We start from the raw sequence: 57,120 nt of genomic DNA on the forward strand, positions 1-57,120 counted from the left end.
GCAGTGAGCGCGGGCGAAGGAAGCAGCATGACCGACATCACCGAGACCGAGGTCGCCCCCGAGGCCACCGAGGCGCCGGCGCCCGTCGCGCGCGCGCCCCGCGGAGACCGCCCGATCCAGACCGTGGGCCGCCGCAAGGAGGCCATCGTCCGGGTGCGGATCATCCCCGGCAGCGGCAAGATCACCTGCAACGGCCGTGACCTCGAGGCCTACTTCCCGAGCAAGGTGCACCAGCAGCTCATCAAGGACCCGCTGGTCACCGCCGAGAAGCCCGAGGCGTTCGACGTGATCGCCAACCTGCGTGGCGGCGGCACCACCGGCCAGGCCGGCGCGCTGCGGCTGGCCATCGCCCGGGCGCTGATCGTCAGCGAGCCCGACGACCGGCCCGCGCTCAAGAAGGCCGGCTTCCTCACCCGGGACGCCCGGGTCAAGGAGAGCAAGAAGTACGGCCTCAAGAAGGCCCGCAAGGCCCCGCAGTACTCGAAGCGCTGATCAGCGTCAGCACCTTGTACTCCTGACGGACGGCCGGTCCGCCTCCCGCGAATTCCCGGGGAGGTGGCCCGGCCGTTCCGCTTTTCCTGGTATCACCGTTCTCCCTGGTGTCACCCTCTGCGTGGCATCACCGTTTCTGGAGGTTGGCGGGTATGGGTCGGTTGTTCGGCACGGACGGCGTACGCGGGCGGGCGAACGTCGACCTGACACCCGAGCTCGCGTTGGCGGTGGCGGTGGCCGCCGCGCACACCCTCGCCGAGTCGGACCGCAGCCACCCGCCGCTGGCCGTGGTGGGGCGGGACCCGCGGGCCAGCGGCGAGATGCTGGAAGCCGCCGTGGTGGCCGGGCTGACCAGCGCCGGCGCCAACGTCGTCCGGGTCGGTGTGCTGCCCACCCCGGCGGTCGCCTTCCTGACCGCCGAGGCCAAGGCCGACCTGGGCGTGATGCTCTCCGCGTCGCACAACCCGATGCCGGACAACGGCGTCAAGCTCTTCGCCGCCGGTGGACACAAACTGCCCGACGACCTTGAGATCCGGATCGAGGACGCGGTCGAGGCGAACGCCACCACCGCCTGGGAACGCCCCACCGGGGCCGGCATCGGCCGGGTGCACGACCTGCTCGACGGGGCCGACCACTACGTCCAGCACCTGATCGGCACGGTCCCGCACCGGCTGGAAGGCATCAAGGTCGTGGTGGACTGCGCCAACGGCGCCGCCGCCGAGGTCGCCCCGGTCGCCTACCGGGAAGCCGGCGCCGAGGTCGTGGCGATCAACGCCGACCCGGACGGGCTCAACATCAACGACGCCTGCGGCTCCAACCACATCGAGGCGCTGCGCGAGGCCGTGGTGGCGCACGGCGCGCACCTGGGCATCGCCCACGACGGCGACGCCGACCGTTGCGTGGCGGTCGACGCCAACGGCGACGAGGTGGACGGCGACCAGATCATGGCCATCATCGCGTTGGCCATGCGCGAGGCGGGCACGCTCACCGGCGACACCCTGGTCGCGACCGTGATGAGCAACCTCGGCCTGCGACTGGCCATGTCTGCCGAGGGCATCCGGCTGGTCGAGACCAAGGTCGGCGACCGGTACGTGCTGGAGGAGCTGCGCGCCTCCGGGCTCGCCCTGGGCGGTGAGCAGAGCGGGCACATCGTGCTGCCCGCGTACGCGACCACCGGCGACGGCGTGCTCACCGGCCTGCACCTGATGGCCCGGATGGCGCAGACCGGCCGGAGCCTGGCCGAGCTGGCCGGGGTGATGACCAAGCTGCCCCAGGTGCTGATCAACGTGCCGGTCGGGGACCGGACCGTCGGCGCGGGCGCTCCCGACGTCCTGGCCGAGGTCGAGCGGGCCGAGACGGAGCTGGGCGACACCGGCCGGGTGCTGCTGCGCCCCTCCGGCACCGAGCCTTTGGTCCGGGTGATGGTCGAGGCGGAGACCGAGCAGACCGCCCGCGCGGTCGCCGAACGCATCGCCACCCGGGTCCGCGCCGCCAGCCCCGCCGCCTGACCGTACCGTCGGCCGGGCGTCTCCCGCCCGCGCGGAAGGCGCCCGCCCGTCGGCTGGTCCGCCCGTCGGCTGGTCCGCCCGCCGGCTGGTCCGCCCGCCGGCTGGTCCGCCCGCCGGCTGGCTGGCGGGCGCGCCGCCCGCCGCCGTGCCGCTCCTGCGGCCGTGCTGTGGTCGACCTGGTCGGCGCGGCCGGTTGTTCGTGCGGCTGTGCTGGTCGTCGCGGCGTGTCGGTCGCTGGGCCCGGTCGGTCGCTGGATCGGGCCGATCGCTGGGCCTGGTCGGTCCCGCCGAGCGGCTGTCGATCGCCGGCGACCGTCCCTGGGCTGACCGCCGAGCTGCGGGGGTGTGTGCTGTCCGGAGCCTTTGGAGCTGCCCCGGATATGGGGCACGCCGCCCGCGGATTGCCGCCCGCCGGCTGCCTACCGTCGCCCGTCGCCCGTCGCCCGTCGCCCGTCGCCCGTCGCCCGTGGCCGGTGGCCGGTGGCCCGTTGTCCGTGGTGCGTGGTGCGTGGTGCGTCGTGCGTGGCCGGTGGCCCGTTGTCCGCGGCCGGTGGCCTGGCCGGTGATTCAGCGTCGACGGGCTGGTGGTCGTTCCTCGGAGGCCGGCGGTACCGAGGGGCCCCGTCGTTCGTTGTCCGTCGGCTGCCGCGCGCGTCGCCCGGCGTCCAGGCGCCACTGCCCCATATCCGGGGCAGCTCCAAAGGCTCACTCTCAGAACCCAATGGGGGAGTCCGACGACCGGACTCCCTTCTTGTCGCACGCGAGCCAGCGCCCCGGGTCGAGCCGCCCCGGGTCGAGCCGGGGCGGGTCGAGCCGGCCCGGGCCAGGGGGCCTGATCCGGGTCGGTCCTTCCCGGGACGGGCCGGACGGTGCGCGTACCGCTGGAGTGTTCGGGGGGTGCTGGGCGGCGGCCCGGCGCGGCCCGACCGACGGCGAGCGGCTGCGAGCCGGAGCCGTCGGCGCGCGCCGTGGCGGGGCGGGCCGTGTGCTGCGGGACGGTCAGCGGGGACGGAGGGCGTGCAGCCGGGTCACCGCCTCGGTCAGCACCTCGGGGCGTTTGCAGAAGGCGAACCGGACCAGCCGGCGGCCCGCCTCCGGGTCGTCGTAGAAGACCTGGGTCGGAACGGCCACCACGCCGCAGCGTTCCGGCAGGGCGCGGCAGAACTCCACCCCGTCCGTCCCGCCCAGCGGGGTGACGTCGGCGGTGACGAAGTACGTCCCCTCCGGGACGAGCACGTCGAAACCGGCCTCGGTGAGCCCGTCGACGAGCTGGTCCCGGCGCTGTCGCATCCCGGTCAGCAGGTCGGTGTAGTAGTCGTCCGGCAGGGCCAGCGCCACGGCGACGGCCGGTTGCAGCGGCGCCGCGTTCACGAACGTGAGGAACTGCTTCACCCGCAGCAGCGCCGACACCAGGGCGGCGGGGCCGCTGGCCCAGCCGACCTTCCAGCCGGTGCAGGAGAACGTCTTGCCGGCCGAGGAGATCCGCAGGGTGCGCTCCCGCATGCCGGGCAGGGTGGCCAGCGGCGCGTGGCCGGCGCCGGCGAAGACCAGGTGCTCGTACACCTCGTCGGTGACCGCGTACGCGTCGTGCTCCTGGCACAGTTCGGCGACCAGGCGTAGCTCGTCGGCGGTGAAGACCTTGCCGGTGGGGTTGTGCGGGGAGTTCAGCAGCACCACCCTCGTGCGGGGGCCGAACGCGGCGCGCAACGCGTCCGGGTCGAAGGCGTACCGGCCGTCGGGCCCGGGGCGCAGCGTGACCGGGCGGCGGACCGCGCCGGCCAGGGCGATCGAGGCCGCGTAGGAGTCGTAGTAGGGCTCGAAGCAGACCACTTCGTCGCCGGGCTCGCAGAGGGCGAGGATGGCCGCCGCGACCGCCTCGGTGGCGCCGGCGGTGACCACGATCTCGCCGTTCGGGTCGTACTCCAGGCCCCAGAAGCGGCGTTGGTGGGCGGCGACCGCCGCCCGCAGGACGGGGACGCCCGGACCCGGCGGGTACTGGTTGTGGCCGGCGCGCAGCGCTTCGGCGGCGGCGGCGAGCATCTCGGGCGGGCCGTCGGAGTCGGGGAAACCCTGGCCGAGGTTGACCGCGCCGGTGCGCACCGCGAGCGCGGACATCTCGGCGAAGATGGTGGTGCCGAACGGACGCATCCGGGCCACCAGCGGATCGGCGCCCGTCGGCGCGCCGGCCTTCGTCGTCGTCACGTCGGCAAGCCTACGGCCCGGACCCGGTAGGGCCCGCCCGGGCGGTGGCGCTCGGCGACTGCGGCGTCGGTCGTCGGCTCACCGACCGAGCGGCGCGAGGTGCTCGACCCCGCTGGTCAGGAAAGCGGTGCCACGGCGGTTTTCGGTCACCTGGCGGTTTTCGCTCATGTGCGGTGAGCGATAACCCCCCTTCCGCGCAAACGTGGTGAGCGAAACTGGGTTAGGCTGCGGGCCATGTGTGGAATCGTGGGTTACGCCGGCGCGCGCCCGGCGCTCGGCATCGTGCTCGACGGGCTGCGGCGACTGGAATACCGAGGCTACGACTCGGCCGGCGTCGCCATCGTCTGCGACGACGAGCTGCTGACCGAGAAGAAGGCCGGCAAGCTGGCCAACCTGGAGAAGGCGCTGGGCGAGCGGGCCACCACCGGGTCGGGCGGCGCCGCCGCGACCGGCATCGGCGACGGCCTCACCGGCATCGGGCACACCCGCTGGGCCACCCACGGCGGCCCGACCGACCGCAACGCCCACCCCCACCTCGCCCCGGACAACGGCGTCGCGGTGATCCACAACGGCATCATCGAGAACTTCGCCAAGCTCCGCGCCGAGCTGGAGGACGACGGCGTCACCTTCGCCAGCGACACCGACACCGAGTGCGCCGCCCACCTGCTCTCCGCCGCGCTGGCCGACCTGCGCGCCGCCGGTCAGCCCGACGGCCCGGCCCTGCTCTCCGCCGCGATGCGGGTGGTGTGCCAGCGGCTGGAGGGAGCGTTCACGCTGCTGGCAGTGGACGCCCGGGTGCCCGGCGCGGTGGTCGGCGCGCGCCGCAACTCGCCGCTGGTGGTCGGCCGGGGCGACGGCGAGAACTACCTGGCCAGCGACGTGGCCGCGTTCATCGAGCACACCCGGGAGGCGGTCGAGCTGGGGCAGGACCAGATCGTCCTGATCACCGCCGACACCATCGAGATCACCGACTTCGACGGGCAGCCGGCCAGCGGCAAGGACTTCCACATCCACTGGGACGCCTCCGCCGCCGAGAAGGGCGGCTACGACTGGTTCATGCTCAAGGAGATCGAGGAGCAGCCGCAGGCCGTCGCGGACACCCTGCTCGGACGGCTCACCGACACCGGCGAGATCATGCTCGACGAGGTACGCCTCAGCGACCAGGACCTCCGGGACGTCGACAAGATCTTCATCGTCGCCTGCGGCACCGCGTACCACTCCGGGATGGTCGCCAAGTACGCCATCGAGCACTGGACCCGGATCCCCTGTGAGGTGGAGCTGGCCAGCGAGTTCCGGTACCGCGACCCGGTCCTCGACCGGTCCACGCTGATCGTGGTGATCTCGCAGTCCGGCGAGACCATGGACACCCTGATGGCGCTGCGGCACGCCAAGGAGCAGAAGGCCCGGGTGCTGGCCATCTGCAACACCAACGGCTCCACCATCCCGCGTGAGTCGGACGCGGTGCTCTACACCCACGGCGGGCCCGAGATCGCCGTCGCCTCCACCAAGGCGTTCCTCACCCAGCTCGTCGCCTGCTACCTGATCGGCCTGCACCTGGCCCAGGTACGCGGGATCAAGTTCGCCGACGAGGTGGCCGCCGTGGTCGACCAGCTCCACCAGATGCCCGGCAAGCTGCGTGAGCTGCTGGACCGCATCGAGCCGGTCCGGGAACTGGCCCGCGACCTGAAGTCGGAGCCGACCGTGCTGTTCATCGGCCGGCACGTCGGCTACCCGGTGGCGCTGGAGGGCGCGCTGAAGCTCAAGGAGCTGGCGTACATGCACGCCGAGGGGTTCGCCGCCGGCGAGCTGAAGCACGGCCCGATCGCCCTGATCGACCAGGGCACCCCGGTGATCTGCGTGGTGCCGTCGCCGGTGGGCCGGGGCATGCTGCACGACAAGGTGGTCTCCAACATCCAGGAGGTACGTGCCCGGGGCGCGCGCACCATCGTGATCGCCGAAGAGGGCGACGAGGCGGTCGCCCGGTACGCCGATCACCTGATCTACGTGCCGCGCACGCCGACGCTGCTGGCCCCGCTGGTGACCACCGTCCCGTTGCAGGTGCTCGCCGCCGAGATCGCCGCCGCCCGGGGGCACGACGTCGACCAGCCGCGCAACCTGGCGAAGTCCGTCACCGTCGAGTGAGCCGCCGGCCCCGGCGCGCGCCGCTGCGTGCCGGGGCCGGCGACCGGCGCACACCGGGCGGCGGCCGGTCCGACCCCGGCGGCCGGTCATCGGCCCAGCACGATCCGGGCCATGCCGTCCAGGGCGGGATTGGCCGGCTCCCAGTAGCCGGTGTGGCCGTACCGGCCGCTCGGGAAGGTGCGCCCGCCGAAGCTCGGGTCGCTCGGATCCCGGCCGAACCAGAGATCGTCGTCGGGGCGGCCGACCAGGTCACCGGCCAGCCACGGCAGGACCCCGCCGACCGCCGCCCGACCGGCCAGCTCCACCGGCCGGCGGACCACGCCGATCACGTCGTCGTCGGCGGTGCTCGCCCACACCTGACCGGGCGGCAGACGCAGATCGGCGGCGTGGTCGACGCCCACCCCGGGTGAGCCGACGAAGACCAGCGCGTCGGCGGCCAGCCCGTGCTCCCGGGCGGCCGTGCCGACCACCAGTGACCCGTAGCTGTGCCCGAGCACGGTCTGCCGGGCCGGCGGCCCCTCGTGGGTGAGCCGCAGCCCCTCCTGGAACCGGTGCAGCCCGGCCCCGGCGTCCACGGCCTGCCGGTCGCGGTACGCCTCGTGGACGAAATCCGGGGCGTCGTAGTCCAGCCAGAGCACCGCCGAGGTGGCCCGGGTCGGGTCGAGCGTGGCGCAGCGGGCGGCCACCCGCGCCGCCCGACCCAGCTCGTCGTCGGCGTCGGCCAGGTCGGCGGTCATCCCCGGCACGTACGTCAACACCCGGTCGGTGCGGTCCGGGTTGCCGACCGCGACCACCGCCCGGCCGTCCCCGGCCACGTCCAGCCCGAGCAGGTACGCCCGGGGCGCGCCGGCCGAGCCCGGCGTGGCCAACCGGTCGGTGAGCGCGTCCAGCCCGGCCAGCCGGGCGTCGACCCGGGCCACCGCGGCCAGCTCCACCGGCCCGAACGGCTTCCGGCGCGACAGCTCCCGCCGCTGGGCGAGCAGCCGCTCCCGGAGCTCGGGCAGCAGGAGACGGTTCGCCTGGTCCCGGGCGGCCACCGGCACGCCGTCGAGGCGTCCGATCCGGGCCGGCTCGTGAGCGACCAGCCAGCGTCGCTGGGCCGGGGTGAGCCCGGTCCACCAGCGTCGGACCAGCGCCGGATCGGCCCCCGGCGGCGGACGGTACCCGGGCGGCGGCTGCGTCCAGCCGGCGCGCCCGGCGGAGGCCAGCTCGCCTAGCCGGGCCGCCGCCTCCCGGTCGGCCGCCTCGGCGAGCGCGAGCGCGCCCCCGATCGCGCCGGAGAGCCGAGCGACCTCGGCCGCCTGCCCGGCCCCGAGCGCCTGCCCGGCCCCGAGCGCCTGCCCGGGCCCCGCCCCGGGCCGGGCCGGCCCCGGCGCGCTCGACCGGCCCGGGGCGGCGGTCGGGGCCGGGCCGGGCGACGGTGGCCGGTAGGTCGGGCCGGCGCTGACCCGGCCGGCCCGGTCGACCTGGAGACCCGCCGCGTCGATCTGGCGTACCGCCTCGGCCAGGCGGGCCCGGGCCAGCCGCAACCGGGCGGCGAACTCGGCGAGGGTCTGGTCCACCTCGATCAGGGCCGGCGCGACCGAGGTCAGCTCGGCGCGCAGCGCGGTGAGACGGCCGTCCGCCGTGTCGGCGGCGACGCCCCGCCAGCCGGCCCGCAGCCGCCCCGCCCCGGCGGCCAGCCCGGCGGCCCGTCGGCCCAGCACGGCGTCCAGTCCCCGCCAGGCCACGCCGGCCCGATCCCAGACGCCCGGGTCGGTCGCCCACAGCCGGGCGTACCCACCGTCGGCGGACACCCCGGCGGACACCCCGGCGGCCCCTCCCGCCGGGCCGCCGCCTCCCGCCGGGGTGGTCGTCGGCCGGCTCGTCGGCCCGGCCATCGGCCCGGCCATCGACCCGGTCGGCGGGCGGGTCATCGGCCCGGCGGGCGGGCCGGCGCGGTCGTCGGCCCGGTCGTCTGACCGGTCGTCGGGCGGGTCATCGGGCGGTGGGCAGGCGGCGGGCCGCCCGGTCGTCGGCCGCGTGATAGCCGTCGGCGGCGCCGCGCACCGCCGTGCCGGCCTCCCCGACCCGCCCGCCGAGCGCCCCGAACCAGGCGTGCGCCGCCGACTCCAACCCGGCCAACGCCGCCGTGCTGCGCCAGGCCGGCGCTGCCGGCACGAGCCCCGGCGTGCCGGCCACCCCCTGCCCCAACGCGTACGCCTCGTCGATGAGGTGGGCGGCAGCGGCGCGCAGCGCCGGGATGTCGACGCTCAGGGGCGCCCCGCCCACCTCGACTGACCTGGTCATCGCCACTCCTCCCACCGGTGGTGCCTCGACCCGCCCGACGCTAGGCGGCGACGGGCGCGCGCCGCAGCCCCCTGTGGACGACGGGCCGCTGACCGGGTCGCCGGTTGTCCACAGGCATTGCCCACAGTGGTCCCGACCGCTACCCTGCGCGCCGCCGGACCCTGTGTCGAAGTCCCTGGTCGGCCCACGGCGGGCCCGGACGACGGCCGGCGGCGTGGGGGATCGGTCCGGACACCGGTGTCCGGACCGATCCCCGCCCTGCCGGACCGCCGCCTGGACTCCGCCTCGTCTCGACCGGGGACTTCGACCAGGGCCTAGGGTTGACCTGACATCATCCGGCCGGGTCGCCGGATGTCCGGTGTGCCGGGCCAGGCGGAACGGGGTGGACATGAAAGCGGTGTGGCGGGTCGCCGACGTACGGGCGGCCGAGGCCGGCCTGATGGCCACCCTGCCGGCGGGCACGCTGATGCGACGGGCCGCCGCCGGGCTGGCCCGCCGCTGCGCGCTGCTGCTCGCCGACCGGGGCGGGGCGTACGGCGCCCGGGTGCTGCTGCTGGTCGGCAGCGGCGACAACGGCGGTGACGCCCTGTACGCCGGCGCGCTGCTGGCGGGCCGGGGGGCGGCGGTCGAGGCGCTGCTGCTCAGCCCCGACCGGGCCCATCCCGAGGGGTTGGCCGCGCTGCGGGCCGCCGGTGGTCGTACCGTCGACGACCTGCCGGCCCGCGCGGACCTGGCGCTCGACGGCATCGTCGGCATCGGCGGCACGGGCGGTCTCCGTGAGCCGGCGCGCCGGCTGGTCGAACGGCTGCCGCAGGTGCGTGGGCGGGACGGCGGCCGGGCCACCGTGGTCGCCGTGGACGTGCCCAGCGGCGTCGCCGTCGACACCGGCCACGTGCCCCGTGACCCGGCCGGTCGGGCGGACGCGCTGCGGGCGGACGTGACGGTGGCCTTCGGCGCGCTCAAGCCGGCGCTGGTGGTGGGCGAGGCGGCCGGCTACGCCGGGCAGGTGGACCTGGTCGACATCGGCCTGACCCCCTGGCTGCGGGGCACGCCCGCGCTGCGGGTCACCGAGTGGTCGGACGTGGTGGACGGCTGGCCGCGGCTCGGCCCGGCCTCGGAGAAGTACACCCGGGGCGTGGTGGGGCTGGCGACCGGCTCGGCGACGTACCCGGGCGCGGCCGTGCTCTCGGTCGGCGGGGCGCTGGCCGGGCCGACCGGGCTGGTCCGGTACGCCGGCAGCGCCGCCGCCGAGGTGCTGCGCCGGTACCCGTCGGTGATCGCCACCGGTCGGGTCGCCGACGCCGGCCGGGTGCAGGCGTGGGTGTGCGGCTCCGGGCTGGGCGCCGGCGAGGAGGCCGCCGCCGAGCTGCGTGCCGTGCTGGCCGCGCCGGTGCCGGTGGTGCTCGACGCGGACGCGCTGACCATGCTGGTGGACGGCTCGATGGCGGACCGGCTGCGCGGTCGGGACGCGCCGATCGTGGTGACCCCGCACGACCGCGAGTACGCCCGGCTCTGCGGCGAGGAGCCGGGCGCGGACCGGGTCGGGGCGACCCTGCGGCTGGCCGCCTGGATGAACGCGGTGGTGCTGCTCAAGGGGGACCGCACGGTGGTCGGCACGCCGGCCGGTCAGGCGTACGTCAACCCGACCGGCACCCCGGCGTTGGCCACCGGCGGCACCGGTGACGTGCTGGCCGGGCTGCTCGGCTCGCTGCTGGCCGCCGGGCTGCCGCCGGAGCGGGCCGCCGCGCTGGCCGCGTACCTGCACGGGCTGGCCGGTCGGGAGGCGGCCCGGCACGGCCCGGTGACCGCTCCGGACGTGGCGGTCGCGTTGCGCCCGGTGCTCGCCCGGCTGCCCTGACCGCTGCCGGTCAGTAGGCTGGGGGCATGTGGCAGGCCGAGGCACGAGTCGATCTTGACGCGATCCGGGAGAACGTCGCCCGGCTGCGGTCCGGCACCAGCGCCGAGCTGATGGCGGTGGTCAAGGCCGACGGGTACGGGCACGGCATGCTGCCCTCGGCCCGCGCGGCGTTGGAGGCCGGCGCGGACTGGCTCGGCGTCTGCACCCTGGACGAGGCGTTGACGCTGCGCCGGGCCGGGGTCACCGCGCCGGTGCTGGCCTGGCTGCTCAGCCCGGGGCTGCCGCTGCACGAGGGGGTCGCCGCCGACGTGGATCTCTCCGCGGCGAGTCTGTCGCAGCTCGACGAGATGGTCGGGGCGGCCCGGCTGGCGGGGCGTCCGGTCCGGCTGCACCTCAAGATCGACACCGGCCTGTCCCGCAACGGCGCGACCGTCGCCGACTGGCCGGCCCTGCTGGAGGCGGCCGCGAAGGCCCAGGCCGACGGCCTGGTGGACGTGGTCGGGGTGTGGAGTCACTTCGTCTACGCCGACCTGCCCGGCCACCCGACCATCGACCGGCAGCTGGCGGTCTTCCACGAGGGGCTGGGCCTGGTCGAGCGGGCCGGGCTGCGCCCCCGGCACCGGCACCTGGCCAACTCGGCGGCCACCCTGACCCGCCCCGACACCCACTTCGACCTGGTCCGTCCCGGTATCGCGCTCTACGGTCTCTCCCCGGTGGCCGGCGAACGCTACGGGCTGCGCCCCGCCATGACCGCCCGTGCCCGGGTCATGCTCACCAAACGCGTCCCCGCCGGCACCGGCGTCTCGTACGGCCACACCTACACCACCGCAGGGGAGACCACGCTGGCCGTGGTGCCGGTCGGCTACGGCGACGGGGTGCCCCGGCACGCCTCGAACGTCGGCCCGGTCCGGCTGGCCGGACGCAACCGCACCATCGCCGGCCGGGTCTGCATGGACCAGATAGTCGTCGACTGCGGCGACGACCCGGTGGCCCCCGGCGACGTGGCGACCCTCTTCGGCGACGGCGCCGACGGCGGACCCACCGCCGACGACTGGGCCGAGGCCGTCGGCACCATCAACTACGAGATCGTGACCCGGTTCGGCGGCGTCCGGACCACCCGGGTCTACCACGGCGAGCGGACATGACCTCCCTGCTCGGCCGGGTGCCCCGCCCCCGCGGCGCGGTCGGGAAGGCGGCCGGTCTGCTCGGCGCGGCGGTCGGCGTGGCCGCCGCCGGGCTCGCCGCGGGCGTGGCCACCGAGCGCGCCCTGGTCCGCCGCTACAAGGCCGACCCCACCGACCGGTACGCCGACGAGGTGTTCGGCCAGCAACGGTACGACGAAGCGTTCCGGATGACGCTGCCCGACGGCACCGACGTGTACGTGGAGGTGGTCGAGCCGACCCGCCCGCCGGTCGACGGCGTCCCCCCGGCGGACCGGCCCACCGTCGTCCTGGTGCACGGCTTCTGCCTGGACATGGGCACCTTCCACTTCCAGCGCAAACTCCTCGCCCAGCGCGGCGGGCACCGGGTCGTCGCGTACGACCAGCCCGGCCACGGCCGCTCCGGCAAACTGGCCAGCGGCGACTACGACATCGCCGCGCTCGGCCACACCCTGCGCCGGGTGCTCGACCGGACCGCCCCGGAGGGGCCGCTGGTGCTGGTCGGGCACTCGATGGGTGGCATGACCATCATGGCGTTCGCCGAGCTGTACCCGGAGATGTTCGGTGACCGGGTGATCGGCGCCGCGCTGATGGCCACCTCCGGTGGTCTGCTCGCCGAGACGAAACTGGTCGCCCCGGCCCTGCTCGGCAAGGTCGGGCCGCCGGTGCTCTACATGGTCAACACCACCACCCGGTACGGCGGCCCGGTCATCGACCGGGTGCGCCACTCCACCTCCAACGTCTCCTGGCTGCTCACCCGCCGGTTCGGCTTCGGCACCCCGAACCCGAGCCCGGCCCTGGTGTCGTACGTGGAGGAGATGAACTCCCGGACCTCCGCCGACACGGTGACCCGCTACCTGCGTACCCTGGCCACCCACTCGCGGTACCCGGCGCTCGCCGCGCTGGCCGGCACCCCCGTGCTGGTGGTCGCCGGCGAGAAGGACATGATCACTCCGGTGACCCACTCGGAGGAGATCGTCCGGCGGCTGCCGCACGCCGAGTTCGTCCGGATCCCCGACGGTGGCCACGTGGTGATGCTGGAGCACGCGGACGAGGTCGACGCCGCGCTGACGAGCTTCCTGGAGAGGCTGTGACGATCACGGTGACGGTGGGGCTGCCCACGCTGGCCGACACGCACGCGTTCGGGCGGCGGCTCGCCGGGCTGCTCCGCGCCGGTGACCTGGTGCTGCTCACCGGGCCGCTGGGGGCCGGCAAGACCGCGCTCACCCAGGGCATCGGCGCGGGCCTGGGCGTGCTCGGCGACGTCACCTCGCCGACCTTCGTGATCGCCCGGGCGCACCGGCCGGACCCGGCCCGGGGCGGCACGCTCGGGCTGGTGCACGCCGACGCGTACCGGCTGGGGGACGCCACCGACCCGCGCGCCGAGATCGACGACCTTGACCTGGACGCCTCGCTGGACGACGCGGTCACCGTGGTCGAATGGGGAGAGGGGCTGGCCGAGCACCTCACCGAGTCGCACCTGCACGTCCGGCTGGACCGGCACGACGACGACACCCGCACCGCCGAGCTGGTGCCGGTGGGCGGCGACTGGCCCAGCCGCCTCACCGCCCTCTGACGCCGCCCCGTCCCGTCACGATTCGCCGCGCCATTTCCCCGATATCGGGGCGTCCAGGTTGAGGGATGCCCCGATATCGGGGAAATGGAGTTGGTCAACTCGGCAGAGGACGGTGGCCTGCCGCCGGTACTCACCGGGCGTCACGCCGTAGGCGGCGCGGAAGAGCCGGCTGAAGTGGGCGTCGCTGGTGAAACCCCAGCGGGCCGCGATCGCCTGGACGGTACGCCGGCGCTGGCGCGGGTCGGCGAGGTCGTGACGGCAGCGCTCCAGCCGGCTCCGCCGTATCCATCCGGCCACCGTCAGACCCTGTTGCTCGAAGAGTCCGTGCAGGTAGCGGGGCGAGACTGCGTGGGCCGCGGCGATGCCGGCCGGGGGAGGTCGGGGTCGCCGAGTCGCCGCGCGATGAACTGGTGGATCCTGACCTGGAGGGCGTTCTGGCGGGTCTCGAACGACAGGGTGTCGGCGCGTTCGATCGCGTGGGCGCCGGTGGCGGCGAGCAGGTCCAGGGTGACCGCGCTCAGCCGGGCGGCGTCGTTCAGCGAGTACGTCTCGGCCTCCCTTGTCAGCCCGACCAGATGACGGGCGAGGAGCGCGCCGGGACCGCGCTGCCCGGAGAGCGGTACGGCGACGAGGTGGTCGAGTACCGTCGGCGACAGCGGGACGAGCGTCCTGGGGGCCTGCACGACGGCGCGGACCAGGTCGCCGGATCGTGCGGTGGCCCAACTACCCAACGGCCGGGAGAGGTCGTACAGGACCATCTCCCGGTCTCCCAGCCGGGCCTGCCGGCCCTGCTGGGAGATCCGCACCTCGCCGCGTAGGCGCAGCACGAAGTGCACCATGCCGGGATCGGACTGCCGGATCAGCTTCGCCGTCCGGATCACCTCCAGCGGACTGTAGGCGAGCGTAGAAACCTGGACCGGGTCGAGTCGGAACAGGCTGATGGTGCCCCGGAAGTCGTTCTGGTGGACGGTCCGGATGTCGATCGGGACGTGTTGGCTGACCCCGAACTCGTACCAGCACGGCCACCGGTCCGATCGAGGAAGGTCGTCGGTATCGAACCGGATGACGTCCACCATGCCCTTCGGTATATAGGAACGACAATTGTTGCGCTGTCGGTAAGGCGATGGGACGGTGAACTGTCAAATCCGTGTCGGAAGCGGCGGCCACCGGGGCCGGAGGCGAACTCTTCCCCGGCCGGGACGCGCGAGCGGCCCCGGAACCGACCAGCTCCACCTCGGAGCCGACCGGCCCGATCGTCTCCGACGGCGGGATCCGGCGGGGAAGTGTCGGCCGGTGCTGGTAGGAAGTAGCCGATCCGGTCGGCGGGGCGCGCCGACCGCGCTACGGAAAGGTGGCCCATGCCCGACGACGTGCCGACCCTGGACCTGCCGGCCCTGCTGCCGCAGCCCTGGCGTGCCGTGCTCGCCCCGCACCTCGACCCGGCCCGTACGGCCGCGCTGGGCGGGTTCGTCGCCCGGGAGTACGCCGCCGGCCCGGTCTACCCGCCGCTGGAGGACCTGTTCTCGGCGTACCGGCTGTGCGCCCCGCAGGACTGCCGGGTGCTGATCCTCGGGCAGGACCCGTACCACAAGGCCGGGCAGGCGCACGGGCTGAGCTTCAGCGTCCGCGACGGGGTGCCGGTGCCGCCGTCGCTGCGCAATGTCTTCAAGGAGCTGGCCGAGGACGTCGGCGTCCCGAAGCCGAGGGGCGGCAACCTGAGCGGCTGGGCGGCACAGGGGGTGCTGCTGCTCAACGCGGTGCTCACCGTCCGGGAGGCCAAGCCGGGCTCGCACGCCAACTCCGGCTGGGAGGAGTTCACCGACGCCACCATCCGGGCGTTGGACGCCCTCGACCATCGGGTCGTCTTCCTGCTCTGGGGCGGGTACGCCCGCAAGAAGGCCGCCCTGGTCACCAACCCGCGGCACGTGGTGCTGGAGGCCGGTCATCCCAGCCCGATGAACCCGCGCGGCTTCCTCGGCAGTCGCCCGTTCAGCGCCACCAACAAGGCGCTCGCCGACGCCGGCCTGCCCACCCTCGACTGGGAGCGCACCGCCGGCTGACTCCGGCCGCGCGTGGGCCCGGCCGCCCGGTTCGCCGTCCGGGCCCACGTGGTGACGCTCTGCACCCGCCCGTGCGCTCACCGGTCCGTGAGTTCGTCACGCAAGGTAGTTGGGGTGGCCCGGCAAGCGGCCGTTACGAGGAGTGATCTGTTCCCTGGTCTGGCGCACCGCTTTCAACGCTTTGCTCTGCACCCATATCCGCGACACCGGCATCGAGCTGGGCTTTCGTGAAGTGGTGGCTGGCCGGGCAACGAGAGTGGCCACAGAAAGCGACCGGCGCGTGGGCGGGTGCAGAGCAAAGGGATCGAAAAGAGCTACCGGGCTGAGCGCGGAGATTACGAAAGGTGACGGCGTTCGGCTGGCGGTCGCGCTGGTCGGGTCGCTCCTCCCGGCTTCGATGCGGGTCCACGGTGGCGGTCGGCGCGCGGTCGACCGCTGGACGCCATGGCGGGCGCTCGCCGACCGCGATGCGGTTCAGGGCCGCCACCAGGTGGTGCGAGTGCGACGCGTCAGCCCGACGTCAGCCCGACGTTGGCCGGGCGGCAGGCCGGGCGGCGTTCCTACGCGAATTGGGCCCGGGTGGCGGGCCCTACGCGCGGCGGTCGCGGGTCGGGCAGGTCGAGTCGGAGCCGGACCCGTCCCGCCGTCCGGCTAGGGTGGCAGCGTGCTCGTACTGGTGGTGGACTCCTCGACCCCGGCGGTGACCGCCGCCCTCGCGGAGGTCACGGCAGACGGCGTCACGATCCGCGCCCAGCGGCACGCCGTCGACGCCCGCGCCCACGGTGAGCTGCTCGCGCCGCAGGTCGCGGCGGTGCTCGCCGAGGTGGGCGCCCGCCCGGCCGACCTGGGCGCGATCGTCGCCGGGCTCGGCCCCGGCCCCTTCACCGGGCTGCGGGTCGGACTGGTCACCGCCGCCACCATGGGGCAGGCGCTGGGCGTCCCCACGTACGGGGTGTGCTCGCTGGACGCCATCGGCCAGCCGGCGGCGGCCGGCGAACCGGTGCTGGCCGCGAGCGACGCGCGTCGCCGCGAGATCTACTGGGCGGTCTACGACGGGGCCGGCGAGCGGATCGCCGGGCCGGACGTGGCCCTGCCGACGGTGGTCGCCGAGCGGGCCCGCGACCTCGGCGTCACCGGCATGGTCGGGGACGGCGCGCACCGCTACGCCGACGTGCTCGGCCTGCCGCTGCGGGCCGAGCCGCGCTACCCGTCGGCCGCCGCGCTGGCCGCCCTGGTCGCCGGACGGATCCGCGCCGCCGCCCCCGGTGACCGGCTCACCCCGCTCTACCTGCGCCGACCCGACGCGGTGGCGGCCACCGCCCGCAAGTCCGTGCTGCCGTGACGGCCGATCCGACCCCGCGCCGGCCGGTCCGGATCGGCCGGTTCCGCTGGTGGCACGTCGCCGACGTGCTGCCGATCGAGGCCGACCTGTTCGGCGTCGAGCAGTGGTCGGCGGCGATGTTCTGGAACGAGCTGGCCAACCGGCACCACTACCTGGTCGCCACCGACGGACCGGACGGGCCGGTGCTCGGCTACGCCGGGCTGGCCGTCCAGCCACCGGACGAGGCGTGGGTGCAGAACATCGCGGTCCGGCGGGACGCCCAGCGCCGCGGCGTCGGGCGGGCCCTGCTGGAGGCGCTGCTCGCCGAGGCCGACGCGCGCCGCGTCCGGGCCGTGCTGCTGGAGGTCGCGGTGGACAACGCCCCCGCGCAGAAGCTCTACGCGGCGTACGACTTCGAGCCGGTCGGCATCCGGCGCGGCTACTACCAGCCCACCAACACCGACGCGCTGGTCATGCGGCGTGCCCGAGACTGACGAACCCCAGGGACTGGCGAGAGACGATGGCTGACGAACCGCTGATCCTCGGGATCGAGACCTCCTGCGACGAGACCGGCGTGGGCATCGTCCGGGGGCACACCCTGCTCGCCGACGCGCTCGCCTCCAGCGTCGAGCAGCACGCCAGGTTCGGCGGGGTGGTGCCCGAGGTGGCCAGCCGCGCCCACCTGGAGGCCATCGTGCCCACCATGGACCGGGCGCTGACCGAGGCGGGCGTGACCCTCGCCGACATCGACGCCATCGCGGTCACCTCCGGCCCCGGCCTGGCCGGCGCGCTGCTGGTCGGCGTGGCCGCCGCCAAGGGTTACGCGCTCGCCGCCGAGAAACCGGTGTACGGGGTGAACCACCTGGCCGCGCACGTGGCGGTGGACACTTTGGAACACGGCCCGCTGCCCGAGCCGGCGATCGCGCTGCTGGTCTCCGGCGGGCACTCCTCCCTGCTGCTCGTCGACGACCTGGCCCGGGGGGTCACCCCGCTCGGCGCGACCATCGACGACGCGGCCGGCGAGGCGTTCGACAAGGTGGCCCGGCTGCTCGGCCTGCCGTTCCCCGGCGGCCCGTACGTCGACCGGGAGGCCCGCGCCGGCGACCCGGCGGCGATCGCCTTCCCCCGGGGGCTGACCGCGCCGAAGGACCTGGCCGCCCACCGGTACGACTTCTCGTTCTCCGGTCTGAAGACGGCGGTGGCCCGGTGGGTGGAGGCCCGGCAGCGGGCCGGCGAGCCGGTGCCGGTGGCCGACGTAGCCGCGTCCTTCCAGGAGGCGGTCTGCGACGTGCTGGTCGGCAAGGCGCTCGCCGCCTGCCGGGCCAACGGGGTCGAGACGCTCGTCATCGGCGGGGGAGTGGCGGCCAACTCGCGGCTGCGGGCGCTGGCCGGGCAGCGGGCCGCGAAGCACGGGATCCGGGTCCGGGTGCCCCGGCCGAAGCTGTGCACCGACAACGGCGCGATGGTCGCCGCGCTCGGCGCGCACCTGGTGGCCGCCGGGGTCGCGCCCAGCCGGCTGGACCTGCCCGCCGATTCGGCCATGCCGCTGACCAGGGTCAGCGGGTAACGTTCCGCGGGGAACGCCGCGGCGGGGGGACGGGTGACGTGATCGTACGGATGTGGGAGGCGCGCGCCGAGCCGTACGGGCTGGCCGAACTGCTCACCTGGGTGTGCGACGTCGCGTTGCCCGAGTTCGAGCACGACCCGGCGCACGTCTCCAGCGAGGTGTTCACGTCCACCGATCATCGGCTGGTGGTCGTCTCGAAGTGGCGCAACACCCCCCGCGTCTGGCCGGACCCGCCGGTGACGCTCGTCGTCCGCCCTCCGCACGCCTGGGACTTCACGCAGGTCGACCGCTGACCGTCCGGCCCTGCCCCGGCCGCCTGGCGATGCGGTGACCCGCCGGTTCCTGACGACGAGCCGGGGTCAGCGGGGGCGGCGGAGCAGGCGGTGGGTGGTGATGCCGGCGGTGGCCAGGGCGGCCAGGAAGACCAGCCAGACCACGGTGGTGCTGACCGGGAGGTCACGGGCGGGGTTGGCGGCGGCCACCGCCAGCAGGGAGTCCTCCTGCGGGGCGGGCAGGGCGGCCGGCGGGAGTTCGGCGTACCGCACCAGGCCGGTACTTTCCAGCATGGACATGTGGTGCAGCACGAACTCGTTCGCGTCGTCGGCGAGTTTGCGGACCGTGGCGTCCCGGGTGCTGGCCCGTACCGCCGAGATCACCGGCAGGATCTTGCCGTGCGCCACCCGGAGCCGGGTCACGAAAATCTGGTCGAACCGGGCGCCGGTGGCGTTCTGCATCTCCGCCAGCCACGCCTTCTGCTCGGCGGTCGGCTCGTCGGGAATGGTCGCGCCGAGCCGGTTGGCGGCGTTGACCACCAGCTCGTCCAGTTCGCGGTGCTCGTCGGCGATCGCCGCGCCGATCTCGCGGACCTTCGGGGCGCTGCCCTTCTCGGCCGCCATCTGACCGGCCGGCATCTCCCACAGTCCGGCCAGCCGCACCCCGTTGAGCAGGGTCATGTCGGTGGCGTTGAGCTGCTTCGGCCCGGCGGGAGCGGCGAGGACCGCGCTGCCGGGCACGACGGCACGAGCCGCGGCGGCGCGCGCCGGGCTGCCGCCGGCGGCGCGGACCATGTCGGCGTGGACGGTGTCGGCGTGGACGGTGCTGGCGTGGGCTTCGCTGGCGGGGAACGCGGCGTGGGCCGGGTGGTCGGGGGGCGCGGTACGGGCCGCGCTGGCCGGGGCGGCGCGGGCCGTGCTGGCGTGGGCCGGGCCGGTGGTGGTGAGGCTGAGGGCGGCGGCGAGGGCGAGGACCAGCGCCGTCGCCCCCGGGCGGGCCGGGCGGTGGGCGGGTTCCCGGCGTACGGAATCCAGCGGTGCCATGCTGCGGTGCCTCCTCGAACCGGACCGACGACGTCTGCCCCGGCCGGAGCGGCCACCGGGGCGCCCGGTGGTACGCAAACCCGTGCCGAACGGTTCACCCCGCGACCGGCGGGAGCCCGATCCGGTGCCGGCGGGAGCCCGATCCGGGCCGGCGGGAGCCCGATCCGGGGCCGCCCGGACCGACACCAGCCGCCGGGCGCCGGGCGTCGAGGACGGGTTCCTTGATATGGCGCTCACCGAGAACGGGGACACCGCCATATCGGCGAACTGGCGCGCGACCGCCGACGGGGCGGGGCGGCGCGCGGGGCGACGCCGCGCGTGGGTCAGGCGGCGTCGAGGGGGTCGGCCAGGAGGCGTTCGAAGGCCAGCTCGGCCGCGCCGAGCAGGGCGGCGTCCTCGCCCAGTCCGGGGGTACGCAACCGGACGTGCTCACGGCAGGCGGGCAGCGCCATCGAGTTGAGCCGGCTGCGCACCTGGGCCGCCGCGGCGAGGTAGAGGTCCCGCAGGGTGCCGCCGAAGATGACCATCTCCGGGTTGAAGATGTTGACCAGGTTGGCCACGCCGAAGCCGAGCCAGTCGCCGACCTGTCGTACCGCGGCCTGGGCCTGGGCGTCGCCCCGGGCCGCCGGGTCGACGACCCCCAGCACCGCGTCCTGTCCTTCCAGGCCGTCCCGGCCGGCGGCGCGCAGCAGGGCGTGCTCGCCGATCTCGGTCTCCCAGCAGCCCCGGGAGCCGCAGCCGCACCGGTGGCCGCCCGGGTTGACCACCATGTGGCCGACCTCGCCGCCGTACCCGCCGTGGCCGGTGACCCGCCGGCCGCCGGCGATGATGCCCGCCCCGACGCCGGCGTCGCCGTGCAGGTAGATCAGGTTGTCGCAGTCGACCGCCACGCCCCGGACGTGTTCGGCCAGCGCGGCCAGGTCGGCCACGTTGCCGACGGCCACCGGCCGCTCGTCGCCGAGCTCGGCGCGGAGCAGCTCGCCGAGGGGCTCGTCGACCCAGCCGATGGTGGGGCTCAGCCGGACCAGGCCGTCGCCGCGGCGGACCATGCCCACCACGGCCACCCCCGCCCCGACGCAGATCGATCCGATCGGGGCGGCCTGGCGCATGTCCTTGACCAGGCCGGCGAGCAGTGGCGCGGCCTCCCCGGCGGCCGGTCCGTGCGGGCGGGGCAGCTCCCGCCGGTCGAGCACCTCGCCGCCCAACCCGATCCGCGCGGCCCGCAGCCGGTCCACCTCCACGCTGAACGCGTACGCGAAGACCCGTTCCGACTCGGGCCGGACGACCAGCGACGGTCGCCCGGCCCGGCCGGTCTCCCGGGGCGCGCCCTCGCTGACCAGGCCGGCGCCGGCCAGGTCGGCGGTGAGCGCCCCGATGGTGCTGCGGTTGAGCCCGAGCGTGGTGGTGAGCTGGGCCCGGGAGGTCGCCCCGTGCACGTGCACGTACCGGAGCAGCGCGCCGAGGTTCTGCCGGCGGATCTCGTCCTGGCTGGGTCCTACGCGCATGCTCCTGGCATTCCGGTCGAGGGACGTCGTCAACGGGTGCCGGTGGTGGCGGCGCGTCGTCGGGAGAACGCGTCGACGCTGGCGGCGAGCAGCAGCACCACGCCGGTGACCACGTACTTGACGCCGGAGCTGTAGCCCATCAGGCCCATGCCGTTGTCGATGACGGCGACCACCGCGCCGCCGAGCACCGCGTCGAGGACCCGTCCCTTGCCGCCGAAGAGGCTGGTGCCGCCGATCACCGCCGCGCCGACGGCGTAGAGCAGCACATTGCTGCCGCCGGTGTTCGGGTCCACCGAGTTGGCCCGGCTGGCGGCGACGATGCCGCCCACCGCGGCCATGGTGGAGGCGATCACGAAGACCGAGATGCGGATCCGGTCGACGTTGATGCCGGCCCGGCGGGCGGCCTCCTTGTTGCCGCCGACGGCGTAGATGTGCCGCCCGTACGCGGTGCGCTGGAGCACGAACGTCCAGACGATCAGCAGCACGGCGATGATCGGCACCACGATCGGCACGCCCTTGAGCGAGCTGATCAGGACGTTGCGGCTGCGTTCCAGGTTGAGGATGTAGACCGCGATGCCGAGGATCACGGCCAGTCCGCCGATCCGGGCGAGCACCACCGGGAACGGGTCGGCGACCAGGCCCCGGGCGGCGCGCCTGCGGTGGCGTAGCAGTTGGGTGGCGGCGTACCCGCCGACGACGAGGGCGAAGAACAGCCAGCCGAGCACCGGGGGCAGGTTGCGGTTGGCGATCGCCACCAGCACGTCGTCGCGTACGGAGATGTTGCTGCCGCCGCTGATCAGCAGCAGCACGACGCCCTGGAACGCGAGGAAGGCGGCCAGGGTGACCACGAACGACGGAATGCCGATCTTGGCGACCAGGAAGCCCAGGGTCAACCCGATGACCAGGCCGGTGGCGACCGCCGCGAGCACCGCCACGTACCAGGGCAGGCCGGCGACGGTGACGATGTTCGCCAGGACGGCGGCGCACACCCCGCTGGCGAAGCCGGCGGAGAGGTCGATCTCGCCGAGCAGCAGCACGAAGACCAGCCCCATGGCGATCAGCGTGACCGCCGCGCCCTGGGCGAACAGGTTGGCGAAGTTCACCGCCGACAGGAACGTCGGTCGCATGATCGAGAAGATGGTGCAGAGCACCACCAACCCGAGTACGGCGGGCAGCGCGCCGATGTCGCCGCCGCGTACCCGGCTGACGTAGTTGCGGACGTGGCCACCCACTGTCGGTGTCTCGGTGACCGCCACCGGACCGACCTTGCGCACGGCGGTGCTGGTCATCGCAGGGCTCCTGGGTTGCTGTCGGCGGCGTCGCCGCCGTTGTCGGGGCGGCCGGCGTCGTTGCCGGCGGTGAGGCCGAGCGTGCCGGACCGGCCGGCGGTGATGAGCTCGACCACCTGGGAGTGGGTGATGTCGGTGGTCTTCACCTGGGCGACCATCTGCCCGAGGTAGAGCGCGGCGATCCGGTCGGAGACCGCGAAGACGTCGTTCATGTTGTGCGAGATGAGCACGACGGCCAGGCCGTTGTCGGCGAGCCGGCGGACCAGTTCGAGCACCTGGGCGGTCTGCGCGACGCCGAGCGCGGCGGTCGGCTCGTCCAGGATCACCAGGCGACTGTTCCACAGCACCGCCTTGGCGATCGCCACGGTCTGCCGTTGGCCGCCGGAGAGGCTGGACACGTGCTGGCGCAGCGACTTGACCGTCCGGACGCTCAGCCCGGCCAGGGTCTCCGCCGCCATCTGCTCCATGGTCGGCTCGTCGAGCACGATGCCGCTGCGCTTCTCCCGGCCGAGGAACATGTTCTGCACGATGTCGAGGTTGTCGCAGAGCGCGAGGTCCTGGTAGACGACCTCGATGCCGAGCGCGGCGGCGTCCCGGGGGCTGTGGATGGTGACCGGGCGGCCGTCGAAGAGGAACTGGCCGCCGTCGGTCGGGTAGATGCCGCTGATGCACTTGACCAGGGTCGACTTGCCCGCGCCGTTGTCACCGACCAGGGCGGTCACCTCCCCCGGGTGGGCGGAGAAGGCCACGTCACGGAGGACCTGGACGGGACCGAAGCTCTTGTCGATCCCTCGTAGTTCCAGCAGGGGGGTGGTGGACACGGGACTCCTTCGTTCGGTGAGGCCGGGGCGGGCGTCACCCGCGGGTGTGGCCGGGTGACGCCCGCGGCCGGTAGGCGTTACCGGCGGGCCGCTGCGGCCTAGCTGATCCCGGCCTCGGCGCAGAGCGTGGCGTACGCCCCGGCGCAGAGCGCCTCCTTGGTGACGTAGCCGTCCGCCACCACGTCCTTGACGTTCTCCTTGAAGATCAGCTTCGGGGTGAGCAGGACCGACGGCACGTCACGGTTGCCCTCCGGGTCCTTGACCACCTGGCCGGTCTCCTTGCGCTCGCCCTTGGCCAGCGCGATGGCCAGCTCGGCGGCGGCGTCGGCCTCCTGCTTGATCGCCTTGTAGACGGTCATGCACTGGTCGCCGGCGAGGATGTTCTGCAGCCCCTGCACGTCGGCGTCCTGGCCGGTGACCGGCACCTTGCCGTTGAGCTTGTTCTTCTTGAGCACCGAGATGGCCGCGTTGCCGAGCGCGTCGTTCGCGGCGAGCACCCCGTCGATCTTGCCGCCGCTCTTGGTCATCATCTGCTCGAACAGGGTGGCGGCCTGGGCCGGGTCCCAGGCCGGGACGGACTGCTCCGGGCCCTTGGTGTACTCGCCGGAGTCGAACTTCGGCTTGAGCACCGAGTCGTAGCCGTTCTTGAACAGGGTGGCGTTGTTGTCGGTGGGGGAGCCGTTCAGGTACGCCACCACGGGCTTCTGCACGCCCTTGTCGGTCAGGCACTTGCTCAGGCCCTCGCCCTGGAGCTTGCCGACCACCTCGTTGTCGAAGCTGACGTAGTACTCGGCGCTGCCGCCGAGGGTGAGCCGGTCGTAGTCGATGGTGGCGACGCCCTGCGACTTCGCCTTGTCCAGCACGGCCTTGCCGGTGCCGGAGTCCAGGTTGACGATCATCAGAGCGGTCACCCCGCTGGTGATCATCTGGTCGGCGATGGTCTGGAACTGGTTCTTGTCGTCCTGGGCGTTCTGGATGTCGTACTCCACACCGGCCGCCTCGAAGGCCGCCTGGAGGTACTTGCGGTCCGCGTTCTCCCACCGGCCGGAGGACTTGCTGTCCGGCAGGATCACGCCGATCTTGGCCTTCTTGTCCGAGCCGGCGTCGGTGCCGCCGCTGTCGGAGTCGTCGCCGCAGGCGGCCAGGCCGCCGGTGGCGAGCAGGCCCACGGTCGCGACGGTGAGGATCCCTCTACGCATGGTGCGGGATTCCTTTCAGGTGGGGGTGGGTGTGAGGATCTTTTGTTGTGTCCGGCAACGTATTTCGCGTCACACGGCGGACGCAAGGGCCTCGCGCTCACGGATTTGTTGGCAGCGGTAACAATTCAGCAACGCGGCCGAAAAGTCGCTGGTGACGGCGCTGCCGCCGGGCCCGACCCGACGACGACGGTCGACGTCGGTGGAGTCAGCCGGCCGTGGGCGACGGGCCGGTGGCGAGCGGGCCGGTGGCGAGCGGGGCGGTGGCGAGCGGGGCGGTGGTCGCGCCGGTCAGGGCGATCAGGTCCGCCGGGGCGAGCTGGACCTGGAGCCCGCGCCGGCCGGCCGAGACGTAGACCGTCGGAAAGCCGAGGGCGGAGGAGTCCAACACGGTCGGCAACCGCCGGCGCTGCCCCAGCGGGCTGATCCCGCCCCGCACGTAGCCGGTGACCCGCTCGGCGAGGACCCGGTCGGCCAAACCGGCCCGCTTGCCGCCCACGGCGGCGGCCAGCGCCTTCAGGTCCAACTCGCCGGTGACCGGCACGACCGCCACGGTCAGCCCGCCGTCCACCTCGGTCACCAGGGTCTTGAAGACCTGCCCGGTCGGCACGCCAAGCGCCGCCGCCACCCGGGCGCCGTACTGCGGGGTCTCCGGCGGGACCCGGTACGGGTGCACGCTGTGCCGTACGCCGCGCCTGGTCAGCAGCGCCGTCGCCGGGGTGCCCTGGCCCGCCACCCGGCCAACCTAGCCGATCGGCTGGGCGACCAGCACGGTCGGCGCCCCGGCGACCCGGGTGAGCACCAGGCTGGCCGAGGCGTCACCGGCCAGCCGCAGGTCCCGGCGCAACCGCTCCGGCTCCAGCGCCGAACCGCGCTTGAGGATCTCCACCCGGCCGACCCGCCGCTCGCGCAGCAGGGCACGCAGCCGCTTCAGCGAGAACGGCAGCACGTCGGTGACCTCCAGGCACCTGGTGTACGGGGTCGGGGCGGGGGTGTCGGCGTACAGGTAGGCGATGCTCGGGTCGGCGATCGTCGCGTCCAGCCGGTCGGCCAGCTCGGCCACCAGGTGCGCGCGGACCACCGCCGGGTCCGGGTCGTGCAGGTAGCGCCGGACCGGGCCGACGCTCGCCTCGGCGACGCCGCTGCCGGTGAGCTGATGCGGGGAAGGGCCCCTTTCCGTGCCGGAGGCCTCGGGAAGGGGCCCTTCCCCGCACAGGGTGGCGCGGCGGGGGACTTCGGCGAGGTGGCCGCACCAGAGGGCGGCCTCGACCAGGTCGCCGCGTACGCTCACCCACTCCGCCTCGGCGTCGGCCGGGATCAGCGCGTGGTCGAGGCCGGGGGCCACCTTGACCACGGTGGCCGGCGCCCGTTCGGTGAGCGCGGTCACGAACCCCCAGGGCGGGGAGTAGGCGTCGGGGTCGAAGATCCGCCGACCGGTGCCGGCCTTCCGTCGGGCCGGGTCGCAGAAGACCGCGTCCATCCCGGACACGTCGACGGTGGTGGCGTCGGCGCACTCCACGGTGAACCGGTCGGCCAGCCCGGCGGCCTCGGCGTTGGCGGCGGCCAGCGCGGCGGTCAGCGGGTCGGCTTCCACCCCGTACACCCGGATGCCGGCCCGGGCGGCGGCCAGCGCGTCCGCCCCCAGGCCGCAACCCAGGTCGGCGAGGGTGCGCACCCCGGCGGCGCGCAGCCGCGCCGCGCGCCGGTCGGCCACCTCCCGCCGGGTGGCCTGCTCCAGGCCGGCCCGGGTGAGGAACATCCCGGCCGCGGCCGGGCCGAACTTGCCGACCGCCCGGCGGCGCAGCTCGGCCTGGGTGAGCGCGGACGCCGCGAGCCCGGCCGGCACGCCGGCCGAGCGCAGCGCCGCCGCCGCGGCCAGCGGGTCGCCGCCGGCCACCCGCGTCGCGGCGGTCAGCGCCGCCGACCCCTCGGCGGTACGCAGCGCGGCGAACTGGTCCAGATCCACCGGCCCATTCTCCGGTGCCCCCCGGGGGACGCCCCAAGGGGTGCGACCCGGACGACTCGCCGCCCTCTTCGTTGGCACTCTCCTTGACGGAGTGCTAGCCGCCGGCCTAATCTGCGATTAGCACTCTCCCATCGAGGGTGCCAGCTTCCGGGCTCCGCCCGGGAGTTTGACGCCAGGCGGACCGGCACCCGCGACGACGGCCCCGCCCGGTGGCATGTGGCAGATTGATGCTGGTCGGCAGCGCCGGCCGGTAACGAAACCAGTACCCCAGGAGGGTATGCCCGTGACTACCGCGACCAAGGTTGCGATCAAGCCGCTCGAGGACCGGATCCTGGTCCAGGCGAACGAGGCTGAGACCACCACGGCGTCGGGCATCGTGATCCCCGACACCGCCAAGGAGAAGCCGCAGGAGGGCACCGTCCTCGCTGTCGGCCCGGGCCGCGTCGACGACAAGGGCAACCGGATTCCGGTTGACGTGCAGGTCGGCGACACCGTCATCTACTCGAAGTACGGCGGCACCGAGGTCAAGTACGCCGGCGAGGAGTACCTGGTGCTCTCCGCCCGCGACGTCCTCGCGGTCATCGAGAAGTAGGCAACCGATCAGTGCTGCTGCCCCGGTCCGGCTCGCCGGGCCGGGGCAGCAACGCTTCGAAGGGATAATCCATGGCGAAGATCCTGAGCTTCTCGGACGACGCCCGGCACCTGCTCGAGCACGGTGTCAACGCGCTCGCGGACGCGGTCAAGGTCACTCTCGGCCCGCGCGGGCGCAACGTCGTCCTGGACAAGAAATTCGGTGCGCCGACGATCACCAACGATGGGGTCACCATCGCCAAGGAGATCGAGCTCACCAACCCGTACGAGAACCTTGGCGCGCAGCTCGTCAAGGAGGTGGCGACCAAGACCAACGACGTCGCCGGCGACGGGACCACCACCGCCACCGTGCTCGCCCAGGCCATGGTCCGGGAGGGCCTGCGCAACGTGACCGCCGGGGCGAACCCGTCCGGTCTCAAGCGGGGCATCGACGCGGCGGCCACCAAGGTCTCCGAGGCGCTGCTGGAGCGGGCCGTCGACGTCGACGACAAGAAGTCGATCGCGCACGTGGCGACCATCTCCGCGCAGGACTCCACCATCGGTGAGCTGATCGCCGAGGCGATGGAGCGGGTCGGCCGCGACGGTGTCATCACCGTCGAGGAGGGCTCCGCCCTGCACACCGAGCTGGACGTGACCGAGGGTCTCCAGTTCGACAAGGGCTTCATCTCGCCGAACTTCGTCACCGACACCGAGTCGCAGGAAGCGGTTCTGGAGAACCCGTACATCCTGATCACCACGCAGAAGATCTCCGCGATCGAGGAGCTGCTGCCGCTGCTGGAGAAGGTCCTCTCCGACAGCAAGCCGCTGCTGATCATCGCCGAGGACGTCGACGGGCAGGCGCTCTCCACCCTGGTGGTCAACTCGATCCGCAAGACCCTCAAGGTCTGCGCGGTGAAGGCTCCGGGCTTCGGTGACCGCCGCAAGGCGATGCTCCAGGACATGGCGATCCAGACCGGCGCCGAGCTGGTCGCGCCGGAGCTGGGCTACAAGCTCGACCAGATCGGGCTGGAGGTGCTCGGCACCGCCCGCCGGGTCGTCGTCGACAAGGAGAACACCACCATCGTCGACGGCGGCGGCCGGGACACCGAGGTCGCCGACCGGGTCGCGCAGATCCGCAAGGAGATCGAGGCCTCGGACTCCGAGTGGGACCGCGAGAAGCTCTCCGAGCGGCTGGCGAAGCTCTCCGGCGGCGTCGCGGTGATCAAGGTGGGCGCGGCGACCGAGGTCGAGATGAAGGAGCGCAAGCACCGCATCGAGGACGCCATCGCCGCGACCAAGGCCGCCGTCGAGGAGGGCACCGTCCCGGGTGGCGGGGCCGCCCTGGCCCAGATCCTCCCGGTGCTCGGCGACGACCTCGGCTTCACCGGGGACGAGAAGGTCGGCGTCTCGATCGTCCGCAAGGCGCTCGTCGAGCCGCTGCGCTGGATCGCCCAGAACGCCGGGCACGACGGGTACGTCGTCGTGCAGAAGGTCTCCGGCCAGGATTGGGGCCACGGCCTCGACGCCGCCACCGGTGACTACGTCGACCTGGTCGGCAACGGCATCATCGACCCGGTGAAGGTGACCCGCAACGCGGTCACCAACGCCGCCTCGATCGCCGGCCTGCTGCTCACCACCGAGAGCCTGGTGGTGGAGAAGCCGGAGAAGGCGGAGCCGGCCGCCGCCGGCGGTCACGGCCACTCGCACGGCCACGGCCACCAGCACGGCCCCGGCTTCTGACGCAAGGAAGGGCGCCTTTCTGACGCCTCGTGCAGAGGAAGGACCTTCCTCACCCCAGGGCGCCTCGCCAGCAGCACCACGGCGAGGCGCCTTCGGCGTACCGGAGGAACCTCTTACCGAACGGTGACGTGGGTGGTGGCGGCGCCCCGGCGGCGGCGAGGATGGGCGGGTGAGGCGCAGCGGCTGGACGCGACGGTTCGGGGCGGTGGCGGGAGTGACCGCCGCGGCGGTGGCGATCGGGGTGGCGGAGCTGGTCGCGGTGGCGACCGGCCCGCGGTCCGCGCCGCTGGTGGCGGTCGGCGGGGTGGTCGTCGACACCGTGCCGGAGCCACTGAAACAGTTCGCCATCGACGTCTTCGGACGGTACGACAAGATCGCCCTGCTGGTCGGCACGGCCGTGCTGCTGGCGGCGTTCGCGGCCGGGCTGGGCGTGCTCGCCACCCGGCGGCTCGCCCTCGGGGTCGCCGGGATCGCGGCGTTCGGGGCGCTCGGCGTGGCCGCCGCGCTCACCCGCCCCGGCGCGGACGTCCTCGACGCGCTGCCCACGCTGACCGGGGCGGCGCTCGGCGCGGGGGTGCTCTGGCTCTGCGTCGCCGGCCCCCTGGAGCCGGACCCGTGGCCGTGGACCCCGCCCGGCCCGACCCCGTCCGGCCCGACCCCGCCCGACCCGACGTCGGATGCCAACCTGGCGGGCGTGCGTCCGGTGGGTGGGAACCCGGTCGGCGCGGACCCGGCGGACGTCGATCCGGAGGCGCGGCGGCGCTTCCTCACCGGCGCGGGCCTGCTGCTCGGGGCCGCGACGGTGACCGGGCTGGGCGGACGGTGGCTGGCCGGCCGGCGGGGCGTCTCGGCAGCCCGCTCGGCGGTCGCCCTGCCGACCCCGGCCGCCCCGGCCCCGCCGGTGCCCGCCGGCGCCGACCTCGGCCTGCGCGGGCTGGCGTCGTACGTGACGCCGAACACCGGCTTCTACCGGATCGACACCGCGCTGGTCGTGCCGCAGGTGGACCCGGCGACGTGGCGGCTGCGCGTCCACGGCCGGGTACGCAACCCGATCGAGCTCAGCTTCGCCGACCTGCTGGCCCGACCGATGGTGGAGCGGTACGTCACCCTGGCCTGCGTCTCCAACGAGGTGGGCGGGGACCTGGTCGGCAACGCCCGCTGGCTCGGCGTGCCCGTCCGGGACCTGCTGGCCGAGGCCGGGCCGCTGGACGGCGCGGACCAGGTGGTGAGCCGCTCGGTCGACGGCTGGACCTGCGGCACCCCGACCGAGGTGCTGCGCGACGGGCGGGACGCGTTGCTCGCGGTGGGGATGAACGGCGAGCCGCTGCCGGTCGAGCACGGTTTCCCGGCGCGGATGGTGGTGCCGGGCCTGTACGGGTACGTGTCGGCCTGCAAGTGGATCACCGAGTTGGAGCTGACCAGCTTCGCCGACTTCGACGCGTACTGGGTGCCCCGGGGCTGGTCGGCCCGGGGGCCGGTGAAGACCCAGTCGCGGATCGACACGCCCCGGCCGCGCAACCGGTTGACCGCCGGCCCGGTGCCGGTGGCCGGGGTGGCGTGGGCGCAGCACGTCGGCGTCCGCCGGGTCGAGGTACGGGTCGACGACGGCCCCTGGCAGGAGGCGACCCTGGCGTCGGCGGTCTCCGCCGACACGTGGGTGCAGTGGTCCTGGCAGTGGACCGCCACGCCGGGGGAGCACACCCTCCAGGCGCGGGCCACCGACGCCAGTGGCGCGACCCAGCCGGAGCAGCGTCGACCGGTCGCCCCGGACGGGGCCACCGGTTGGCACACCGTCCGGGTGACCGTCGACTGAGCGTCGGTCGTCCGGGTTCCGGACAGCGGACCGCCGCGCCCCGGCGGGACGCGGCGGTGCTGGTGCTCGATGTTCTCCCGGCCGACCCGCCGCCGCTCACGGGAGCTGCCCGCCGGTCGGCTGTGGGCCCGGTCCGCTGTGGAGCGGGTCGGTCGTGGGTCCGGTCGGGGTGGGTCAGGCGACGCTGCGCTGGGCGGGCACGGTGGACTTGTGCGGGCGGCCCAGCCGGGCCTCCAGGCGGGACACGTCGACCCGGTGCCCGCGGCGGTCGGCCAGGTCCTCCCAGCCGATGGCGAGCAGTCGCAGCCGCTCGGACTCGCTGAACCCGCCCCACACCCCGTACGGCTCGCGGACGGCGAGGGCGTGCGCGGCGCACTCGGCGCGCACCGGGCAGGCCCGGCAGACCGCCTTGGCCCCTGACTCACGGCGCAGCCGGGAGGAGCCGCGTTCGCCGTCCGGGTGGAAGAACTGCGCGCTGTCACGCCCTCGGCAGGCGCCGAGCCGCTGCCAGTCCCAGAGGTCGACGATGGGTCCGGGCAGTCTACGTACGTTCGACATCAGCACCCCTCCTCCCGCGCGGCACCGCCGCGAATGGTCCCTGCGGCCGGACCCGGGCGACGGTTCGCGCGAGCACGCCGTTCCGGCCTGGCCCCCCGATACCCTGCGCGTCGTCGGCTCACACGTGCGGTACTCGAAAAGATCGACAATCTGCGGCATAGGACCCATATGTCGGAAAAGTTCGGAGAATTGCCGGGAACCCCCTCATGATCAGCGTCGCTCGTGGTCTGCTTCCACACGGAAAGGAGACCCACTGTGCGTACGGTTCTCGTCTGCGTCCGGACACCACTCGCGGCGCAGCACCTGTCTTCCGCGGCGGCGCGGCTCGGCCTGTCCGCCGTCATCCGTACCGCCGTCTCCGACCCCGAGGTGATGCTCCGGATCGCCGAGCAGCCGCCCGACGTGGTGCTCGCCGACACCGCTTTGACCAGGCCGGACAGCGCGGGCTTCGTACGGCGGGTGCTGGCCCGCGCGCCCCGGGCGGCGGTGCTGCTGTTCGGCGCGGAGGAGTCCGGCGCGGCGGCGGCCACCATCAGCGCCGGGGCCCGGGGCCTGATCCAGGGCGCGGACCACGACCTGACCACCGCGGTCGCCAAGGCCCTGCTGCTGCTCGCCGCGTCCGGTCGGTCCGCGCGGCCGGTCACCGACCCCGCCCGGGACGCCGCGGCCGTCGGGGGCGGCGTCGGCCGGCCGAGCGTTCCGCCGCCCGCCGGCGGGGCGGGCCGGGCGGGTGGCCCCGCCGCCGGTGACGCCGGCCGGTCGGGCGCTGCGCCGTCCGGCGCCGCCGGCCGCGCGGGTGGCCCGTCCGCCGGCGGCGCGCGCCCCGGCGACGCGGCGCTGACGGGCGGCCGGACCGTCGGGGGGCCGACGCCGGGCTGGTCGGCGACGCCTGCGGACCCGCCGCCGGGACCCGGCCGCCGGTCGGCAGCGCCGGCCGGCGTCGACGCCGTGGTCCCGGTGCAGCGTGGCGACGACGAGCTCGACGAGGCCGCCGGGGAGCCGGAGGGCCGGACCGGCCCGGAGCCGGGGCGCCGGCCCGGAGCCGGCCGGGGCGGCCGGGGTGGCGTCGGCCTGACCGAGCGGGAGCTCCAGGTGCTGCTGGGGATGGCCGAGGGGAAGAGCAACGCCGAGATCGGCCGGGAGCTGTTCGTCTCGGAGGACACCGTCAAGACGCACGCCCGCCGGCTGTTCCGCAAGCTCGGCGCGCGGGACCGGGCCCACGCCGTCGCCGCCGGCTTCCGCGCCGGCCTGGTGGTCTGACCCGCCGCTCTGCCGCCCGACCTGTCGCTCTGCCGTCGGACCCGCCGCTCTGCCGCCCGACCCGCTGCTGCGTCGTCCGACCCGCTCGGCCCGGGAGCGGGGCCGGGTGGGTCAGTCGGTCGCCCCGGGCTCGTCGTCGCCGGACTCGGTCAGGGTGTCGTGCACCCCGTCGGCGTAGCCACGCGCGTAGTCCCAGGTGACGTAGTGGTCAGGGTCCGGGTCGTAGGCGGGCTCGTGCACCCGGGGCCGCCCGGAGCTGAGCAGATGCCGCAGGTTGCCCCGGAGCAGGTCCCAGTCGAAGTAGTGCGGCTCGCGGCAGTCCTCGCACTCGATCACCAACCCACGGACGCCGATCGGCGCCAGCAGCGCCTGGTAGATCTCCAGATCGGCCAGATCCTCCAGGACGTCCTGCCGCTCGACGTCGGTCAGCGGCTCGGGGGGAGAGTCGTCGCCAGGGTCGTGCAGGCCGGCGGCCGGGTCGGCCGGGTCGCCGTTGAACGGGTCGATGGGCTCGTCGTGCACCCCCTCACCGTAGACCCAACCCCGCCGGCACGCCCGCCCCCGCCCGCGCCCGTGGGTCGCGCCGCCGCCCAGGGCCGCGCAGCTCAATGGGTACGATGGGGCGACGCGCCCGGCCCTGGCGTGTTCCGGCGCCCGCGCGCCACCTCACTGACGCCCGTTCGACCAGCTCAGGGGAGCAATCGTGGAAACTACGCCCAGCGCCGATCGTCCGGCCGGTGTCGAGCCCGGCGAGCTGGGCGGCCACCTGCCGGAGCTGCCCGCCGGTTCGGCCCGGGTGGTACCGCTCGGTCTGACCTTCGACGACGTGCTGCTCCAGCCGGGCGAGTCGGACGTGGTGCCGAGCCGGGTCAACACGGTCACCCGGCTGACCCGCAACGTCACCCTCTCCGTGCCGCTGCTGTCCAGCGCGATGGACACCGTCACCGAGGCCCGGATGGCGATCGCGATGGCCCGGCAGGGCGGCATCGGCGTGCTGCACCGCAACCTCTCCGTCGAGGACCAGGCCCTCCAGGTCGACCTCGTGAAGCGCTCCGAGTCCGGCATGATCACCAACCCGGTGACCGCCAGCCCGGACGACACCCTCCGGGACGTCGACGCGCTCTGCGGCCGGTACCGCATCTCCGGGGTGCCGGTGGTGGACGCCGACGGCCAGCTCGTCGGCATCGTCACCAACCGCGACATGCGCTTCGTCACCGAGCCGACCACCCCGGTCCGCGAGATCATGACCCGGACGCCGCTGGTCACCGCCCCGGTCGGGGTGAGCAAGGACGAGGCGCTGGCCCTGCTGCGCCGGCACAAGGTCGAGAAGCTGCCGATCGTCGACGAGGCGGGCCGGCTGCGCGGGCTGATCACCGTCAAGGACTTCACCAAGAGCGAGCAGTACCCGAACGCCACCAAGGACGACGCCGGCCGGCTCCGGGTGGCCGCCGCGGTGGGCGTGGGCGAGGACGCCTACAAGCGGGCCCGGGCGCTCGTCGACGCGGGCGTGGACGTGCTGATCGTGGACACCGCGCACGGGCACCAGCGGGCCGTGCTGGACATGGTCCGCCAGCTCAAGAAGGACACCGCCGCCGACGTGGTGGGCGGCAACGTGGCCACGTACGCGGGGGCGAAGGCCCTGGTCGACGCGGGCGCGGACGGCGTCAAGGTGGGGGTCGGGCCGGGCGCGATCTGCACCACCCGGATCGTCGCCGGGGTGGGCGTGCCGCAGATCACCGCGATCATGGAGGCGGCCCGGGCCGCCCGTCCGGCCGGCGTGCCGGTGATCGGCGACGGCGGCATCCAGTATTCGGGCGACATCGCCAAGGCCCTGGTCGCCGGCGCCGACACGGTGATGCTGGGCAGCCTGCTGGCCGGCTGCGAGGAGAGCCCCGGCGAGCTGATCTTCATCAACGGCAAGCAGTTCAAGGCGTACCGGGGGATGGGCTCGCTGGGCGCGATGCAGTCCCGGGGGCAGGCCAAGTCGTACTCCAAGGACCGCTACTTCCAGCAGGACGTGACCAGCGACGAGAAGCTGGTCCCGGAGGGCGTCGAGGGGCAGGTGCCGTACCGGGGGCCGCTCTCCCGGGTCGCCCACCAGCTCATCGGCGGGCTGCGGCTGGCGATGGGGTACGCGGGCGCGGAGAACATCCCCGAGCTGCACCAGCGTGGCCAGCTCATCCGGATCACCGCCGCCGGCCTGAAGGAGAGCCACCCGCACGACATCCAGATGACCGTCGAGGCGCCCAACTACCACACCCGCTGACCACCACCCCTTCGTGAAACCTGGAGACCCCCATGCGTGACGTGGTCGAGATCGGGCTGGGCAAGACCGCGCAGCGCGGCTACCACCTGGACGACATCGCCATCGTGCCGAGCCGCCGGACCCGGGACGTCGACGACGTCTCCACCACCTGGCAGCTCGACGCGTACCCGTTCGGCATCCCCTGTGTGGCGCATCCCTCCGACGCGACGATGAGCCCGGCCTCGGCGGTCCGGCTCGGTCAGCTCGGCGGCCTGGGCGTGCTCAACGTCGAGGGGCTGTGGACCCGGTACGAGAACCCGACCAAGATCCTGGAGGAGCTGGCCGGGCTGGGCGAGGAGGCCCGCGCCACCAAGCGGCTCCAGGAGGTCTACGCCGAGCCGATCCGTCCCGAGCTGATCGCCGAGCGGGTCCGTGAGCTGCGGGCCGGTGGCGGCACGGTGGCGGTGCGGGTGTCGCCGCAGCACACCCTGGCGCTGGCCCCGGTGATCCTGGACGCCGGGGTGGACATCCTGGTCATCCAGGGCACCATCGTCTCCGCCGAGCACGTCTCCACCACCGACGAGCCGTTGAACCTCAAGGAGTTCATCGCCGACCTCGACCTGCCGGTCATCGTCGGCGGCTGCACCGACTACAAGACCGCGCTGCACCTGATGCGTACCGGCGCGGCGGGCGTCATCGTCGGCATCGGCGGCGACAGTTGGTCCACCACCGAGTCGGTGCTGGGCATCCGGGTGCCGATGGCCAGCGCCATCGCGGACGCGGCGGCGGCCCGGCGGGACTACCTCGACGAGACCGGCGGCCGGTACGTGCACCTGATCGCCGACGGCGACGTGCAGACCTCCGGCGACATCGCCAAGGCGCTCGGCTGCGGCGCGGACGCGGTGATGCTCGGCGAGCCGTTGGCGCTGTGCGCGGAGGCCCCGGCCGGCGGCGCGTGGTGGCACTCGGCGGCCAGTCACCCGTCGCTGCCCCGGGGCGCGTTCGAGGTGGCCGGCGAGCCGCTCGGTGCGATGGAGCGGCTGCTGTTCGGCCCGGCCGACGAGCCGGACGGCCAGCTCAACCTGTTCGGCGGGCTGCGTCGGGCGATGGCCAAGTGCGGCTACCGCGACCTGAAGGAGTTCCAGAAGGTCGGCCTGGTCCTGGACCGGTGACCCGTCCTGCGCGGGGCGCGCGGAGGTGGCGATGAGACAGGTGCGACGGACCGGCCGACGTCGGGTCGCGCTGCTGGCCGTCGCGTCGCTGGCCGTCGGGCCGACGCTGGTCGGCTGCGACGCGGGCCCGGCGGACCCGGACGGTCCGCCGCTGTCCACCACCGCCTCGCCCAACGTCCGTCGGTTCTCGCCCGGCCAGCCCGGCGTGGGTGACCCCTACTTCCCGACCTACGGCAACGGCGGCTACGACGTCCGGGAGTACGCCGTCAAGGTGCGCTACGACCCGGCGTCGGACCTGCTCAGCGGGGTGGTCGGGCTGCGGGCCACGGCCACCGCCGACCTGTCCCGCTTCAACCTCGACCTGGCCGGGCTGACCGTCCGCGCGGTCACCGTGGACGGCGAGCCGGCCACGCACGCCCGCGACGGCGACGAGCTGACCGTCACCCCGGCGGCCGGGCTGCCGGCCGGCAACGGCTTCGCCGTCGAGATCCGGTACGACGGAAAGCCGACCCCGCTGGACAATGCGCTGCTCGGCGCGGGCGGTTTCCGGCACACCCCGGACGGGGCTGTCGCGTTGGGGCAGCCGGAGTCGGCGAGCAGTTGGTTCCCGGTCAACGACCACCCGTCGGACAAGGCCACCTACGACATCGAGGTGACCGTGCCGGACGGCGTGACGGCGTTGAGCAACGGGGCGCCGGTGGGGCGGAGCAGCTCGGGCGGGTGGACGACGTGGCGGTGGGCGGAGCGCACGCCGATGGCGAGCTACCTGAGCACGTTGGTGATCGGTGACTACCGGGTGTCCACCGGGGAGCACCGGGGCCGACCGGTGGTCACTGCGGTCAGCGAGCGCCTGCCGAAGGGGGCGGCGGACGCGTCGATGGCCGCCACTGTCGAGGTCGCCGACTACCTGGAGAGCGTCTTCGGCCCGTACCCGTCCGGGGCGTACGGCGGGGTGGTGATCTCCGACAACCGCATCACGTACGCGCTGGAGACGCAGTCCCGTCCGGTCTACTCGGCCGGGTTCTTCCGGGCCGGCGAGAACACCTCGGTGGTGGCGCACGAGCTGGCCCACCAGTGGTTCGGCAACAGCGTGTCGATCACGCGTTGGCAGGACATCTGGCTCAACGAGGGGCTGGCCACGTACGCGGAGTGGTTGTGGGTGGAGCACCGGGGCGGTAAGACCGCGCAGCGGAGCTTCGACGACGCGTACGCGGGGTCGCCGGCCGGCGTCTGGCGGACGCCGCCGGGTGATCCGGGGGTGGCGGAGCTGTTCGGCGACTCGGTGTACCAGCGGGGCGCGATGACCGTGCACGCGCTGCGGGTGACGATCGGCGACGACGCGTTCTTCCGGTTCCTGCGGACCTGGGCCACCGAGAAGCGGGACGGCAACGCCACCACCGACGAGTTCGTGGCGACGGCCGAGCAGGTTTCCGGCCGGCAGCTCGACGACCTCTTCGACGCCTGGCTGTTCGGCGCGGAACGCCCCGCCCGCCCCCGGTGAGGCGGGGCTGGCGCACCCGTCACCGCTGGGTAGATGATGCCGGCATGCGGTACGACGTGGTGGTCGTCGGGTCGGGCTTCGGTGGCAGCGTCGCGGCGCTCCGGCTGGCCGAGAAGGGCTGGTCGGTCGGGGTGCTGGAGGCCGGCCGCCGGTTCGCCGACGACGAGTTCCCGGAGACCTCCTGGCGGCTGCGGCGGTTCCTCTGGGCGCCCCGGCTGGGCTGCTACGGCATCCAGCGACTGAGCCTGCTCCGCCCGGCCGACCGGCGGGCCGGCGGGGGAGTGCTGGTGCTCTCCGGCGCGGGGGTGGGCGGCGGCTCGCTGGTCTACGCGAACACCCTCTACGAGCCGCTGGACGCCTTCTTCGACGACCCGCAGTGGCGGGACGTCACCGACTGGCGGGCCGAGTTGGCTCCCCACTACGACCAGGCGAAACGGATGCTCGGGGTGGTCACGTACCCGGTCGAGACGGCCGCCGACCGGGCGATGCGGGCGGTGGCCGGGCGGATGGGCGTCGGGCACACGGCGCGGCCGACCCCGGTCGGGGTGCATCTGGGTCGCCCCGGCGAGCGGGCCGCCGACCCGTACTTCGGTGGGGTGGGGCCGGCGCGGACCGGCTGCACGCACTGCGGCGGGTGTCTGACCGGCTGCCGGGTCGGCGCGAAGAACACCCTGGTCAAGAACTACCTCTGGCTGGCCGAGCGGCTCGGCGCGCGGGTGCGCCCGCTGACCACGGTGACCGCGGTCCGGCCGGCGCCCGGTGGCGGCTACCGGGTGGAGACGGTCCGTACCGGCGGGTGGCGGCGGGACCGGCAGGTCTTCGAGGCCGACCAGGTGGTCTTCGCGGCGGGCGCGCTCGGCACCCAGCGGCTGCTGCACGCGATGCGGGCCGCCGGGGCGCTGCCGGGGTTGTCGCCGCGTCTGGGTGAGCTGACCCGGACCAACTCGGAGGCGATCCTCGGCGCGACGGTGCCCCGGTCGCGGGCCCGCGCCGAGGGGCTGGACTTCACCGCGGGGGTGGCGATCACCAGCTCGTTCCACCCGGATCCGCAGACCCACGTCGAGCCGGTCCGCTACGGGCGGGGCTCCAACGCGATGGGCCTGCTCCAGTCGCTGCTGGTCGACGGCGGCCCGCGCCGGGTCCGCCGCTGGGTCGGCGCGCTGCTGCGGCAGCCGGTCCGGGCGGCCCGGACGTTGCTGGTGCGGGGCTGGTCCGAGCGTACGGTGATCGCGCTGGTGATGCAGTCGACGGACACCTCGTTGACGACCCGGCTGCGGCGCGGGCGGTTGGTCTCCCGGCCCGGGGCCGGCGCGTCGAACCCCACCTGGATCCCGGCGGGGAACCGGGCGGCCCGGCTGCTCGCCGAGGAGATCGGCGGGGTGCCCGGCGGTTCGGTGACGGAGCCGTTCGACATCCCGATGACGGCGCACATCCTGGGCGGGGCGGTGATCGGCACGTCCCCGGCCGACGGGGTGGTCGACCCGTACCACCGGGTCTTCGGTCATCCGGGTCTGCACGTGGTGGACGGGGCGGCGGTCTCGGCGAACCTCGGCGTGAACCCGTCGCTGACCATCACCGCGCAGGCGGAACGGGCGATGGCGTGCTGGCCGAACCGGGGGGAGGCCGATCCGCGTCCACCGCTGGGAGCGCCGTACCGGCGGGTCGACCCGGTGCCGCCGCGCCGTCCCGCGGTGCCGGCCGACGCTCCGGGCGCCCTGCGGAGGTGACCGGACGTCAGGCCGGTCACCCCCGCGGGGACCACCCGGGCGGCCGGGGCGCGGGGGTGTGACGTCGGTCCGCCCAGGCGACCAGCGCCGCGTGCGGGAGGGTCAGCGCGGCCAGTACGGCGAAGGTCGCGGGCAGTGGGTCGGCCCGGTGGCCGGGCCAGGTGACCAGGGCGATCAGGGCGGCGACGGCGACCACCGTGGGGGCGGCCGCCTGGCGGGCGAAGCGACGCAGCGGCGGCCCGACCCGTCCGGCTTCCAGGTCGGCCGTGTTGCGTGGGTCGTGTCGCGTCAGCCGGGCGACGTGCCGGCAGGAGTGCCAGGCGGCGAAGTACGCGCCGATCGCCAGGGCCGGCGGGACGACGCCGAAGAGCCCGGTGAGCAGGAGGGGCGGCACCGCGTCGCGGGCGCGTCCGGCGCGGAGCTCCCGTACCACGGTGAAGCCGACCGCGGCCAGCACGGTGACCAGCGCGAGCATCCGCGCCTCGGTGGTGAGCAGCGCCGGCGCCCGGGGGGCCACCTGCGCCAGTAGTGGATCGACCTGGTTCGGCCAGAGCGCCAGCGGAACGACCACCGGCGGTCCCCCGTAGGCGAGCACGGCGTGCGCGCTCGGTCGGCTCCGCCGGTGGTCGCGTTCGGCGTGGAACGCCTCGTCGGCTGCGCCGAAGTGGACGATCGAGAGCAGGAGAAACCCGATCAGCGCCAGGTCCGGCGCGGCCCGGAAGACGGCCAGCCCGACCGCGGCCGTTCCCGCGTAGGCCACCAGCAGCGCCACGCGGGCCGGCAGCGGCCGGGCGCGCGCCGACAGCCAGGCGGGGACCAGGTGGTCGACGGCGCCGTGCGGGAGCCCGAGGAGCAGTCCCGCGATCAGCAGGACCGACGAGTCGCCCAGACCGGCCGCGCGGATCAGCGGTGACAGCGCCAGTAGACCGCCGAGCGCGAGTTGTGAGGCCGTTCCGGCACGCCACAGCAGCCGGTCCGGTCTGTCCGGTCCGTGCCCCGGGCCGTTCGGTCCCGCCCCGGCGACGGCGGTCCGGCGGCGCGCCGCGGGATCCGTCGGGCCGCTGCCACGGCGCGGCTGGCCGGGCCCGGCCGCTCCCGCGAGCGGGTCAGGCGACGGTGAGGTGACCACGATCGGACAGCGCACGTAACCGGCCGAGGTCCACGACGCTCCAGCCCACTTTCGACAGGACGGACAGCACGGCGAACAGCAGGCTGGTGGGGTCGGGGTCCAGCAGGCCGACACCGGACGGACCGGCCAGCCACAGCAGCGGGTAGCCCAACCAGAGGACGCTGAGCAGCAGCGCGGCCTCCTGGTACACCGCGGCCATCGCCCGCGGTTGCCGGCGCGCGTGGTCGCGCAGGGGGCCCCAGATCAGGGCGTACACCACGACGAGGGCCAGCACCCCGAGCGCGTACAGCGTGTAGCGGCCGGAGCGGTCGGCCGTGGTGTCGGCGGCCAGGCCGCTGAGGATCATCGCGAGGTTCGCGCCGACGAGCGCGCCGAGCAGGCCGGGGCGGCGTCCGGGCAGGGCGTGCGTCCCGGTCAGGGTCAGGGCCACCAGCAGCAGGGAGGCGCTGCCCATCCAGTCGACGTACTGCGCCCAGTAGACCTGGCGGCCGGCCACCTCCGTCCGCCCGCCGCCCAGCGCCGTGAGCAGGTACCACCCGCCGGACCAGAGCGGGACGGCGATCGCCACCCGGTACTCGCTGCGCGGAACGTTGCGAGGGTCCGCGTACCAGCGGGCGAAGAGGACCACGCCACCTGCCATGGCGGCGACGTACATCCACAGCCACCAGTGGGCCATGCGCACTCCTCGGCGCGGAGATCTCGTTCGGGCGGTCGATCAGGGCTGGTTGAATTACCCTATACAGTGCGAATAGTGCATATAGCTCCAATGGCTACGTTTCACTGCGGAAAGGGGTGACGGCCGTGAACTTCGAGAACCTGTTCGACTACGACGTGACGCAGTACACCCTGGTGTCGCACGTCCTCACGTTGGGCTTCGCGGTCATGGCGGCCGGGTTGGTCTACTTCCTGGCGACCCGGGGCTCGGTCGCGCCGCGGTACCAGTTCGCCTCGGTGCTCTCCGCCGTGGTGATGGTCTCGGCCTTCTTCGAGCTCTGGGTGCTCTCGGAGCGGTGGAGTCAGGCGTTCACCTGGAACGGAGCGGCGTACGTCCAGTCGGACACGCTCTTCTCCAACGGCTACCGGTACATGAACTGGTCGATCGACGTTCCCGTTCTGCTGATCCAGTTGCTCGTCGTGCTGGGGGTCACCGGGCGGGCGTTCCACCGGAGCTGGGTGACCTTCGTGGCCGCCGGTCTCGCGATGATCTACACCGGCTACGCGGGACAGTTCCACGAGACGGAGCGCTCGGCGCCGTACTGGGTCTGGGGCCTGGTCAGCACGGTGTTCTTCCTCGGTCTGCTGGTGCTGGTGGCCCGGGTGATCTTCGGGAGCCTGGCCCGACTGCCGGAGTCGGCGCGGGGCGTCGCCCGAGCGGTCTGGTGGCTCGTGCTGGTCTCCTGGATGCTCTACCCGGGGGCCTATCTGATGCCGGCGCTGTGGGACTCCGCCGACGGGGTGGTGGCGCGCCAGATCACCTACACCGTCGCGGACATCACCTCCAAGGTGGTGTACGGCGTGCTGCTCGGCATCATCGCGCGGAAGGTCAGCGCGGCGGAGGGGCACGCCCCGGCGGTCGACGACGACGTGGCCCGGCCGCGCGGCGGGATCACCGCGGCCGCCCGGTGAGCCACCGGTGCGGGCCGAACCGCGCCGTCGGTAGGATTTGCTGCCATGAGCACGCCTCGCCCTGTCCTCGTGGTGGACTTCGGAGCCCAGTACGCCCAGCTCATCGCGCGTCGGGTGCGGGAGGCCCGGGTCTACTCCGAGATCGTGCCGCACTCGATGTCGGTCGCCGAGATGCTGGCGAAGGACCCGGCGGCGATCATCCTGTCCGGTGGTCCGTCGAGCGTGTACGCGCCGGACGCGCCGCGGGTCGACGCCGGCCTGTTCACCGCCGAGGTGCCGGTGTTCGGCATCTGTTACGGCTTCCAGGCGATGGCGCAGGCGCTCGGCGGCACGGTCGCCCGCACCGGCAACCGGGAGTACGGCGGCACCCCGCTGCGTCCCCGCGCCGAGGCCGGGGTGCTGCTGCGGGAGCTGCCGGCCGAGCTGCCGGTGTGGATGAGCCACGGCGACTGCGTGACCGAGGCCCCGGCCGGGTTCGTGGTGACCGCCGAGTCGGCCGGCGCGCCGGTCGCCGCGTTCGAGGACCTGGCCGGCCGCCGGGCCGGCGTGCAGTTCCACCCGGAGGTCGGGCACACCGCCCAGGGGCAGGACATGCTCAAGCGCTTCCTCTACGACATCGCCGGCATCGAGCCGACCTGGACCCCGGCCAACATCATCGACGAGCAGGTGGAGCGGATCCGCGCCCAGGTCGGTGACAAGGAGGTCATCTGCGGGCTGAGCGGCGGGGTCGACTCGGCGGTGGCCGCGGCCCTGGTGCACAAGGCGGTCGGTGACCAGCTCACCTGTGTCTTCGTCGACCACGGTCTGCTCCGGGCGGGCGAGGCCGAGCAGGTGGAGAAGGACTACGTGGCGGCCACCGGCATCCGGCTGAAGGTGGTCGACGCGCAGGAGCGGTTCCTGGGGGCGCTGGCCGGGGTGACCGACCCGGAGCAGAAGCGCAAGATCATCGGTCGGGAGTTCATCCGGGTCTTCGAGGCCGCCGCCCGTGAGGTCGCCGCGCACGGCGACGTGGAGTTCCTGGTGCAGGGCACCCTCTACCCGGACGTGGTGGAGTCCGGCGGCGGCGCCGGCACCGCCAACATCAAGAGCCACCACAACGTCGGCGGTCTCCCGGACGACCTGCGGTTCGCCCTGGTCGAGCCGCTGCGCACGCTGTTCAAGGACGAGGTCCGCACGATCGGGCTGGCGCTGGGCCTGCCCGAGGCGATGATCTGGCGGCACCCGTTCCCGGGGCCCGGGCTGGCCATCCGGATCATCGGCGCGGTCGACCGGGAACGCCTCGACCTGCTCCGCCAGGCGGATCTGATCGCCCGCGAGGAGCTGACCGCCGCCGGGCTGGACCGGGGCGTCTGGCAGTTCCCGGTGGTGCTGCTGGCCGACGTGCGCAGCGTCGGGGTGCAGGGCGACGGCCGCAGCTACGGCCACCCGGTGGTGCTCCGGCCGGTCTCCAGCGAGGACGCGATGACCGCCGACTGGTCGCGGCTGCCGTACGACCTGATCGCCCGGATCTCCACCCGGATCACCAACGAGGTGGCCGAGGTCAACCGGGTGGTCCTGGACGTGACCAGCAAGCCCCCGGGCACCATCGAGTGGGAGTGACGCCGCCGCTCACCGGGGCGGCGCGGCGCCGGTGGGCCCCGACCAGGGCGTCGGCGGCGCGGCGCCGGTGGGCGGCGCGACGTCGGTCGGGCGCGGCCAGGCCGGCGCGTCCGGCGGCTCCTCGGGCATCAGGAACCACATCACCGGGTACGCCAGCAGCGCCGCCCCGGCGGTGAACAGCACCGACACGGCGAACACCACCCGGACCAGGGTGGGGTCGACGTCGAAGTAGCGGCCGACGCCGCTGGCCACCCCGGCCACCATGCGGTCGGTGGTGGGTCGCCGGAGCTGACGGTACGGGGGCTGGGTGTTCGGGGGCTGCGGGTACGGGGGCTGGGTGTTCGGGTTCGGGTAGCTCATGGCTTCCACGGTCCACGCGGCGACGCCCGACGACCTCAGTGGCCGCCCGGATCTATACCCTGATCGATCCCTGATGTGGAGCCGTCAGTCAGGAATCTGACTCTTTTCGGTTGCGGTAACGGACGCGGGGGAGAATTTTCCCCTGTGACCACCATGCTGGAGCCGCTCCGCAGGATCGCGGCGTACGCAGTCTGTGCCGACCAGGTCGGCCGGGTGTTGCTGGTCCGCGCATCGGAGCGCTCCGGCACCCCCGGCGCGTGGTCCCTGCCCGGCGGGGCCGTCGACCACGGTGAGGATCCGCGGCACACCGTCGTCCGGGAGACCGCGGCGGAGACCGGTCTGTCGGTGGCCGTGGCGAGCCTGGCCGACGTGCTCGCCGACATGCGGGCGCTGCCCGACCGGGGCATCACCATCCACACCGACCGCCTCCTCTACCGTGTCTCGCTGCGCGGCGGGACGCTCACCGACCGGGTCGACCGGCCGACCGACCTGGCCCGCTGGCTCACCCCCGACGAGGCACGCGAGCTGCCGCTGCGCTCGTTCACCGCGCGGGCCCTGGGCCTGCCGCCCAGCTCCGCCGACGTGGTGCCCGACGAGGCCCCCGAGTTCCCCTCCTTCTACGCCGTTCCCGGCCCGGACGGCCTGCACCGGGCGCAGCGTTTCGCGGCGTACGCGGTGGCCACCGACCCGGACGGGCGGGTGCTGTTGACCCGGGTCTCCGACGGCTACCCCGGGGCCGGCTGCTGGCACCTGCCCGGCGGCGGCACCGACTACGGCGAGCAGCCGGGCGCGGCGCTGATCCGGGAGCTGGTCGAGGAGACCGGCCAGACCGGCCGGCTGGTCGAGCTGCTCGGCGTGGCGAGCCACCGGGACGCCGCCTCGCTCGGCCCCGAGGGGTACCCGATCGACTGGCACGGCGTCCGGGCGTTCTACCGGGTGATGGTCGACCGGCCGGCCCCGCCGGTCGTCGCCGACGTCGGCGGGTCCACCTGTGAGGCCCGCTGGTTCGCCCGGCACGAGCTGGCGACCCTCCCGGCCGACACCCTCACCGAGGTCACCGCCGAAGCCGTCCAGGCGGCCCGGCTGACCTGACTCCCGCCGCCCGGCCGCTGGCAGGGATCATGAGGGTGTCGCCGGGGCACGCCGTCCCGGGCCGACCTCACGATCGGGGCGGAGATGGAGCTGGAACGGCGGCGTCGGGTGGCCGCGTACGGGGTGCTGCGGGACGTCGACGGGCGGGTGCTGCTGGCCCGCGGCTCGGCGTCGGCGGACTTCCCCGGCGTCTGGCAGCTCCCCGGCGGCGGGGTGGCGCACGCCGAGCACCCGGCGGACGCGGTGGTCCGGGAGTTCGCCGAGGAGACCGGCCTGGTCGTCGCGGTCGCCGGCCTCCGGGCGGTGGTGGCCGACGTGATCCGTCTCCCCGACCTCGGGGTCGCCCTGCACACCGACCGGATCATCTACCACCTTTCCGGCGTGTCCGGAGCATTGCGGTACGAAACGGGTGGAACGACCGACCTGGTGTCGTGGATCACCCCGGCGCAACTGTCCGATCTCCGCCTGATGCCGTTCACCGCCGAGCTGTTCGGGTTGCCTGTCGTCCCGCTGCCCGAGGACGAGCCGCCGGCCTCCCCGCGCGTGCCCTACCCGCCGCCGGTCGCCGACCGGGGCCAGCGCTTCGCCGCGTACGGGCTGGTCACCGACCCGCGACGGCGGGTGCTGCTCACCCTGATCGCCGACCGGTACCCGGGCGCCGGGCTCTGGCACCTGCCCGGCGGTGGCACCGACCACGGCGAGCAGCCGACCGGCGCTCTGCTGCGCGAGATCGTCGAGGAGTCCGGGCAGCTCGGCCGGGTGGTCGAGCTGCTCGACGTCGGCAGCCTCCACCAGCCGGCCGCGTTCGGCCCGGAGGGACGCCCGATGGACTGGCACAGCGTCCGGGCGATCTACCGGGTCGAGGTGGCGACGCCGACCGAGGCGGTGGTGACCGAGGCGGCGGGTGGCTCGACCGCGCGGGCGGCCTGGTTCACCTGGGCGGACGCCGTCGGGTTGCCGCTGACCGACGTGGCCCGCTGGGCGTTGCGCCGGGGCGACGGGCCGGCTGCGACGCCCTGACCGGTCGGTCCGCCACGCCCGCGCCGGGTGGTCCGCCCGGTCCGGCGGGAGAGTCCGGGTGAGCGGCGCCACGGGGCCGCCGGGTCGCTCACCGAGCCGACATCGATCCCCTCCGGTAGAGTCGATACCAGCGGTTGGCGGAGAAAAGGGCGTTGGTGCCCGGCATGGGAATAACCGGGCGATTAACCCGGTTTACAGGAGATAAGTACCGTCGGCAGCTATCGCCAACTCCCGTTCCACTGTGCAATGGTGTACTCCGCTTGAACGGCTGCCGGGCCAGAAACGCCCGGCACGAGACAGCCGGACGCCCGCCCTCAGGGTGGTGAGCCGATCCGGTGATGGAGGAAAAGTGCCGAGAGCCCCATGGCGCCGGCGTCGTACGTCTGACAGTCCGCGCCCCGCTGGCCGCCGCTGGGCGGGCCCGCTGCGCCGCAGTAGTACGTTCGCCCGCCAGGTGCTGCTGGTCCGGGTGGGACGCCGCGACGGCGATCCCCGCCAGTTGACCGACGTGGCCCTGCCCGAGCACCGTCACACCGGCCGGTTCCGCCGCCGGTACGCCCCGGAGGGACTCAACCGGGCGGAGATCGAGGCGGTCATGCCGGTGAGCCCGGCCGTCGCCCCGACGACACCGGTGGACGACGAGACACCGTCCCGGTCGATCCCGCTGCTCCCCGGCGAGCGCACCGTCGCCCGGCAGGCGCAGTTCGCGCTGGTCAACGCGTGCACCCTGGGCAGCATCATGCTCGGCGTCAGCGCCATCTTCCTGGCCATGCAGGGTGACGTCCGGCTGGCCGCGATCCTCCTGGTCGCCTGCGTCGTGTTCGACGGTCTCGACGGCGCGCTCGCCCGCCGGTTCGGCGTGGCCAGCCCGTTCGGCGCCCAGATGGACTCGCTGGCCGACATGTGCTCGTTCGGCCTGGCCGCCCCGATGGTGGTCTACGCCTCGCTGGCCGGCTCGGTGCCCACCGCCGCCGCCGGTCTGGCCTGCGCCCTCGTGGCGGCCTGCGCCGCGATCCGGCTGGCCCGGTTCAACGTCTCGCCGAAGGACGGCCGGTTCTTCTGCGGGGTGCCGACCACCATGGTCGCCATGGTGCTGGCCCTGGCGGTGGCCATCGAGCTGCCGGTGCCCCCGGCGGCGCAGGTCGCCGGCGTCACCCTGCTGGCGTTCGCGATGGTCTCCAGCTTCCCCTACGTGAAGCTCGCCCGGCTGGTCAAGCTGCCCCCGTGGCTCTGGCTGGCGCCGGTGGTCGGCGCGCTGATCGACCCGCGGCTGACCTTCACCCTGGTGGTGGTCGCGTACCTGGCCAGCGGCCCGGTGCTCTGGCTGCGCCAGCGCCGTACCGCCGCCATGTGATCTGAAAGCAGAAAAAAGGGGCGTCGCGGATGCGACGCCCCTTTTCTGGCGGTACCTGCTCCGGCGCGATCAGCGCCAGCGGGCGATGACCGACGAGCCGCCGACCACCTTGTCGCCCGGCCCGACCAGCGGGTCCGCCGCGTCGGCCGGCAGGTAGACGTCGGTACGCGAGCCGAACCGGATCAGGCCGAACCGCTCACCCCGGGCCAGCAGCGCGCCGACCGGCGCCCGGTGCACGATGCGCCGGGCGATCAGCCCGGTACGTTGCGCCACCACCACCGGCCCGTGCCCGGTCTCCAACACCGTGTACGCGGCCACGTTGTGCTCGGCCTCCGGCTTCATCGCGTTGGCGAAGCCACCGTCGGCCACGAAGTGGTCGACCACCTTGCCGGCCACCGGGGAACGGTTGACGTGCACGTCCAGCACCGACAGGAAGACCGCGACGCGCAGCCACTCGCCCGCGCCGAACCGCTCGTCGTGCAGCCGCTGCACCGAGAGCACCCGGCCGTCGGCGGCGGCGACCACGGCCGACGGGTCCTCGGGGACGTCCCGCTCCGGGTCCCGGAAGAACGCCGCCACCGGACCGGCGGCCAACGCCGGGACCAGCCACAGCTTCGACGACGGCCGGACCACCCGGGCCAGCGCGGCGAGCCCGAGGGCGATCCCGGCCGCCGCGACCCCGTTGGAGTCGATGTGCATGTCCCGCGTCAACGGCACGCTCGACGGCCGGTACGCCGGGGCGAGCCGGGCAGCCACCGACGCGGCGACCGGCGTGAACCGCAACCGGTGCACCCGTACCGGCGGCTGGTTGCGCAGCACCAGGTCCGTGCCGACGCCGTGCAGCGCGCCCTGCCGGTCGAGCTCCGCCGCCGCGCCCGCCGTCCGGCCCGGCCCGGCCGGCGTGGTGACGCTGAGCACGCCGCCCTCGGTCAGGTGCTTGGTGAGGTCGTCGACCGTGGCCCGGGCCTCGACGTCGGTGCCGGTCAGCGCCTCGGCCGCGATCACCACCTCGACGGCGTCGGCCTCGGCGAGGGTGTCGACCACGCTCACCCGGTCCGCCACCCAACTGCCCAGCGTGGCGATGTGCTCGCGCAGGGCGGCGGCGGTCGTCGTCCCGGCCGGCACCACGGTCAGGGTGTCCCCGGGCAGCAGCGCGTCGATCGCCGCGGTCAGGACCGGGGCGTCCGGGGTCGCGCCGACCAGGAGGGCGGCGGAGGGGTCGTTGCGCCGGGCGAGCTCCGCGACGAGGGCACGGGCGGCGCGCTCGCCGATACGGACCGCGCCGGACCAGCCGGTACTGCGCACGGGGGACTGACTCATCGGACTCCTAGCAGGATCGGAACGGAAATCGCGTCGGGTGTGCCGCGGTGGCGCGGACGGGGACGTGCCGACCGGCGCGGGCGAATCTCCAACGGCCAGCATATGCCGCGCCCGTCGGCCCCCGCACCGCCACGGTCAGCGGGACGGGCCGGGCGGCGGCAGGCCCGCCGTCGGGTCCGGGTCCACCACCGCCGTCGGGGCGGGGTCGACCACCGCCGTCGGGGCGGAGTCGACCACCGCCGTCGGGGCCGGCCCGGCGGTCGGCGGCGGGCCGGACGACCGGGCGGCGCGTACCGCGCCCAGCACCCCGAGGACGCCGATCACCACGAGCGCCCCGGCCAGCAGCCAACCGACCGGCAACGTCAGCCCCAGCAACTGGAACAGCAGCCACCAGGCCGCGCCGGCCAGGAACAGCAGACCGAAGGCCAGCGACAGCAGATCCGTACGGTGCGCCCTCACCGGGTCACCTCCAACGTGCCCGCGTTGACCTGCACCAGCAACCGCAGGGCGCCGCCCCCCGGCCCGTCGCCGCCGAGATCGGACACCTCCCGCACCTGCCGGTCCAGGCCGTCCGAGCGGTTGCCGAAGAGGGTCGCCTCACCGGCGTTGACCTCGGCTCGGACGGTCACGTCGACGGTCGGCGGCAGCCGTACGGTCAGGTCGCCGAAGGTGGTCACCACGGTCGTTCCCCCGTCCTGTCCGGTGAAGTCCACCGCGCGCAGGTCCAGCACCGCGTCCCCGAAGGTGTGCTGGTAGCGGGGCGCGAGGTCGGCGTAGCTGGCCGGGGCCCAGGTGACGCTGCCGTTCACGCTGCGCCAGTCGGCGAACGACTCGGCCGCGGTGGCGAAGCCCAGGGCGGCGGCGGTGACCAGACCCAACGCGATCAACCAGCGGGCCCGGCCGAACCAGGCGCCCACCAGCAGCCCGAGCCCGACGGTGGCCAGCGCCGCCGCGAAGTACGCCGACGCGCCGACCCGGATCAGCCCCAGCAGGTCCAGCGCGGCGACCACCCCGCAGGCGAGGAAGACCAGCGAGAACGTGATCGCGCCCAGTGGGGACCGGTCCCGGGGACGCTTCGGCGGTCGGGCCGGCGGAGCGGGCGGGGCCGGCGGCGTCGGACCGGCCCCGGCGTACGGACCGTGCGGCGCGAACGGCGGCCGGTAACCGGTCGGGGCGGGTGCCCCGACGACCGGCGGCGTCCCACCGCTGCCGCCCGGGGCGAGCATCGGGCCGCCCGGGGCGGGGAACGGGCCGCCCGGGGCGGGGAACGGAGCGGCCGGGGCCGGCCGACGGGGCGCGTCGACGCCCACCGGCGGTGCCGCCGCAGCCGGACCCCACGCCGGGGCGACGAGCCCCGGGCCCGACCCGGACGGCGACGACCCCGGCGCGGCGGGGGGCGTGCGGTGGCCCGGGGCGGGGTGGCTCACCGGCGGTACCGGCCCGGGCAGGTGGGGCACGGCGGGGTCGGCCGGGGGCGGCGACCCGACCCGCCGGTCCCGGCCCGGCTGGTCCCGGTTCAGCAACAGCGCGCCGCCGACCAGGATCGCCGCGCCGAGCAGCACCGCCCGGAAAGCGTCGGTGACGATGTAGCCGAAACTCACCGCGACCAGGATGCTGAGCACGATCACGGTGACCGGCGACATGCTCGACCGGCCCCGGCCGAGCATCGACTCGACAGGCGAGGCGCTGTCCCCCTCACCCGGGATGATCAGCCAGGCCGAGACGTAGACCAGGATCCCGACGCCGCCGAAGAACCCGAGCACGGCCAGCAGCACCCGCCACAGCACCGGATCGGTGTTGGTGGCCCGACCGATCGCCGCGCACACCCCCGCCAGGTAGCGCCCGGAGCGGGGCCGGACCAGCCCGTACCGGGAGGTGAAGCCCACGCCGCCGGGGGCGGTGGGCTGGTCGTACCCGGGTGGTGGTGGACCGGCCCCCGGCGGCGGGGGAGCGGCGCCCCCGGCCGGCGGGGTGGAAGAGGCGGAGGGGCCGGCCGGCGGCGGCGGACCGGACGGGTCCCCGGCGGCGGGCGCGGCGGCGGCCGGCTGGGCGGCGGGGGCGGCGGCCGGCGGCGGTGGCCCGTCCGGCCGGGTCGCCTCCGGGCGGGGCGACCGGGCGGTTTCCTCGGTCATACCGACAGACAGTGCCAGGAGTGGGGGCCGGCCGTCGTCGGGACCCACCCTGAGGCCACCCTGAAATCCCCGGCCCGGAATCTCGGGGGCGTCCCCGTGGCCCACCGGACGCTCCGCGTGTGACGATCGGTGGCGACGCCGGCACTGTCGTCGCCGGCGCCTGACGACCATGGTGCCGACCCGGCGTGCCACAGGCGCGGCCCGGCACGTGAGCAGGTGCCCACCGGCACCCGACCAGGGAGCCCGAGATCAGCCTCGTGACCGACCCCCCCCGGCTGTACCGGGCCCGTGAGCACCGGCTGGCCGTGGGCGTGGCCGCCGGCATCGCCGAGCACATCGGTGTGTCGGTGGTCCGGGTCCGGATCGCGTTCATGGTGCTGCTCGGTCTGAGCGGGCTCGGCCTGCTGCTCTACGCGGCGTTCTGGGCGGTGGTCCCGGTGCGTCCCGGGGACGCCGCCGCGCCGCCCCGGCGGGACGTCGCCCAGTTGCTGCCGTTCGTACTCATCGGTCTGGTGGTGCTGCTGGCGCAGATGCGGCTCTTCGACTCGGTCGGGGTGGCCGGCACGGCCGGCTGGCTGGTGGCGATCATCGCGGTCGGGGCGGGGGTGATCTGGCACCAGTCGATGCCGGAACGTCGCTGGCAGAGCAGCGGCCCGTTGCCGCTGCCCTGGCTCAGCGCGGTGGTCGAGGAGACCGACCGGCGGGCCTTCGTGCTCCGGTTCATCGGCGGCGGCGTGCTGGTCGCGGTCGGCATCATCGGCGTCGCGGCGGTCTACTCCCCGGTGCAGAACGTCGACGCGGTGATCAACGGCGTCATCTTCGCGCTGGTCGGGCTGGCCGGCGTGGGGGTGGTGGCCGCGCCGGTGCTCTGGCGGACGTTCACCCAGCTCCGTTCGGAGCGGGAGGGCCGGATCCGGGAGCAGGAGCGGGCCGAGCTGGCGGCGATGATCCACGACCAGGTGCTGCACACCCTGGCCCTGATCCAACGCAACGCCGCCGACGTCAAGGCGGTGCAGCGGCTGGCCCGGGGTCAGGAGCGCACCCTGCGCAACTGGCTCTACAAGCCGACCGCCTCGCCGACCGAACGTTTCGCCGCCGCCTTGGAGCAGGCGGCGGCCGAGGTGGAGGACACGTACGGGATCACCGTCGAGGCGGTGGTGGTGGGTGACCGGGAGACCGACGAACGGGTCGGCGCGCTGGTCGCCGCCGCCCGGGAGGCGCTGGTGAACGCCGCGCGGCACGCCGGGGTACAGACCGTCTCGCTCTACGCCGAGGTGGAGCCGGACCAGGTCAGCGTCTTCGTCCGGGACCGTGGCGTGGGGTTCGACCGGGACGCCGTGGATGATCATCGGCACGGGGTGCGGGGCTCGATCATCGGGCGGATGAAGCGGCACGGCGGCCGGGCGGAGATCCGTTCCGGGCCGGGCGAGGGGACCGAGGTCCGGTTGATCCTGCCGGTCTCCGGGAATGGTGCCACGGCGGAAAGGGACAGGTGACATGGCCGAGCAGATCGAGGAGCCGACCGGCACGGGCGGACGGCTTCGGGTGTTCCTGGTCGACGACCACGCGATGTTCCGGGCCGGGGTCCGGGCCGAGCTGGGCGCGCACGTGGAGGTGGTGGGGGAGGCGAGCACCGTCGCCGAGGCGGTCGCCCGGATCTCCGCCACCGGCCCCGACGTGGTGCTGCTGGACGTGCACATGCCCGACGGCGGCGGTCGGGCCGTGCTGGAGGCGATGCGGCGTACCCACCCGCAGGTCCGGTTCCTGGCGTTGAGCGTGTCGGACGCCGCCGAGGACGTGATCGGGCTGATCCGGGCCGGCGCCCGGGGCTACGTGACCAAGACGATCTCCCCGGACGAGCTGGCGGCGGCGGTCCGCCGGGTGGCCGACGGTGACGCCGTGTTCAGCCCGCGGCTGGCCGGGTTCGTGCTGGACGCGTTCGCGGCCCGGCCGGACGCCCCGGTCGCCGACCCGGAGCTGGACCAGCTCACCAACCGGGAACGCGAGGTGCTCCGGCTGCTGGCCCGGGGGTACGCGTACAAGGAGATCGCCAAGGAGCTGTTCATCTCCATCAAGACGGTGGAGACACACGTGTCGAACGTGCTCCGCAAGCTCCAGATGTCCAACCGGTACGAGCTGTCCCGGTGGGCGGCGGACCGCCGGCTGGTGTGACCGCGGCGCCCGCCGCCGGGTGTGAGAATGGTCGCACCATGTGTCGGTGGGCTGACGCACGGTCCGCCTCCGGCCCGCCGTTCGGGCGGCGCGGGGGCCGCACGGCCGAAGCCGGCATCGGCTGGACGGACAGAAACGGTGGGTCCGTCGACGGGCCGCTGGGCCGCGCTGAGCGGCGGAGGGAACGCCCCGGGTGTCCGGATCGGGCGCGCCGGGAGGGCTCCAGCAGCGCTCGGAGATAGACGATCATGGTGGGAGCGGGGTGTCCCGGTGGGCCGTACCAGCCGATGTCGGCACCGTCCCGGCCGGGTATCGGCTTGATAACACCGCTTTTCGCTACCGCGCATCGGGTGTCACAGTGGCAACCACCTCACAACCCCCTCGTGAGCCGAGCGCCCTGAGGAGGCACTCCCATGCGCGGGAAATTCCTGAAGGTGGCGGTCATGGCGACCGCCACCGCCATGTTGGCCACCGCATGCAGCGGTGGCGACGACGACTCGAACGAGTCGGCGGGCCAGAGCGGTGGCGAGCTGCGCGTCTACGCGTCGGAGCCGGCGTTCCTGCTGCCCTCGGCCGCGGACGACGAGCCGTCGCTGTACGTGATCCGTCAGCTCTACCGTGGTCTGGTCAAGTACAACGCCGAGACCGGCGCTCCGGAGAACGACCTGGCCGAGTCGGTCGACTCCGACGACCAGAAGGTCTGGACGATCAAGCTCAAGGACGGCTACACCTTCGACAACGGTGAGAAGGTCAACGCCGACGCTTTCATCCGGTCGTGGAACTACGCGGCGTACGGGCCGAACGCCCAGAACAACGCGTACTTCATGAAGCGGATCGCCGGGATCAAGGAGGTCTCCTCCACCGACCCCGACGGCGACGGCCCGCAGAAGGCCCCGGAGCCGAAGGCCAAGGAGCTGTCCGGCCTGAAGAAGGTCGACGACCTGACCTTCACCGTCGAGCTGGCCGAGCCGTTCTCCGGCTTCCCGACGATCATCGGCTACCCGGGCTTCTTCCCGATGGCCGAGGCGTGCGTCGCGGACACCGAGAAGTGCAACGAGACCCCGATCGGCAACGGCCCGTACAAGATCGAGGGAAGCTGGCAGCACAACGTCGGCATCAACGTCGTCCGCAGCGACACCTGGAAGGGTGACCCGGGCAAGCCGGACAAGATCAACTACCGGATCTTCGCGGACGTCGACGCCGGTTACGCCGCCTTCCAGGCCGGCGAGCTGGACGTGCTGTACACCCTGCCGCCGGCGCGCTACAAGGAGGCCAAGGCCACCTACGGCGACCGCCTCTACGAGGCCCCGGGCGACAGCTTCACCTACGTCGGCATGCCGATCTACAACGAGAACTTCAAGGACAAGCGGATCCGCCAGGCCCTCTCGCTGGCCATCGACAGGCAGTCGATCATCGACGCCGTCTTCGACGGCCGGTTCAGCCCGGCCACCGGCTACGTCGCGCCGAACTTCGAGGGCGCCCGCGAGAACATCTGCCAGTACTGCAAGAAGGACGTCGAGAAGGCCAAGCAGCTCCTCGCCGAGGCGGGCGGCTGGAAGGGTGGCAAGCTCACCCTGTGGGCCAACGCCGGCGCCGGCCACGACGCCTGGCTCCAGGCGGTCGGCGACCAGATCAAGGCCGCCCTCGGCATCGACTACGAGCTGAAGGTCAACCTGCAGTTCGCCGAGTACCTGGAGACCGCGGACAGCAAGAAGTTCACCGGTCCGTTCCGCCTCGGCTGGGGCCCGGACTACCCGTTCATGGAGACCTACCTGTCCCCGCTCTACAGCACCGACGCGGACAGCAACAACTCCACCTTCAGCAGCGCCGAGTTCGACTCGCTGCTGGCCCAGGGTGACGCCGCCAACTCGATCGAGGAGGCGATCCCCTTCTACCAGAAGGCGGAGGACATCCTCGTCGAGGAGCTGCCGGTCATCCCGATGTGGTGGGGCAAGGTCGGCGCCGTCTACAGCGAGAACGTCGACAAGTTCGTCTGGAACGCCGTCTCCGACGCCGACTACGGCCAGACCTCGCTGAAGCAGAACTGAGCTTCGCTTCCCTGATCTAGCCGTACCACGACGTGGCGGCAGCGGTCTCCCCACCCGGGAGGGCGTTGCCGCCACGTCAGCGCCGAGAGGAGAAACAGACATGGGGCGCTACGTCGTTCGACGGTTGCTCCAGTTCATACCCACCGTGCTGGGCACCATGTTCCTGCTGCACTACCTCACCTCGCTGGCGGTCCAGTTCAGCGGGAACCCGGTCCGAGCGCTGTTCGGTGACCGGACGCCGCCGGAGTCGGTGCTGAACGCGCTGACCGAGCGGCTCGGCTACGACGACCCGTGTCTGAACCAGCGGGGGAATCCGTGCTTCGGGTTGTTCCTCGACCGGATGCAGGGCATCTTCCTCCACTTCGACTTCGGCGTGAACCTGCGCCAGCGGGAGGTCACCGACCTGGTGGCCGACGCGGTGCCGTTCACCCTGAAGCTCGTCCTCATCGCCATCATCTTCGAAGCGGTCGTCGGCATCGCCGCCGGCGTGCTGGCCGGCCTGCGCGGCGGCAGCTTCGCCGACTACCTGGTGAAGATCTCCACCGTCTTCCTGATCTCGGTGCCGATCTTCGTGCTCGGCGTGCTCGTCCGCGAGTACGTCGGCGTGCAGTTCGGCAACGTCCTGCGGGACCAGTCCTGGGTGCCCGAGGTGATCGCCAACGGGGTGTTCAGCCCCGGCTTCAAGCCCGACTACCCCTGGGCCAGCCTGGTGATCCCCGGTCTGGTGCTGGGCGCGATCTCGCTGGCCACCACCGCCCGGCTGACCCGGACCAGCATCATGGAGAACATCCGCGCCGACTTCGTCCGCACCGCCAAGGCCAAGGGCCTGGCCAACAAGCGGGTCATCGGCGTGCACACCCTGCGCAACTCGCTGATCCCGGTGATCACCTACCTCGGCGTCGACATCGGCGGTCTCCTCGGCGGCGCCGTGGTCACCGAGACGATCTTCAACGTGCCGGGCATCGGTCGACTCGTCACCTTCGCCGCGCGGACCGGAGAGTCCTCGGTGGTGGTCGGCGTGGTCACCATGCTCGCCCTGGTCTTCCTGATCGCCAACCTGCTGGTCGACGTCCTCTACGCCGTCCTCGACCCGAGGATCCGGTATGAGTGAGCGGCAGCACGGGCCCGGGCGGGCCCGCACCGACGGTGGCGGATCGAAGCGAAACGAGGTGTGGTCATGAGCGACGTGAGCAGCGCCGCAGGAGCGACCGGGGACTCGTCGACCGTGACGGCGGTCGCCGGCGTGCCCGAGCCCGACAAGGGCGGCAAGGAGCGCAGCGCGAGCCTCTGGGCCGATGCCCGACGGCAGTTGGTCCGGGACCCGATCTTCGTGGTCGCGTCGCTCTACATCCTGGTGGTCGGCACCATGGCGCTCTTCCCGAGGCTGTGGACCAGCCAGGACCCGCGGGCGTGCAGCACCGACCGGTCCCGGATCCCGCCGAGCGCGGACCACCCGTTCGGCTTCGACCTGCTGGGCTGCGACTACTACTCGCACGCCATCTACGGCGCCCGGCCCTCGATGCAGATCGCGGTGCTCGCCACCCTCGGCATCGTGCTGATCGGCGGCGTGCTCGGCCTGCTCGCCGGCTACTACGGCGGCTGGATCGACTCGATCATCTCCCGGGTGATGGACATCTTCTTCTCGCTGCCGTTCCTGCTCGGCGCGATCGTGTTCCTGACCGTGATCAAGCGGCAGAACGAGTGGACGCTCACCCTGGTGCTGGTGACCCTCGGGTGGCCGACCATCGCCCGGATCATCCGGGGCAGCGTGATCTCGTCGAAGGACCTCGACTACGTGCACGCGGCGAAGGCGGTGGGGGCGACCAACGGGCGGCTGATGTTCCGGCACATCCTGCCCAACGCCATCGCGCCTATGCTGGTGTACGCCACCATCGTGCTCGGCTCGTTCGTCGCCGCGGAGGCCACCCTGACCTTCCTCGGCGTCGGGCTCCAGCCGCCCGCGCAGTCCTGGGGCATCATGATCAGCACCCACCAGGTCTACTTCCTGGAGGACCCGTGGCTGCTGCTCTTCCCCTGCGGGTTGTTGGTCGGCACGGTGCTGTCCTTCATCCTCATGGGTGACGCCCTGCGTGACGCCCTCGACCCGAAGTTCCGGTGAGCAGCATGACTACTGACGTCAACGTCAAGATGGACGCTCTGCCCGGCCTCGACCCGAACGCGTTGCCACTGCAGGTCAAGAACCTCCAGGTCGAGTTCCGTACCCGCAACGGCATCGCCCACGCGGTCAACGGGGTCAGTTTCGACGTGGCGCCGGGCGAGACCCGGGCGATCCTGGGCGAGTCCGGCTGCGGCAAGAGCGTCACCGCCCAGGCGATCATGGGCATCGTGGACTCGCCGCCCGGCTTCGTCACCGGCGGCGAGATCCTCTACCGCGGCGTGGACCTGCTCAAGCT

51 protein-coding genes and 1 pseudogene (2 of these 52 running past the window's edge) are annotated in these 57,120 nt (G+C 73.8%); 32 read left to right on the top strand and 20 right to left on the bottom strand.

Annotation, left to right across the window (positions count from 1 at the left end):
* The 3 genes from rplM to glmM all read left to right on the top strand — a co-directional run.
* On the top strand, positions 1-7 hold the 3' end of the coding sequence (gene rplM, locus O7606_RS24035; protein ID WP_281596265.1) for a 50S ribosomal protein L13. 437 nt of this gene lie to the left of the window's left edge; 7 of the gene's 444 nt are visible here — the last part of the coding sequence; the start codon falls outside the window, past its left edge; the stop codon is at positions 5-7.
* 20 nt (positions 8-27) lie between these two features.
* Positions 28-492, top strand: coding sequence for a 30S ribosomal protein S9 (gene rpsI / locus O7606_RS24040; protein ID WP_281596266.1), 465 nt, complete (start codon positions 28-30; stop codon positions 490-492).
* Positions 493-644: 152 nt separating this feature from the next.
* A complete protein-coding gene (gene glmM, locus O7606_RS24045) occupies positions 645-2,000 on the top strand; it encodes a phosphoglucosamine mutase (protein WP_281596267.1) in 1,356 nt (451 codons plus the stop codon).
* Between the two features lie 999 nt (positions 2,001-2,999).
* Here glmM and O7606_RS24050 read toward each other — a convergent pair.
* Positions 3,000-4,202 carry a pyridoxal phosphate-dependent aminotransferase gene (locus tag O7606_RS24050; RefSeq protein ID WP_281596268.1) on the bottom strand — a complete coding sequence of 401 codons (1,203 nt, stop codon included), beginning with the start codon at positions 4,200-4,202 and terminating at the stop codon, positions 3,000-3,002.
* 234 nt (positions 4,203-4,436) lie between these two features.
* Between O7606_RS24050 and glmS the strand changes: the two genes are divergently transcribed.
* A complete protein-coding gene (gene glmS / locus O7606_RS24055) occupies positions 4,437-6,344 on the top strand; it encodes a glutamine--fructose-6-phosphate transaminase (isomerizing) (RefSeq protein ID WP_281596269.1) in 1,908 nt (635 codons plus the stop codon).
* Positions 6,345-6,430: 86 nt separating this feature from the next.
* On the opposite strand, the gene O7606_RS24060 is transcribed toward glmS, so the two are convergent.
* Both O7606_RS24060 and O7606_RS24065 read right to left on the bottom strand, forming a co-directional pair.
* On the bottom strand, positions 6,431-8,260 hold the full coding sequence (locus O7606_RS24060) for an alpha/beta hydrolase (protein WP_281596270.1): 1,830 nt from the start codon (positions 8,258-8,260) through the stop codon (positions 6,431-6,433).
* Between the two features lie 61 nt (positions 8,261-8,321).
* Entirely contained in the window at positions 8,322-8,633 is a 312-nt protein-coding gene (locus O7606_RS24065) for a hypothetical protein (RefSeq protein WP_281596271.1), read from the bottom strand.
* 388 nt (positions 8,634-9,021) lie between these two features.
* Here O7606_RS24065 and O7606_RS24070 point away from each other — a divergent pair, with 388 nt between their 5' ends.
* The 4 genes from O7606_RS24070 to tsaE are packed head-to-tail and all read left to right on the top strand — an operon-like array spanning position 9,022 to position 13,227.
* Positions 9,022-10,491, top strand: coding sequence for an NAD(P)H-hydrate dehydratase (locus O7606_RS24070; protein WP_281596272.1), 1,470 nt, complete (start codon positions 9,022-9,024; stop codon positions 10,489-10,491).
* A 26-nt stretch (positions 10,492-10,517) separates the two neighbouring features.
* Positions 10,518-11,636, top strand: a complete 1,119-nt coding sequence (gene alr, locus O7606_RS24075) for an alanine racemase (RefSeq protein ID WP_281596273.1) — start codon at positions 10,518-10,520, stop codon at positions 11,634-11,636.
* A complete protein-coding gene (locus O7606_RS24080) occupies positions 11,633-12,745 on the top strand; it encodes an alpha/beta hydrolase (protein ID WP_281596274.1) in 1,113 nt (370 codons plus the stop codon). Before alr ends, O7606_RS24080 begins: the two co-directional genes overlap by 4 nt.
* A gap of 2 nt (positions 12,746-12,747) precedes the next feature.
* Positions 12,748-13,227: a tRNA (adenosine(37)-N6)-threonylcarbamoyltransferase complex ATPase subunit type 1 TsaE gene (gene tsaE, locus O7606_RS24085; protein WP_281599844.1), complete on the top strand. Its 480-nt coding sequence runs from the start codon at positions 12,748-12,750 to the stop codon at positions 13,225-13,227.
* Between the two features lie 15 nt (positions 13,228-13,242).
* On the opposite strand, the gene O7606_RS24090 is transcribed toward tsaE, so the two are convergent.
* Entirely contained in the window at positions 13,243-13,590 is a 348-nt protein-coding gene (locus O7606_RS24090; protein ID WP_281599845.1) for a helix-turn-helix domain-containing protein, read from the bottom strand.
* Positions 13,527-14,303 carry a hypothetical protein gene (locus tag O7606_RS24095; protein ID WP_281596275.1) on the bottom strand — a complete coding sequence of 259 codons (777 nt, stop codon included), beginning with the start codon at positions 14,301-14,303 and terminating at the stop codon, positions 13,527-13,529. Before O7606_RS24095 ends, O7606_RS24090 begins: the two co-directional genes overlap by 64 nt.
* Before the next feature lie 282 nt (positions 14,304-14,585).
* Between O7606_RS24095 and ung the strand changes: the two genes are divergently transcribed.
* From ung to O7606_RS24120, 5 genes are all read left to right on the top strand, one after another.
* Complete coding sequence (gene ung, locus O7606_RS24100) at positions 14,586-15,287, top strand: uracil-DNA glycosylase (protein ID WP_281596276.1); 702 nt, start codon at positions 14,586-14,588, stop codon at positions 15,285-15,287.
* Positions 15,288-15,951: 664 nt separating this feature from the next.
* On the top strand, positions 15,952-16,629 hold the full coding sequence (gene tsaB, locus O7606_RS24105; RefSeq protein WP_281596277.1) for a tRNA (adenosine(37)-N6)-threonylcarbamoyltransferase complex dimerization subunit type 1 TsaB: 678 nt from the start codon (positions 15,952-15,954) through the stop codon (positions 16,627-16,629).
* Positions 16,626-17,102: a ribosomal protein S18-alanine N-acetyltransferase gene (gene rimI, locus O7606_RS24110; protein ID WP_281596278.1), complete on the top strand. Its 477-nt coding sequence runs from the start codon at positions 16,626-16,628 to the stop codon at positions 17,100-17,102. The genes tsaB and rimI overlap by 4 nt, the downstream gene beginning before the upstream one ends.
* Before the next feature lie 26 nt (positions 17,103-17,128).
* Entirely contained in the window at positions 17,129-18,175 is a 1,047-nt protein-coding gene (gene tsaD, locus O7606_RS24115; RefSeq protein WP_281596279.1) for a tRNA (adenosine(37)-N6)-threonylcarbamoyltransferase complex transferase subunit TsaD, read from the top strand.
* A gap of 38 nt (positions 18,176-18,213) precedes the next feature.
* Positions 18,214-18,468, top strand: a complete 255-nt coding sequence (locus O7606_RS24120; protein WP_281596280.1) for a hypothetical protein — start codon at positions 18,214-18,216, stop codon at positions 18,466-18,468.
* Positions 18,469-18,534: 66 nt separating this feature from the next.
* Here O7606_RS24120 and O7606_RS24125 read toward each other — a convergent pair whose 3' ends face one another.
* The 7 genes from O7606_RS24125 to O7606_RS24155 all read right to left on the bottom strand — a co-directional run bounded on the left by O7606_RS24125 (position 18,535) and on the right by O7606_RS24155 (position 26,268).
* Positions 18,535-19,491, bottom strand: a complete 957-nt coding sequence (locus tag O7606_RS24125; RefSeq protein WP_281596281.1) for a DUF4142 domain-containing protein — start codon at positions 19,489-19,491, stop codon at positions 18,535-18,537.
* A gap of 323 nt (positions 19,492-19,814) precedes the next feature.
* Positions 19,815-20,996 carry an ROK family protein gene (locus O7606_RS24130; RefSeq protein ID WP_281596282.1) on the bottom strand — a complete coding sequence of 394 codons (1,182 nt, stop codon included), beginning with the start codon at positions 20,994-20,996 and terminating at the stop codon, positions 19,815-19,817.
* A gap of 29 nt (positions 20,997-21,025) precedes the next feature.
* Positions 21,026-22,285, bottom strand: a complete 1,260-nt coding sequence (locus O7606_RS24135) for an ABC transporter permease (protein WP_281596283.1) — start codon at positions 22,283-22,285, stop codon at positions 21,026-21,028.
* Positions 22,282-23,106 (bottom strand): ATP-binding cassette domain-containing protein, encoded by an 825-nt coding sequence (locus tag O7606_RS24140; RefSeq protein ID WP_281596284.1) that lies wholly within the window; start codon positions 23,104-23,106, stop codon positions 22,282-22,284. Before O7606_RS24140 ends, O7606_RS24135 begins: the two co-directional genes overlap by 4 nt.
* Before the next feature lie 98 nt (positions 23,107-23,204).
* Entirely contained in the window at positions 23,205-24,305 is a 1,101-nt protein-coding gene (locus tag O7606_RS24145) for a substrate-binding domain-containing protein (RefSeq protein ID WP_281596285.1), read from the bottom strand.
* Between the two features lie 205 nt (positions 24,306-24,510).
* On the bottom strand, positions 24,511-25,038 hold the full coding sequence (gene ybaK / locus O7606_RS24150; protein WP_281596286.1) for a Cys-tRNA(Pro) deacylase: 528 nt from the start codon (positions 25,036-25,038) through the stop codon (positions 24,511-24,513).
* A gap of 9 nt (positions 25,039-25,047) precedes the next feature.
* On the bottom strand, positions 25,048-26,268 hold the full coding sequence (locus O7606_RS24155; protein WP_281596287.1) for a methyltransferase domain-containing protein: 1,221 nt from the start codon (positions 26,266-26,268) through the stop codon (positions 25,048-25,050).
* Positions 26,269-26,545: 277 nt separating this feature from the next.
* On the opposite strand from O7606_RS24155, the gene groES reads away from it, so the two are divergent.
* From groES to O7606_RS24170, 3 genes are all read left to right on the top strand, one after another.
* Entirely contained in the window at positions 26,546-26,860 is a 315-nt protein-coding gene (gene groES, locus O7606_RS24160) for a co-chaperone GroES (protein WP_088976050.1), read from the top strand.
* A 71-nt stretch (positions 26,861-26,931) separates the two neighbouring features.
* The gene (groL, locus tag O7606_RS24165; RefSeq protein ID WP_281596288.1) at positions 26,932-28,578 is read left to right on the top strand and encodes a chaperonin GroEL; all 1,647 of its coding nucleotides are present in this window, start codon (positions 26,932-26,934) and stop codon (positions 28,576-28,578) included.
* Between the two features lie 169 nt (positions 28,579-28,747).
* Positions 28,748-30,391, top strand: a complete 1,644-nt coding sequence (locus tag O7606_RS24170) for a molybdopterin-dependent oxidoreductase (protein ID WP_281596289.1) — start codon at positions 28,748-28,750, stop codon at positions 30,389-30,391.
* 174 nt (positions 30,392-30,565) lie between these two features.
* Here O7606_RS24170 and O7606_RS24175 read toward each other — a convergent pair whose 3' ends face one another.
* Entirely contained in the window at positions 30,566-30,949 is a 384-nt protein-coding gene (locus O7606_RS24175) for a WhiB family transcriptional regulator (protein WP_281596290.1), read from the bottom strand.
* A 255-nt stretch (positions 30,950-31,204) separates the two neighbouring features.
* Here O7606_RS24175 and O7606_RS24180 point away from each other — a divergent pair, with 255 nt between their 5' ends.
* Positions 31,205-32,209 (top strand): response regulator transcription factor, encoded by a 1,005-nt coding sequence (locus O7606_RS24180; RefSeq protein ID WP_281596291.1) that lies wholly within the window; start codon positions 31,205-31,207, stop codon positions 32,207-32,209.
* 111 nt (positions 32,210-32,320) lie between these two features.
* Here the strand turns inward: O7606_RS24180 and O7606_RS24185 are convergent, their stop codons facing one another.
* Positions 32,321-32,731, bottom strand: coding sequence for a DUF5319 domain-containing protein (locus O7606_RS24185; RefSeq protein ID WP_281596292.1), 411 nt, complete (start codon positions 32,729-32,731; stop codon positions 32,321-32,323).
* A 253-nt stretch (positions 32,732-32,984) separates the two neighbouring features.
* Here O7606_RS24185 and guaB point away from each other — a divergent pair, with 253 nt between their 5' ends.
* From guaB to O7606_RS24205, 4 genes are read left to right on the top strand one after another with little or no spacing between them, the layout of a single operon-like run.
* Positions 32,985-34,475 (top strand): IMP dehydrogenase, encoded by a 1,491-nt coding sequence (gene guaB / locus O7606_RS24190; protein WP_348651176.1) that lies wholly within the window; start codon positions 32,985-32,987, stop codon positions 34,473-34,475.
* Positions 34,476-34,507: 32 nt separating this feature from the next.
* Positions 34,508-35,626 (top strand): GuaB3 family IMP dehydrogenase-related protein, encoded by a 1,119-nt coding sequence (locus O7606_RS24195; protein ID WP_281596294.1) that lies wholly within the window; start codon positions 34,508-34,510, stop codon positions 35,624-35,626.
* 31 nt (positions 35,627-35,657) lie between these two features.
* On the top strand, positions 35,658-37,127 hold the full coding sequence (locus O7606_RS24200; RefSeq protein WP_281596295.1) for a M1 family metallopeptidase: 1,470 nt from the start codon (positions 35,658-35,660) through the stop codon (positions 37,125-37,127).
* Between the two features lie 44 nt (positions 37,128-37,171).
* Positions 37,172-38,854: a GMC family oxidoreductase gene (locus O7606_RS24205; protein ID WP_281596296.1), complete on the top strand. Its 1,683-nt coding sequence runs from the start codon at positions 37,172-37,174 to the stop codon at positions 38,852-38,854.
* Between the two features lie 16 nt (positions 38,855-38,870).
* Here the strand turns inward: O7606_RS24205 and O7606_RS24210 are convergent, their stop codons facing one another.
* Together O7606_RS24210 and O7606_RS24215 are read right to left on the bottom strand one after the other, a co-directional pair.
* Positions 38,871-39,983 carry a Brp/Blh family beta-carotene 15,15'-dioxygenase gene (locus tag O7606_RS24210; RefSeq protein WP_281596297.1) on the bottom strand — a complete coding sequence of 371 codons (1,113 nt, stop codon included), beginning with the start codon at positions 39,981-39,983 and terminating at the stop codon, positions 38,871-38,873.
* Positions 39,961-40,659 carry a bacteriorhodopsin gene (locus O7606_RS24215; RefSeq protein WP_281596298.1) on the bottom strand — a complete coding sequence of 233 codons (699 nt, stop codon included), beginning with the start codon at positions 40,657-40,659 and terminating at the stop codon, positions 39,961-39,963. The genes O7606_RS24210 and O7606_RS24215 overlap by 23 nt, the downstream gene beginning before the upstream one ends.
* 125 nt (positions 40,660-40,784) lie before the next feature.
* Between O7606_RS24215 and O7606_RS24220 the strand changes: the two genes are divergently transcribed.
* Both O7606_RS24220 and guaA read left to right on the top strand, forming a co-directional pair.
* Positions 40,785-41,609 (top strand): bacteriorhodopsin, encoded by an 825-nt coding sequence (locus O7606_RS24220; protein ID WP_281596299.1) that lies wholly within the window; start codon positions 40,785-40,787, stop codon positions 41,607-41,609.
* A gap of 45 nt (positions 41,610-41,654) precedes the next feature.
* On the top strand, positions 41,655-43,208 hold the full coding sequence (gene guaA / locus O7606_RS24225; RefSeq protein WP_281596300.1) for a glutamine-hydrolyzing GMP synthase: 1,554 nt from the start codon (positions 41,655-41,657) through the stop codon (positions 43,206-43,208).
* A 9-nt stretch (positions 43,209-43,217) separates the two neighbouring features.
* On the opposite strand, the gene O7606_RS24230 is transcribed toward guaA, so the two are convergent.
* Positions 43,218-43,568 carry a PspC domain-containing protein gene (locus O7606_RS24230; protein WP_281596301.1) on the bottom strand — a complete coding sequence of 117 codons (351 nt, stop codon included), beginning with the start codon at positions 43,566-43,568 and terminating at the stop codon, positions 43,218-43,220.
* A gap of 144 nt (positions 43,569-43,712) precedes the next feature.
* Between O7606_RS24230 and O7606_RS24235 the strand changes: the two genes are divergently transcribed.
* The 3 genes from O7606_RS24235 (at position 43,713) to O7606_RS24245 (ending at position 47,034) form a co-directional block, all read left to right on the top strand.
* Positions 43,713-44,660 carry an NUDIX domain-containing protein gene (locus tag O7606_RS24235; RefSeq protein WP_281596302.1) on the top strand — a complete coding sequence of 316 codons (948 nt, stop codon included), beginning with the start codon at positions 43,713-43,715 and terminating at the stop codon, positions 44,658-44,660.
* Positions 44,661-44,750: 90 nt separating this feature from the next.
* The gene (locus tag O7606_RS24240; RefSeq protein ID WP_281599855.1) at positions 44,751-45,680 is read left to right on the top strand and encodes an NUDIX domain-containing protein; all 930 of its coding nucleotides are present in this window, start codon (positions 44,751-44,753) and stop codon (positions 45,678-45,680) included.
* 424 nt (positions 45,681-46,104) lie between these two features.
* Positions 46,105-47,034, top strand: coding sequence for a CDP-alcohol phosphatidyltransferase family protein (locus O7606_RS24245; RefSeq protein WP_281599856.1), 930 nt, complete (start codon positions 46,105-46,107; stop codon positions 47,032-47,034).
* Positions 47,035-47,103: 69 nt separating this feature from the next.
* On the opposite strand, the gene O7606_RS24250 is transcribed toward O7606_RS24245, so the two are convergent.
* From O7606_RS24250 to O7606_RS24260, 3 genes and pseudogenes are all read right to left on the bottom strand, one after another.
* Complete coding sequence (locus O7606_RS24250) at positions 47,104-48,354, bottom strand: phosphatidylserine decarboxylase (RefSeq protein WP_281596303.1); 1,251 nt, start codon at positions 48,352-48,354, stop codon at positions 47,104-47,106.
* Between the two features lie 276 nt (positions 48,355-48,630).
* A pseudogene (locus O7606_RS24255) lies at positions 48,631-48,813 on the bottom strand (hypothetical protein); the annotation flags it as partial.
* Positions 48,810-50,486: a PspC domain-containing protein gene (locus O7606_RS24260; RefSeq protein WP_281596304.1), complete on the bottom strand. Its 1,677-nt coding sequence runs from the start codon at positions 50,484-50,486 to the stop codon at positions 48,810-48,812. The gene O7606_RS24260 and the pseudogene O7606_RS24255, both read right to left, overlap by 4 nt.
* A 257-nt stretch (positions 50,487-50,743) precedes the next feature.
* Here O7606_RS24260 and O7606_RS24265 point away from each other — a divergent pair, with 257 nt between their 5' ends.
* The 6 genes from O7606_RS24265 to O7606_RS24290 all read left to right on the top strand — a co-directional run.
* Entirely contained in the window at positions 50,744-51,982 is a 1,239-nt protein-coding gene (locus tag O7606_RS24265) for an ATP-binding protein (protein WP_281596305.1), read from the top strand.
* Position 51,983: 1 nt separating this feature from the next.
* The gene (locus O7606_RS24270) at positions 51,984-52,658 is read left to right on the top strand and encodes a response regulator transcription factor (protein WP_281596307.1); all 675 of its coding nucleotides are present in this window, start codon (positions 51,984-51,986) and stop codon (positions 52,656-52,658) included.
* Between the two features lie 413 nt (positions 52,659-53,071).
* Complete coding sequence (locus O7606_RS24275) at positions 53,072-54,706, top strand: ABC transporter substrate-binding protein (protein ID WP_281596308.1); 1,635 nt, start codon at positions 53,072-53,074, stop codon at positions 54,704-54,706.
* A 100-nt stretch (positions 54,707-54,806) separates the two neighbouring features.
* On the top strand, positions 54,807-55,817 hold the full coding sequence (locus O7606_RS24280; RefSeq protein ID WP_281596309.1) for an ABC transporter permease: 1,011 nt from the start codon (positions 54,807-54,809) through the stop codon (positions 55,815-55,817).
* Between the two features lie 66 nt (positions 55,818-55,883).
* Complete coding sequence (locus O7606_RS24285) at positions 55,884-56,825, top strand: ABC transporter permease (protein ID WP_281596310.1); 942 nt, start codon at positions 55,884-55,886, stop codon at positions 56,823-56,825.
* A gap of 5 nt (positions 56,826-56,830) precedes the next feature.
* On the top strand, positions 56,831-57,120 hold the start of the coding sequence (locus O7606_RS24290; RefSeq protein WP_281596311.1) for an ABC transporter ATP-binding protein. The gene runs 748 nt beyond the window's last position; 290 of the gene's 1,038 nt are visible here — the first part of the coding sequence; its start codon is at positions 56,831-56,833; its stop codon lies off the right edge, out of view.

The organism is Micromonospora sp. WMMD882, from assembly GCF_027497255.1.
In the GTDB taxonomy this organism is placed as follows: Bacteria; Actinomycetota; Actinomycetes; order Mycobacteriales; family Micromonosporaceae; genus Micromonospora.

What these genes read in the sequence shown, in the direction of transcription:
- rpsI (WP_281596266.1), top strand. Translation starts at nt 28, where the DNA reads ATGACCGACATCACCGAGACCGAGGTCGCCCCCGAGGCCACCGAGGCG.
- glmM (WP_281596267.1), top strand. Translation starts at nt 645, where the DNA reads ATGGGTCGGTTGTTCGGCACGGACGGCGTACGCGGGCGGGCGAACGTC.
- glmS (WP_281596269.1), top strand. Translation starts at nt 4,437, where the DNA reads ATGTGTGGAATCGTGGGTTACGCCGGCGCGCGCCCGGCGCTCGGCATC.
- O7606_RS24060 (WP_281596270.1), bottom strand. Translation starts at nt 8,260, where the DNA reads ATGACCCGCCCGCCGACCGGGTCGATGGCCGGGCCGATGGCCGGGCCG.
- O7606_RS24065 (WP_281596271.1), bottom strand. Translation starts at nt 8,633, where the DNA reads ATGACCAGGTCAGTCGAGGTGGGCGGGGCGCCCCTGAGCGTCGACATC.
- O7606_RS24070 (WP_281596272.1), top strand. Translation starts at nt 9,022, where the DNA reads ATGAAAGCGGTGTGGCGGGTCGCCGACGTACGGGCGGCCGAGGCCGGC.
- alr (WP_281596273.1), top strand. Translation starts at nt 10,518, where the DNA reads ATGTGGCAGGCCGAGGCACGAGTCGATCTTGACGCGATCCGGGAGAAC.
- O7606_RS24080 (WP_281596274.1), top strand. Translation starts at nt 11,633, where the DNA reads ATGACCTCCCTGCTCGGCCGGGTGCCCCGCCCCCGCGGCGCGGTCGGG.
- O7606_RS24095 (WP_281596275.1), bottom strand. Translation starts at nt 14,303, where the DNA reads ATGGTGGACGTCATCCGGTTCGATACCGACGACCTTCCTCGATCGGAC.
- ung (WP_281596276.1), top strand. Translation starts at nt 14,586, where the DNA reads ATGCCCGACGACGTGCCGACCCTGGACCTGCCGGCCCTGCTGCCGCAG.
- tsaD (WP_281596279.1), top strand. Translation starts at nt 17,129, where the DNA reads ATGGCTGACGAACCGCTGATCCTCGGGATCGAGACCTCCTGCGACGAG.
- O7606_RS24125 (WP_281596281.1), bottom strand. Translation starts at nt 19,491, where the DNA reads ATGGCACCGCTGGATTCCGTACGCCGGGAACCCGCCCACCGCCCGGCC.
- O7606_RS24130 (WP_281596282.1), bottom strand. Translation starts at nt 20,996, where the DNA reads ATGCGCGTAGGACCCAGCCAGGACGAGATCCGCCGGCAGAACCTCGGC.
- O7606_RS24135 (WP_281596283.1), bottom strand. Translation starts at nt 22,285, where the DNA reads ATGACCAGCACCGCCGTGCGCAAGGTCGGTCCGGTGGCGGTCACCGAG.
- O7606_RS24145 (WP_281596285.1), bottom strand. Translation starts at nt 24,305, where the DNA reads ATGCGTAGAGGGATCCTCACCGTCGCGACCGTGGGCCTGCTCGCCACC.
- groES (WP_088976050.1), top strand. Translation starts at nt 26,546, where the DNA reads ATGCCCGTGACTACCGCGACCAAGGTTGCGATCAAGCCGCTCGAGGAC.
- groL (WP_281596288.1), top strand. Translation starts at nt 26,932, where the DNA reads ATGGCGAAGATCCTGAGCTTCTCGGACGACGCCCGGCACCTGCTCGAG.
- O7606_RS24175 (WP_281596290.1), bottom strand. Translation starts at nt 30,949, where the DNA reads ATGTCGAACGTACGTAGACTGCCCGGACCCATCGTCGACCTCTGGGAC.
- O7606_RS24195 (WP_281596294.1), top strand. Translation starts at nt 34,508, where the DNA reads ATGCGTGACGTGGTCGAGATCGGGCTGGGCAAGACCGCGCAGCGCGGC.
- O7606_RS24200 (WP_281596295.1), top strand. Translation starts at nt 35,658, where the DNA reads ATGAGACAGGTGCGACGGACCGGCCGACGTCGGGTCGCGCTGCTGGCC.
- O7606_RS24205 (WP_281596296.1), top strand. Translation starts at nt 37,172, where the DNA reads ATGCGGTACGACGTGGTGGTCGTCGGGTCGGGCTTCGGTGGCAGCGTC.
- O7606_RS24215 (WP_281596298.1), bottom strand. Translation starts at nt 40,659, where the DNA reads ATGGCCCACTGGTGGCTGTGGATGTACGTCGCCGCCATGGCAGGTGGC.
- guaA (WP_281596300.1), top strand. Translation starts at nt 41,655, where the DNA reads ATGAGCACGCCTCGCCCTGTCCTCGTGGTGGACTTCGGAGCCCAGTAC.
- O7606_RS24230 (WP_281596301.1), bottom strand. Translation starts at nt 43,568, where the DNA reads ATGAGCTACCCGAACCCGAACACCCAGCCCCCGTACCCGCAGCCCCCG.
- O7606_RS24250 (WP_281596303.1), bottom strand. Translation starts at nt 48,354, where the DNA reads ATGAGTCAGTCCCCCGTGCGCAGTACCGGCTGGTCCGGCGCGGTCCGT.
- O7606_RS24260 (WP_281596304.1), bottom strand. Translation starts at nt 50,486, where the DNA reads ATGACCGAGGAAACCGCCCGGTCGCCCCGCCCGGAGGCGACCCGGCCG.
- O7606_RS24270 (WP_281596307.1), top strand. Translation starts at nt 51,984, where the DNA reads ATGGCCGAGCAGATCGAGGAGCCGACCGGCACGGGCGGACGGCTTCGG.
- O7606_RS24275 (WP_281596308.1), top strand. Translation starts at nt 53,072, where the DNA reads ATGCGCGGGAAATTCCTGAAGGTGGCGGTCATGGCGACCGCCACCGCC.
- O7606_RS24280 (WP_281596309.1), top strand. Translation starts at nt 54,807, where the DNA reads ATGGGGCGCTACGTCGTTCGACGGTTGCTCCAGTTCATACCCACCGTG.
- O7606_RS24285 (WP_281596310.1), top strand. Translation starts at nt 55,884, where the DNA reads ATGAGCGACGTGAGCAGCGCCGCAGGAGCGACCGGGGACTCGTCGACC.